54 protein-coding genes (2 of these 54 cut by a window edge) are annotated in these 56,408 nt (G+C 69.2%); 39 read left to right on the top strand and 15 right to left on the bottom strand.

What is annotated here, in order from left to right; translation table 11 throughout:
* Nucleotides 1-499: the 3' portion of a MarR family winged helix-turn-helix transcriptional regulator gene (locus ASD65_RS09070; RefSeq protein WP_082561648.1), read on the top strand. The gene continues 47 nt to the left of window position 1, outside the view; only the last 499 of its 546 coding nucleotides appear in the window; its start codon lies beyond the left edge, outside the window; its stop codon occupies nt 497-499.
* A 58-nt stretch (nt 500-557) separates the two neighbouring features.
* On the opposite strand, the gene ASD65_RS09065 is transcribed toward ASD65_RS09070, so the two are convergent.
* Nucleotides 558-974: a hypothetical protein gene (locus ASD65_RS09065; protein ID WP_156378821.1), complete on the bottom strand. Its 417-nt coding sequence runs from the start codon at nt 972-974 to the stop codon at nt 558-560.
* Nucleotides 975-1,218: 244 nt separating this feature from the next.
* On the opposite strand from ASD65_RS09065, the gene ASD65_RS09060 reads away from it, so the two are divergent.
* The 3 genes from ASD65_RS09060 to ASD65_RS09050 all read left to right on the top strand — a co-directional run bounded on the left by ASD65_RS09060 (nt 1,219) and on the right by ASD65_RS09050 (nt 4,274).
* On the top strand, nt 1,219-2,046 hold the full coding sequence (locus ASD65_RS09060) for a hypothetical protein (RefSeq protein WP_056221441.1): 828 nt from the start codon (nt 1,219-1,221) through the stop codon (nt 2,044-2,046).
* A gap of 142 nt (nt 2,047-2,188) precedes the next feature.
* Nucleotides 2,189-3,559, top strand: a complete 1,371-nt coding sequence (locus ASD65_RS09055) for an FAD-binding oxidoreductase (protein ID WP_056221438.1) — start codon at nt 2,189-2,191, stop codon at nt 3,557-3,559.
* Nucleotides 3,560-3,698: 139 nt separating this feature from the next.
* Nucleotides 3,699-4,274, top strand: a complete 576-nt coding sequence (locus tag ASD65_RS09050) for an NADPH-dependent FMN reductase (RefSeq protein ID WP_056221435.1) — start codon at nt 3,699-3,701, stop codon at nt 4,272-4,274.
* A gap of 45 nt (nt 4,275-4,319) precedes the next feature.
* Here the strand turns inward: ASD65_RS09050 and ASD65_RS09045 are convergent, their stop codons facing one another.
* The 3 genes from ASD65_RS09045 to ASD65_RS09035 form a co-directional block, all read right to left on the bottom strand.
* A complete protein-coding gene (locus ASD65_RS09045) occupies nt 4,320-5,321 on the bottom strand; it encodes a DUF2804 domain-containing protein (RefSeq protein WP_056221431.1) in 1,002 nt (333 codons plus the stop codon).
* Nucleotides 5,318-6,556: an MFS transporter gene (locus ASD65_RS09040; protein WP_056221428.1), complete on the bottom strand. Its 1,239-nt coding sequence runs from the start codon at nt 6,554-6,556 to the stop codon at nt 5,318-5,320. Before ASD65_RS09040 ends, ASD65_RS09045 begins: the two co-directional genes overlap by 4 nt.
* Before the next feature lie 158 nt (nt 6,557-6,714).
* Nucleotides 6,715-8,241 carry a deoxyguanosinetriphosphate triphosphohydrolase family protein gene (locus tag ASD65_RS09035; RefSeq protein WP_082561647.1) on the bottom strand — a complete coding sequence of 509 codons (1,527 nt, stop codon included), beginning with the start codon at nt 8,239-8,241 and terminating at the stop codon, nt 6,715-6,717.
* A gap of 214 nt (nt 8,242-8,455) precedes the next feature.
* Here ASD65_RS09035 and ASD65_RS09030 point away from each other — a divergent pair, with 214 nt between their 5' ends.
* Genes ASD65_RS09030 through ASD65_RS08970 form a run of 13 tightly spaced genes read left to right on the top strand, consistent with a single transcriptional unit; the run spans nt 8,456 to nt 22,138 of the window.
* Entirely contained in the window at nt 8,456-9,268 is an 813-nt protein-coding gene (locus ASD65_RS09030; RefSeq protein WP_235566645.1) for a GntR family transcriptional regulator, read from the top strand.
* Nucleotides 9,183-10,250, top strand: a complete 1,068-nt coding sequence (locus ASD65_RS09025; RefSeq protein WP_056221422.1) for a BMP family lipoprotein — start codon at nt 9,183-9,185, stop codon at nt 10,248-10,250. The genes ASD65_RS09030 and ASD65_RS09025 overlap by 86 nt, the downstream gene beginning before the upstream one ends.
* A 33-nt stretch (nt 10,251-10,283) precedes the next feature.
* Entirely contained in the window at nt 10,284-11,843 is a 1,560-nt protein-coding gene (locus ASD65_RS09020) for an ABC transporter ATP-binding protein (protein ID WP_056221418.1), read from the top strand.
* Nucleotides 11,840-12,955, top strand: a complete 1,116-nt coding sequence (locus ASD65_RS09015; RefSeq protein ID WP_056221415.1) for an ABC transporter permease — start codon at nt 11,840-11,842, stop codon at nt 12,953-12,955. Before ASD65_RS09020 ends, ASD65_RS09015 begins: the two co-directional genes overlap by 4 nt.
* Nucleotides 12,952-13,854: an ABC transporter permease gene (locus tag ASD65_RS09010; protein ID WP_056221412.1), complete on the top strand. Its 903-nt coding sequence runs from the start codon at nt 12,952-12,954 to the stop codon at nt 13,852-13,854. The genes ASD65_RS09015 and ASD65_RS09010 overlap by 4 nt, the downstream gene beginning before the upstream one ends.
* Before the next feature lies 1 nt (nt 13,855).
* On the top strand, nt 13,856-14,425 hold the full coding sequence (locus ASD65_RS09005) for a cysteine hydrolase family protein (RefSeq protein ID WP_056221410.1): 570 nt from the start codon (nt 13,856-13,858) through the stop codon (nt 14,423-14,425).
* A complete protein-coding gene (locus ASD65_RS09000; protein ID WP_056221407.1) occupies nt 14,422-15,339 on the top strand; it encodes a carbohydrate kinase family protein in 918 nt (305 codons plus the stop codon). Before ASD65_RS09005 ends, ASD65_RS09000 begins: the two co-directional genes overlap by 4 nt.
* Nucleotides 15,339-16,085: a nucleoside phosphorylase gene (locus ASD65_RS08995; protein WP_056221404.1), complete on the top strand. Its 747-nt coding sequence runs from the start codon at nt 15,339-15,341 to the stop codon at nt 16,083-16,085. The genes ASD65_RS09000 and ASD65_RS08995 overlap by 1 nt, the downstream gene beginning before the upstream one ends.
* A 24-nt stretch (nt 16,086-16,109) precedes the next feature.
* Complete coding sequence (locus ASD65_RS08990) at nt 16,110-16,898, top strand: sugar isomerase domain-containing protein (RefSeq protein ID WP_056221400.1); 789 nt, start codon at nt 16,110-16,112, stop codon at nt 16,896-16,898.
* Nucleotides 16,895-18,346, top strand: coding sequence for an aldehyde dehydrogenase family protein (locus ASD65_RS08985; protein WP_235566644.1), 1,452 nt, complete (start codon nt 16,895-16,897; stop codon nt 18,344-18,346). Before ASD65_RS08990 ends, ASD65_RS08985 begins: the two co-directional genes overlap by 4 nt.
* Nucleotides 18,346-19,794, top strand: a complete 1,449-nt coding sequence (locus tag ASD65_RS08980) for an aldehyde dehydrogenase family protein (protein ID WP_056221397.1) — start codon at nt 18,346-18,348, stop codon at nt 19,792-19,794. Before ASD65_RS08985 ends, ASD65_RS08980 begins: the two co-directional genes overlap by 1 nt.
* Nucleotides 19,791-20,951: a CaiB/BaiF CoA transferase family protein gene (locus tag ASD65_RS08975; protein WP_082561646.1), complete on the top strand. Its 1,161-nt coding sequence runs from the start codon at nt 19,791-19,793 to the stop codon at nt 20,949-20,951. The genes ASD65_RS08980 and ASD65_RS08975 overlap by 4 nt, the downstream gene beginning before the upstream one ends.
* Entirely contained in the window at nt 20,948-22,138 is a 1,191-nt protein-coding gene (locus ASD65_RS08970) for an acyl-CoA dehydrogenase family protein (protein ID WP_056221395.1), read from the top strand. Before ASD65_RS08975 ends, ASD65_RS08970 begins: the two co-directional genes overlap by 4 nt.
* A gap of 67 nt (nt 22,139-22,205) precedes the next feature.
* Here the strand turns inward: ASD65_RS08970 and ASD65_RS08965 are convergent, their stop codons facing one another.
* Genes ASD65_RS08965 through ASD65_RS08955 form a run of 3 tightly spaced genes read right to left on the bottom strand, consistent with a single transcriptional unit; the run spans nt 22,206 to nt 24,993 of the window.
* The gene (locus ASD65_RS08965) at nt 22,206-23,177 is read right to left on the bottom strand and encodes a DUF4862 family protein (RefSeq protein ID WP_056221392.1); all 972 of its coding nucleotides are present in this window, start codon (nt 23,175-23,177) and stop codon (nt 22,206-22,208) included.
* Nucleotides 23,174-24,313, bottom strand: coding sequence for a Gfo/Idh/MocA family protein (locus ASD65_RS08960; RefSeq protein ID WP_200948643.1), 1,140 nt, complete (start codon nt 24,311-24,313; stop codon nt 23,174-23,176). Before ASD65_RS08960 ends, ASD65_RS08965 begins: the two co-directional genes overlap by 4 nt.
* On the bottom strand, nt 24,310-24,993 hold the full coding sequence (locus ASD65_RS08955) for a FadR/GntR family transcriptional regulator (protein WP_056224668.1): 684 nt from the start codon (nt 24,991-24,993) through the stop codon (nt 24,310-24,312). Before ASD65_RS08955 ends, ASD65_RS08960 begins: the two co-directional genes overlap by 4 nt.
* Nucleotides 24,994-25,160: 167 nt before the next feature.
* On the opposite strand from ASD65_RS08955, the gene ASD65_RS08950 reads away from it, so the two are divergent.
* The 10 genes from ASD65_RS08950 (at nt 25,161) to ASD65_RS08905 (ending at nt 36,250) form a co-directional block, all read left to right on the top strand.
* Nucleotides 25,161-26,759: an ABC transporter substrate-binding protein gene (locus ASD65_RS08950; protein ID WP_056221389.1), complete on the top strand. Its 1,599-nt coding sequence runs from the start codon at nt 25,161-25,163 to the stop codon at nt 26,757-26,759.
* A 79-nt stretch (nt 26,760-26,838) separates the two neighbouring features.
* Entirely contained in the window at nt 26,839-27,795 is a 957-nt protein-coding gene (locus ASD65_RS08945; protein WP_056221386.1) for an ABC transporter permease, read from the top strand.
* 3 nt (nt 27,796-27,798) lie between these two features.
* A complete protein-coding gene (locus ASD65_RS08940) occupies nt 27,799-29,868 on the top strand; it encodes a dipeptide/oligopeptide/nickel ABC transporter permease/ATP-binding protein (RefSeq protein WP_056221385.1) in 2,070 nt (689 codons plus the stop codon).
* Entirely contained in the window at nt 29,865-30,671 is an 807-nt protein-coding gene (locus ASD65_RS08935; protein WP_056221381.1) for an ABC transporter ATP-binding protein, read from the top strand. The genes ASD65_RS08940 and ASD65_RS08935 overlap by 4 nt, the downstream gene beginning before the upstream one ends.
* A 21-nt stretch (nt 30,672-30,692) precedes the next feature.
* Nucleotides 30,693-31,643: a dihydrodipicolinate synthase family protein gene (locus ASD65_RS08930; RefSeq protein ID WP_056221378.1), complete on the top strand. Its 951-nt coding sequence runs from the start codon at nt 30,693-30,695 to the stop codon at nt 31,641-31,643.
* The gene (locus ASD65_RS08925; protein WP_056221376.1) at nt 31,643-32,596 is read left to right on the top strand and encodes an ROK family protein; all 954 of its coding nucleotides are present in this window, start codon (nt 31,643-31,645) and stop codon (nt 32,594-32,596) included. Before ASD65_RS08930 ends, ASD65_RS08925 begins: the two co-directional genes overlap by 1 nt.
* Nucleotides 32,593-33,297 (top strand): N-acetylmannosamine-6-phosphate 2-epimerase, encoded by a 705-nt coding sequence (locus tag ASD65_RS08920; protein WP_200948642.1) that lies wholly within the window; start codon nt 32,593-32,595, stop codon nt 33,295-33,297. Before ASD65_RS08925 ends, ASD65_RS08920 begins: the two co-directional genes overlap by 4 nt.
* Nucleotides 33,297-34,088 (top strand): glucosamine-6-phosphate deaminase, encoded by a 792-nt coding sequence (gene nagB / locus ASD65_RS08915; protein ID WP_056221373.1) that lies wholly within the window; start codon nt 33,297-33,299, stop codon nt 34,086-34,088. Before ASD65_RS08920 ends, nagB begins: the two co-directional genes overlap by 1 nt.
* A complete protein-coding gene (locus ASD65_RS08910; protein WP_235566643.1) occupies nt 34,085-35,050 on the top strand; it encodes an alpha/beta hydrolase in 966 nt (321 codons plus the stop codon). Before nagB ends, ASD65_RS08910 begins: the two co-directional genes overlap by 4 nt.
* Nucleotides 35,051-35,233: 183 nt before the next feature.
* A complete protein-coding gene (locus ASD65_RS08905; RefSeq protein ID WP_056221370.1) occupies nt 35,234-36,250 on the top strand; it encodes an LLM class flavin-dependent oxidoreductase in 1,017 nt (338 codons plus the stop codon).
* Nucleotides 36,251-36,332: 82 nt separating this feature from the next.
* Here ASD65_RS08905 and ASD65_RS08900 read toward each other — a convergent pair whose 3' ends face one another.
* Nucleotides 36,333-37,601: an ABC transporter substrate-binding protein gene (locus tag ASD65_RS08900; protein WP_056221367.1), complete on the bottom strand. Its 1,269-nt coding sequence runs from the start codon at nt 37,599-37,601 to the stop codon at nt 36,333-36,335.
* Between the two features lie 210 nt (nt 37,602-37,811).
* On the opposite strand from ASD65_RS08900, the gene ASD65_RS08895 reads away from it, so the two are divergent.
* The 6 genes from ASD65_RS08895 to ASD65_RS08870 all read left to right on the top strand — a co-directional run bounded on the left by ASD65_RS08895 (nt 37,812) and on the right by ASD65_RS08870 (nt 46,822).
* Entirely contained in the window at nt 37,812-38,759 is a 948-nt protein-coding gene (locus ASD65_RS08895; protein ID WP_056221364.1) for a LysR family transcriptional regulator, read from the top strand.
* A 119-nt stretch (nt 38,760-38,878) separates the two neighbouring features.
* Nucleotides 38,879-40,090: an acyl-CoA dehydrogenase family protein gene (locus ASD65_RS08890; RefSeq protein ID WP_056221360.1), complete on the top strand. Its 1,212-nt coding sequence runs from the start codon at nt 38,879-38,881 to the stop codon at nt 40,088-40,090.
* Nucleotides 40,087-40,617, top strand: coding sequence for a flavin reductase family protein (locus ASD65_RS08885; RefSeq protein WP_056221358.1), 531 nt, complete (start codon nt 40,087-40,089; stop codon nt 40,615-40,617). The genes ASD65_RS08890 and ASD65_RS08885 overlap by 4 nt, the downstream gene beginning before the upstream one ends.
* A 56-nt stretch (nt 40,618-40,673) precedes the next feature.
* Complete coding sequence (locus ASD65_RS08880; protein WP_327042043.1) at nt 40,674-43,028, top strand: arylsulfatase; 2,355 nt, start codon at nt 40,674-40,676, stop codon at nt 43,026-43,028.
* 181 nt (nt 43,029-43,209) lie between these two features.
* A complete protein-coding gene (locus ASD65_RS08875; protein WP_056221355.1) occupies nt 43,210-44,685 on the top strand; it encodes a glyceraldehyde-3-phosphate dehydrogenase in 1,476 nt (491 codons plus the stop codon).
* Nucleotides 44,686-44,728: 43 nt separating this feature from the next.
* On the top strand, nt 44,729-46,822 hold the full coding sequence (locus tag ASD65_RS08870; protein WP_056221353.1) for a RecQ family ATP-dependent DNA helicase: 2,094 nt from the start codon (nt 44,729-44,731) through the stop codon (nt 46,820-46,822).
* A 49-nt stretch (nt 46,823-46,871) separates the two neighbouring features.
* On the opposite strand, the gene ASD65_RS08865 is transcribed toward ASD65_RS08870, so the two are convergent.
* Together ASD65_RS08865 and ASD65_RS08860 are read right to left on the bottom strand one after the other, a co-directional pair.
* Nucleotides 46,872-47,237, bottom strand: a complete 366-nt coding sequence (locus tag ASD65_RS08865) for a UBP-type zinc finger domain-containing protein (RefSeq protein WP_056221350.1) — start codon at nt 47,235-47,237, stop codon at nt 46,872-46,874.
* Nucleotides 47,234-47,533, bottom strand: a complete 300-nt coding sequence (locus tag ASD65_RS08860) for a DUF4287 domain-containing protein (protein WP_056221347.1) — start codon at nt 47,531-47,533, stop codon at nt 47,234-47,236. The genes ASD65_RS08865 and ASD65_RS08860 overlap by 4 nt, the downstream gene beginning before the upstream one ends.
* A gap of 141 nt (nt 47,534-47,674) precedes the next feature.
* Here ASD65_RS08860 and ASD65_RS08855 point away from each other — a divergent pair, with 141 nt between their 5' ends.
* From ASD65_RS08855 to ASD65_RS08840, 4 genes are all read left to right on the top strand, one after another.
* On the top strand, nt 47,675-49,543 hold the full coding sequence (locus tag ASD65_RS08855; RefSeq protein WP_056221344.1) for an alkyl/aryl-sulfatase: 1,869 nt from the start codon (nt 47,675-47,677) through the stop codon (nt 49,541-49,543).
* A gap of 2 nt (nt 49,544-49,545) precedes the next feature.
* Nucleotides 49,546-49,911 carry a DoxX family protein gene (locus ASD65_RS08850; RefSeq protein ID WP_056221342.1) on the top strand — a complete coding sequence of 122 codons (366 nt, stop codon included), beginning with the start codon at nt 49,546-49,548 and terminating at the stop codon, nt 49,909-49,911.
* Nucleotides 49,912-50,008: 97 nt separating this feature from the next.
* On the top strand, nt 50,009-50,992 hold the full coding sequence (locus ASD65_RS08845) for a PDR/VanB family oxidoreductase (protein ID WP_056221339.1): 984 nt from the start codon (nt 50,009-50,011) through the stop codon (nt 50,990-50,992).
* 12 nt (nt 50,993-51,004) lie between these two features.
* Nucleotides 51,005-52,222, top strand: a complete 1,218-nt coding sequence (locus tag ASD65_RS08840; protein ID WP_056221336.1) for a cytochrome P450 — start codon at nt 51,005-51,007, stop codon at nt 52,220-52,222.
* 14 nt (nt 52,223-52,236) lie between these two features.
* On the opposite strand, the gene ASD65_RS08835 is transcribed toward ASD65_RS08840, so the two are convergent.
* Nucleotides 52,237-53,079 carry an NAD-dependent epimerase/dehydratase family protein gene (locus ASD65_RS08835; protein WP_056221334.1) on the bottom strand — a complete coding sequence of 281 codons (843 nt, stop codon included), beginning with the start codon at nt 53,077-53,079 and terminating at the stop codon, nt 52,237-52,239.
* A 101-nt stretch (nt 53,080-53,180) separates the two neighbouring features.
* Between ASD65_RS08835 and ASD65_RS08830 the strand changes: the two genes are divergently transcribed.
* Nucleotides 53,181-54,176: an aldose 1-epimerase family protein gene (locus ASD65_RS08830; protein WP_056221331.1), complete on the top strand. Its 996-nt coding sequence runs from the start codon at nt 53,181-53,183 to the stop codon at nt 54,174-54,176.
* A 6-nt stretch (nt 54,177-54,182) separates the two neighbouring features.
* Here ASD65_RS08830 and ASD65_RS08825 read toward each other — a convergent pair whose 3' ends face one another.
* The 3 genes from ASD65_RS08825 to ASD65_RS08815 form a co-directional block, all read right to left on the bottom strand.
* Nucleotides 54,183-54,737 carry a hypothetical protein gene (locus ASD65_RS08825; protein WP_056221328.1) on the bottom strand — a complete coding sequence of 185 codons (555 nt, stop codon included), beginning with the start codon at nt 54,735-54,737 and terminating at the stop codon, nt 54,183-54,185.
* Entirely contained in the window at nt 54,737-55,153 is a 417-nt protein-coding gene (locus ASD65_RS08820) for a DUF4383 domain-containing protein (RefSeq protein WP_056221326.1), read from the bottom strand. The genes ASD65_RS08825 and ASD65_RS08820 overlap by 1 nt, the downstream gene beginning before the upstream one ends.
* Nucleotides 55,154-55,376: 223 nt before the next feature.
* Nucleotides 55,377-55,574, bottom strand: coding sequence for a hypothetical protein (locus ASD65_RS08815; RefSeq protein ID WP_056221323.1), 198 nt, complete (start codon nt 55,572-55,574; stop codon nt 55,377-55,379).
* A 136-nt stretch (nt 55,575-55,710) separates the two neighbouring features.
* Here ASD65_RS08815 and ASD65_RS08810 point away from each other — a divergent pair, with 136 nt between their 5' ends.
* Nucleotides 55,711-56,118: a DUF5684 domain-containing protein gene (locus tag ASD65_RS08810; RefSeq protein WP_327042036.1), complete on the top strand. Its 408-nt coding sequence runs from the start codon at nt 55,711-55,713 to the stop codon at nt 56,116-56,118.
* 3 nt (nt 56,119-56,121) lie between these two features.
* Here the strand turns inward: ASD65_RS08810 and ASD65_RS08805 are convergent, their stop codons facing one another.
* Nucleotides 56,122-56,408, bottom strand: partial view of an SDR family NAD(P)-dependent oxidoreductase gene (locus tag ASD65_RS08805; protein ID WP_235566641.1) — the end only. Its footprint extends 559 nt past the window's final position; 287 of the gene's 846 nt are visible here — the last part of the coding sequence; its start codon lies beyond the right edge, outside the window; it ends in the stop codon at nt 56,122-56,124.

Below are 56,408 nucleotides of genomic sequence, written 5' to 3'. Positions count from 1 at the left end.
GCGCGCTCGACAGGTGCTGGAAGCACTCCGGTTGTATCAGGCCGCTGACTCGGCGATGCGCCGTCGCACCCGGCAGGCGATGTCGATGCGAGAGAACGAGATGCTCGTTCTGAGTTTCCTGATGCGTGCGAGGGAAGAGGGGGAGACGGTCACTCCCACCGATATCGCGCGCTATCTCGGGATCTCCACGGCGTCGACGACAGCGCTGATCGATCGGCTGGAGAAGTCTGGACACCTGGCGCGCACGCGCCACCCCACCGATCGACGAAGCGTCCTCCTCGCCGCCACCGCGCAAGCGGACGACGAAATGCGCTCCGCCCTCGACGAACTGGACGAACGGATGCTGTCCACCGCAAGCGGCATCACTGAGAGCCAGAGCCGAACGATCGTGAGCTTTCTGGAACGGATGCGCCGCGCGGTCGACGACGTGGGTGAACCGCATCCGATGCATGGTGGCAACCACGGCAGTCGCCACGGATCACCTTCGCTCGCCGATTAGCTCGGACCAGGCGTTCTGCCGGGAGCTCCGGGGCCAGCGCGCCGGCGATCTCGGCACGTCAGTTGCAGTACTCGTCGGCGTAACGCCGGAATCCCTCAGGCGTGGTGATCACATCGCCTTCCACGTACAGGGACTCCGAGGAGAGCACCTCACCGGCCTGCAGGGCCGCGAGCATGCCGGCATCGAATTGAGCCGAGAACACGTTGCCCGCCCTCCCGGCAGCCCACAGCTCATAGAGGACATCCGTGCGTATCTCTGATTCCTCGATCGCCATGTCAGCCGTCGCCTCGCCCGAGATGGGCGGCGAAAGGGGCACTTCCGGTTGAGACGCCGCCCGCCACGCGTCACTCATCGGTTCGCCGTTGTCTTCGTGCGGAAAGGAGTTGATCGGTTTGAGGATCAACGTGTCCACGGAATCACGGCAGACGCGTATCAGCACCTCGAGCGACCCGTCCTGCTGGCGGAGGATCCCCATGGACCCGATGCTCCCCGGGCTGCAGGACGTGAGAGCGAGAGCCGACACGGCGATCACCAGCGCGAGCGGCCACCTGAACTTCATACGGTCAACGTATGCACCAGCGGGCGTGCGACCGGCTTGCGAATCTCAATCGTTACGCTCCTGATGCGGGTGGCTCGCTTGGCCGTCACTCGCGGCACGCTGCCCGAAGTGGGCACAATCCCGACCTCTGTTCGCGCCTGCATCTGCGACGATGTTCGAAATGGACGCCGAGACTCTCCTCGAACTGCGTGCGCTGCGTGTCCGCGCGTACGGCCCTGCGGCCGACATCGATCAGGACCCGGCCGCAGTGGACAGTCTCCGCGAGCTGGAGGCGCTCAACGGCGAATCGGAGCCGGCAGTTCCGGCCGCCGTCGAGGCCACGATCGACGCACAACCCGAGCCGGAGACGCAGCCCGAGTCGCTACCGGAGCCGCGCATAGAGGCAGAGCCGGCGCTGAGTGTCTCGACCGAGGAACGACCCGAAGACCTTGAGGCGCCGCCGGAATCGAGCTCGCGACCGAGGCGTCGCGATCGGAAGCGATCCACCGCCTCCCTGCCCCTCCGCACCCGTGTGCTGTGGGCGCTCAGCGTCGTCGCATCGGGCGCTCTCGCCGTGGCGATCACCTACGCGCTCGTGTCCGTCTCTCCGGTCTCGGCGTCCAGCGGTGCACGGCAGATCGCGACGCTGAAGCCGTCCGCCCTGGCCGACATCCCCGCGGGGTGGTTCGGTGCAGGGCCGAGCTCTGTCACCTGGGAGTTCTACGGCTTGACGCTGTTCGAGACCACGGGCGGATATTCCGCGGTGGGCAGCGAGTGCTTCACTGCCATCGCGACCGAGCAACTGCCCAAACCGGACACGGATCCGAACTCCTGGTCCATCAACGGCTTTGCCTCCAGCGGGTGCCGCATCCGCGACTTCCCAGCCACGGTGCAGATGACCGTGGACAGCAACGCGCCCGAAGATATGCGCGCGAAGTTCCCGGAGAGAAGCGCCCTGCAGTTCGTGCGCGACGGCGATCGGATCGGGGTGTTCCTCAGCAGCGACTGAGTGCGCGGCGGCGCGCCTGTCCGCGCGCCACCGAACCCCTTGACAGCGCCAGCAAAGGCGAGGAACGTCGCCGCCAACTGGAACTGATGCCCGTGCGCATCGTGCGGTTGCGCTGTGCCAGTTGCGACGATGGGATGTCGCCATGTCCACAAGCGTTTTCGAGTCGCTGCGAGAGAACCTGGGGGGTTCTCTCATCGCCGAGGGCGATGCAGGGTACGACCAGGCACGGGTCGTCTACAACGCGATGATCGATCGGCGACCGGCTGCGATCGTGCGATGTCAGGACGCCGCCGATGTCGCCGCGGTCGTCCGCGCGGCAGCCGATTCGGGAGTCGATCTCGCCATCAGGGGTGGAGGTCACAGCGTGCCGGGATTCGGCACGGCCGACGGCGCGCTCGTCGCCGACCTGGGCGACCTCACGTCCGTGCAGATCGACCCCGCGTCCGCCACGGCGGAAGTCGGAGGCGGGGCGACGTGGGGGATGTTCAATGCCGCGGCCGGCGAATACGGGCTCGCCACGACCGGCGGGATCGTGTCGACGACGGGCGTCGGCGGACTGACCCTCGGCGGTGGAATCGGCTATCTCGCCCGCGGCTACGGACTGTCGTGCGACAACCTGCTGTCGGCCGAAGTCGTGCTCGCCGACGGCAGCGTGGTCACCGCGAGCCCGGAGGAGAAGCCCGACTTGTTCTGGGCGCTGCGTGGTGGCGGGGGCAACTTCGGCGTGGTGACGAAGTTCCGCTTCCGGATGCATCCCGTTGCCGAGATCTACGGCGGTCCGATGTTCTTCGAGCTTGCCGATGGTCCGGCGATCCTGGCGCACTTCGACGCGGCCGTGCGCACGGCCCCTCGCGAGTTCGGCGGGTTCCCCGCGTTCCAGATCGCGCCGCCGTTGCCCTTCGTACCCGAGAACCGCGTCGGCGAGCCGTTCCTCGTCGTCATCTTCTGCGTCAACGGGTCGGCGTCAGAGGGGGAGAAGATCGTGCAGGGCTTCCGCGATGTCGCACAGCCCGTGGCGGACGGCGTCGGGCCGATGCCCTATCCGGCGTTGAACGGCGCGTTCGACGCCCTCGTGCCCCCGGGCCTGCAGCACTACTGGAAGGCCGCGTTCTTCGACGAGCTCACCCCCGAGTCGATCGCCGTGCACATGCAGCACGGGCCGTTGGTGCCGACGGTCAACTCCACCGTGCACTTCTACCCGATCAACGGGGCGTGTCACGACGTGGCATCGGATGCGACGGCCTTCGGCCACCGGGACGCCACATTCGCGGTCGTGATCGCCGGAATGTGGCCGGATCCGACCGAGAACGCGGCGAACATCGCGTGGGTCAAGGACTACTACGCGGCGATCGAGCCGTTCGCGCAGGGCGGCGGCTACGTCAACTTCCTCTCGGAGGACGATCAGCCGCAGGCGTCCACGAACTACGGCGCGAACTACGCCCGGCTGCGCTCGGTCAAGCAGGCCTACGATCCCGGCAATCTGTTCCACGTGAACCAGAACATCGCACCGTAGTCGATCCGGATGCCGCGACTTAGGTCATCGGCGTGCACCGCCCTATTCCTCGGACGGGAGGCGGAGCCGCAGCGGGGCTACCGGCATCTTCGCCACGGGAGCACACTGAACCTGTATCGCCGCGAACAGGGGAGCCGCCATGTCCTACCGAGTCGGTTACTTCGTCGGGAGTCTCTCGTCGACATCGATCAACCGCATCCTCTCGAAAGCGCTGATCAGCGTCGCGCCCGAAGAGTTCGAGCTCATCGAAATCCCCATCCGCGATCTTCCGCTGTACAGCCCCGACTACGACGCCGATTATCCGCCGCAGGGGAGAGCGCTGAAGGACGCCATCTCGGCGATGGATGCGGTCCTGTTCGTCACGCCCGAATACAACAGGTCGATCCCCGGTGCGTTGAAGAACGCGATCGACTGGGCATCGCGGCCGTGGGGGCAGAACTCGTTCGACCACATCCCGGCCGCGGTGATCGGAGCCTCCACCGGCCCGATCGGAACCGCGGTCGCGCAACAGAGTCTGCGCGGCGTGCTGAGCTTCTGCAACGCGCGACAGATGACCGCGCCGGAGGCCTACGTGCGCTTCTCGTACGAAGACTTCGAGGACGACGGCACGATCACCAGCACGCGGACCGAGGAGTTCCTCCGCACCTTCATGGCGGAATTCCGCGACCACATCGAGCGGGTGCTCACCGTGCTGCCGCGGCAGGAGCCCGTGTGACGGATCGTCAGATCCGCGGACGCGCTCCGCAGCGTTTCACCATCCTCACCAGCGGTTGTGGACGTCCTCGGCCCAGCCTTCGAGGCCGTCGACGGTGATCCACTCGCCCTCGTCGGTTTGCACGCGGCCTCGGAAGGTACCGAAGCACTGGTGCGTCGTGGAGCGGATGACCAGCAGGTTGGTGCGTGCGTAGCGGTCGTAGAACGGCGTGAAAGTCAGCTCGACACGATCCGTGAACAGCCGCCACGGCTTCATCCAGTCGGTGTGGTCGAACTCCCACTCCAGCACCGTGGGGATCTTGTGGACTCGACCATCGACGGTGAAGGCCGTGTGAGACAGGCCGTGGCGCAGCCCGCGAGGTCCGCCGCCGCCGAGGTTGATCCCGATTCGTCGTCCGTCGACCTCTCCGACCGCCGCACCCCAGTTCCAGTCGGTGCGGTACGGGCCGCGCGAGCGGGCGTGGTCGAGCACGGCGAATCCGGAGGCGTCGTAGATGACGTCATCGATGGTCAGCGTGCCGCGGGTGGGGCGATCCACATCCTTCACGGTGTAGTCGACGAGGCGTCTGCTGTGCGGTGACGCGATGCCCATGGCCTCATGACCTGGGCGGGTCTCCGCGAAGAGATCCACCCGCACCCGTGAGGTCCGCGCGCGAAGCCGGGTGCCGCCGACCGCTTCGTCGAAGCGCAGTGACAGTCCGGGTCCGTGGGCGCAGTTCGGACCCCTGCCATGCGTGCCGGCGAGGGATACGCCGCGGTTGAGCGGCCGGATCTCGAAGGTGTCGATGCTCTCGTGGGTCGTGCGATCCAGGATCCAGAGCTGCCGCACGTTGGCGAAGTCCAGCGCCGCGATGGTGAGGGCGACGATGTGCGTCGGGGTGACGATCCCCCAGTATTCCCAGCGCTTGTTGCGCCCCCAGCCGTACCAGCCGCGGCCGATCCGGTCTGTGTCGTGCAGCTGGCGCCGCGTCCATCCGATCGACGCGGGATCGAGGCGTCCGTCGGGTCGGACGAGGGCGACCGGGGTGGTGATCTCGTGAGCGGTCATCGCACCGACTTGATCGGGAGGACCGACAGGGCCCCGACGATGGCGAAGACGATGCCGGCTGCGAAGACCGTCGTGTAGCTGCCGGTGAGAGCGATGAGGGCCCAGACGATGACCGGCGTGAGCGCCTGCGGCAGCGTCGTGGCGATGTTCAGAATGCCGAGATCCTTGCCGGCTGCTTCGGCCTTGGGGAGCACCTCGTTCATCAACGCGGAGTCGACGCTCATGTAGATGCCGTAGCCGAGGCCGAAGGTGGCCGCGAGCGCGAACATCCCCGCCACGGTGGGGGAGACGAGGGGGATCACCAGGGATCCCGCCATGATGAGCGACGCGATGATGACGAAGATCTTGCGTCGGCCGAGACGATCGCTGAGCTTGCCCATGGCGAATGCCGTGGCCAGGGCGCCGACCAGCATCACGGCCGTCAGCGGTGTGCTGAGCGCCGTCGAAGCGGCATCGGAGACACCGATGTAATCGCGCAGGATGTACAGGAGATAGGACTGCACGCTCTGGTAGGCGAGGATGAGCATGAATCGGCCTGCGAACGCCCACCAGAAGTCCGGGTAGGCCCGGGGGCTCACCCAGAAGCTCGCGAAGAACGTCTTCCAATTGAACGGTGGCACGCCCAGCTCGCGTGAGGAGAAGTCGCGGTTGAAGATCGTGAACAGCAGCGTGGCCACCAGGATCATCGCGCCGAAGGTCGCGTAGCCGATCCCGATGCTCTGCGCGAAGAACCCGGCGCCGGCGACGCCGAGTCCCATGCCGAGGAACGTCCCCATCGCCAGCACACCGGAGGCGACGCCGAAGCGCTCCCGACGGATCCGGTCGGGGACGATGGCGGCCTGCGCCGTGGCGAGCGCGTTCAGCGCCAGCATCACCAGCACCCAGTAGACACCGAGCGTCCACAGCTCGGCGGCGCCGGACAACAGCACCATGAATACCGCGGCGGTCGCGGCGCTGAGGATCATCCACGGCGCTCGCCGACCGAACCTGCTGCGGGTCCGGTCGGAGAACGCGCCGATCAGCGGGTGGATGATGATCGCGCCGACCGAGGATGCCGTCATCACGATGGCGAGGTTGCCCACCTTGTTGACGGGGTCGAGCTGCTGCACCTGGTCGGGGATGAAGATGACCATGAATCCCGCGTAGCAGGTCAGCAGCGCGGCGTTCATCACGAACATCCACGTCAACAGTCGTCGGTCGGATGTGCGCGGCGGTGCCGCAGCGAGCGTGCTCACGGGTCTCCTTCTCCACGGCGTCTTTGCCGCGTGGCAAATTGCGCGCAGGTTTCAGGTATGAGGCCGCGCCAGATCACTGTAGTGGCTCGATGACGATCGCCGGGTCGCGGGTGGAGTGCCCTGTGGAGGAGGGGCCGTCGTGACGCGGCGACCGCTGCTCAGAGGCGCTGACCCACAGACCAGAGCCGGTCGGCGCGGCCCGAGATGGCCTCCGACAGGGCGAAGGCCTGGGCGTCGGTCAGAGATGCGACGTAGTCGAGCACCCCGCGCCCGCGAGCAAGCGCGTCCAGGCGCCCGGGCGGCAGGGCGGTCCCGGATTCCGCGGCCCACCGTCGCTGGTCGCTCAGCGCCAGGTCGATGAGCTCGCGCAGGCGCAGCGGGACGCGGTCCCGGTCCTGCGCGTCCTCGAGCCACGCGATGAGTGCGCGGACGGAGCGGGACAGGATGCGGCGCAGCCCGCGCTGATGGATCGCGAGGTCGGGGCGGCTCAGGACGAAGCGGCGGTGCACGAACTTGAGCACCTCGACGTGGTGCCAGGCCTGCACCGACAGCGTCACCGGACCTGACCGCAGGGCGGCGGTGGGCGAGGGGCGGACCGCGACCTGAAGCGTGCGGATCCAGCGATCGGTGAAGGCAGCGAGTCGACGTTCGGCGGTCAGTGAGCCGTCGAACGGACGGGCGAGGAGCTCGTCCACCAGCTCGCGGAAGACGTCGGCGACGGCGTCGTGGAACGCCTCGTCGTCCGCGATCCAGGGGTCATCCCGCGCGATCTTCCGGCGGAGGCGTTCGATCGCGTGACCGTGCTCCTGCGTGCCGGTGACGGATGCGGCATCCATCCCCTGCCAGTCCGCAACGGCTTCGAGCCAGCCGCGGAACTCTGCGGCGATCGGCGCGTGATCGAGGATGCCGGCGCGGTAGAAGTCGTCGATATCGTGCACGGAGTAGGCGATGTCATCGGCGATGTCCATCACGGCGCCCTCGATCGATTGCTGCAGCGTGGGGACGCCCATCTCTGATCGCGCGGACTCCAGGTCGGCGAGCTCTGTCTCGTACGCGGAGTACTTGAACACCGTGTACCCGCCATCGGGTGTGCGACGGATGCCGCGGGGTGCACCGAGCCGATCGAGCGTGGTCGGGTCGATCGAGGGCGCCCACGGGTACTTCGCCGTGGCGGTGCGGACGGCGGCCGTGAGATTCAGGCCGGCGGGCACGTGTTCGGTCACGTCCAGCGCGGTGAGGATCCGGTAGGTCTGCGCGTTGCCCTCGAATCCGTCCGGCAGATCGAGCTCCTCCCGCGCGAGGCGGTCGAGCACGGATTCGCCGAGATGACCGAACGGCGGGTGGCCCAGGTCGTGGGCGAGCGCGGCGGCTTCGACGACCTGCGGGTCGCAGGAGAGGCGGTTCTCGGTGCGCAGCGATGCCTCGTTGAGGTGGATCGCGACGGCGCGCGCGATGGCGCCCACCTTCAGCGTGTGCGTGAGCCGGTTGTGGACCGGAGCGCCGGGCAGTGAGGGGGAGACCACCTGCGTCACCGCCGACAGACGCGAGAAGTAGGGCGAGAACTGGATCCGCTCCAGGTCGAGGGTGAACGGATGCGCCGAGTCCTGTTCCGGTTCGGAGTGGGCCCGCGACCGACGCGCGAGCAGGGCCTGGTCATCCGTCGGAATGGTCGACTCGGGCGACATGGTCGCTCCTCTCGGCGTATGTGAAGATCTCGCATCCGCATGTTACGTCTCTGTAAAACGGGGCATGACGCGATGGAAGTCACTCTACATTCGAACTTGACCGGACAAGCGGTCATGTTGCACACTTGACCGGACAAGCGGTCATGCCAACGATGGAGATCCGACAACGATGTATGTAGAACTTGAGCACGGGCGCGGCGCGCAGCCTCTCTACGTGCAATTAGCCAATGCCTTACAGGACCACATAGAGCTCGCCAAGCTCAGCCCCGGTGATCCGTTGCCGAGCGAGACGGTGCTGGCCAGGGAGAATCGCCTCAGCCGCGCCACCGTCATCAAGGCGTTCGACACACTCGCCGATCGTGGGCTCGTGACGCGACGCCAGGGCAAGGGCACCTTCGTGAACGCTCGCCCGATGGAGCGACTGCTGCCCGAGCTGACGAGCTTCTCGCAGCACGTGCACGGGCTGGGCCTCTCGCCGCGCAGCGAGCTGCTGGCGTTCGAGCGATTCGCTGCGGCGGATCCGGCCAGGCCCGCGAGCGCGTTCGACCTGGAATCCGTCGGTGCAGAGCCGCTGGTGCAGATCGAGCGGCTTCGGCACGTGAACGACCGCCCCGTCGGTGTGCACCGCGCGCTGATCCCTGAGGACGTGGCCGACCGGATCGGCGTCACCGAGCCGGTCGCCGCACGTGAGTCGTTCTCGCTCTACGAGTCCATGCGTTCCGGTGGCATCTTCCTGTCTTCCGGCGATGAATCGCTCCGCGCGATCAACGCCGGCGCCCGAGACGCCGAGCTGCTCGGCGTCGACGAGGGCACCGCCCTGATCGAGGTCGTCCGCGCATCGCGCGATCAGAACGGCCGCCTGATCGAAGTCGTCCGCGCCCGGTACCTCGGGACGGAATACCTGTACCACATCACATTCGCACCCACCCACGGAGAAACCCATGAAGAATCGAATCGCTCTAGCCATCGCACCGGTGGCGGCCTTGCTGCTGGTCACCGGATGCTCGGCGCAGACGAACGGCAATGACAGCGGAAGCGACAGTGAAGTCGGCCGTGCTGCCCTCGTGATCGCGCAGGGCGGCCTCGGCGACGAGTCGTACAACGACCTCGCGCTGAAGGGCTTCAACAGCGGGCTGAAGACCAACGGCATGGAGGGCACCTCGATCGAGTCGGACGACGTGGTCGGTCAGGGTGAGCAGGTCCTCCGTCGCGCAGGCGATGGTGGGCTCGGTCTGGTCATCGACCTCGAGGCATCGCATGCCGAGGTGCTTCCGCGTGTCGCCGCCGACTATCCCGACACCGATTGGGTCCAGCTGAACGCCGTCGCCGAGGGCGACAACGTCGCGTCGGTCGTGTTCCAGGAGCAGGAGGGGTCGTACCTCGCCGGTGCCCTCGCCGCGATCCACACCACCAACACGAGCGATCCGAAGATCAACCCTGAGAAGGTCATCGGCGTCATCGGCGGCACCCAGGCCGCCGGCATCGACAAGTTCCTCGTGGGCTTCGCCCAGGGGGCGCGCGATGTCGACCCCGACGTGAAGGTGCTCGTGGCCTACTCGAACGACTTCGGTGACCCGACGAAGGGGCAGCAGCTCGCACAGTCGATGTTCGACCAGGGCGCCGACATCGTCTACGCCGTCGCGGGCGGTACGGGAGCCGGTGTCATCCAAGCGGCGAAGGACGCCAACCACTATGCGGTCGGCGTCGACACGAACCAGGACGGCATGGCTCCCGGCAACGTGCTCACGAGCATGCTGAAGAAGACCGACGTCGCGATGGAGACCGTTCTCGCGGACTACGCCGCGGGCAAGTTCCCCGCCGGCAAGACGATCAACCTCGGTCTCAAGCAGGACGGCGTCGGACTCACCGACTTCGAGTTCACCCGCGACGCCATCGGCGAGGACACGATCGCCCGCATCGACGAGCTCAAGGAGCGCATCATCTCCGGCGACATCGTCGTGTGGAACGCCATCGACAGCGGCAACCCCGACTGGTTCGGCAAGAGCTGACACCCTCAACACCCCTAAGAAAGGCCCACGCCAATGAGCACCCTCCCAGGTGACCGCGCGTCCGCGTCCGATCCGGCGATCCGTCGCCGGATCGGCGCGGAGGGGATCAGCCGTTCCTTCGGTTCCGTACGCGCGAACATCGACGTGAGCCTTTCGGTGGCTCCGGGAACGATCCATGCCGTGATCGGCGAGAACGGTGCAGGCAAGAGCACCCTGATGCGCATGCTGTACGGACTCGACCGCCCTGATCAGGGCAGCGTGATCGTCGACGACGAGCCCACGGTCCTCTCCTCGCCGCGTGCGGCCATCGAGCGCGGCATCGGGCTCGTCCAGCAGGAACTCGCGATCATCCCCGAGCTGAGCCTGCTGGAGAACCTCATTCTCGGCGACGAGGTCGCCCGGTTGGGCGTGCTCGACTGGCGCGCGGCACGGGAACGTGCCGTGGCGCTGGCGGCGGATGTCGGAGTCGAGATCGAGTGGGACGCACCGGCATCCGGGGTGTCCATCGCGATCCAGCAGCAGGTCGAGATCCTGCGACTGGTCTATCGCGGCGCCGACGTCCTCATCCTCGATGAGCCGACGGCGGTGCTCGCGCCGGCGCAGGCGAAGGAGCTGCTGGCACTGCTCACCTCGCTGCGGGATGCCGGACGCACCATCATCTTCATCAGCCACAAGCTCGACGAGGTGCTCGCCATCGCCCAGGACGTGACCGTCCTGCGTGCGGGGCGGTCGATCGCCGAGCATCCGCGCGCTGATCTGGACCGCGCGATGCTGGCTCAGCTGATCATCGGCGATTCCCCCGTCGTGGAAGCCAGCGGGAGCCGTGGCACCCCCGGCGCGGTCCGCCTCGTCGTCGAAGACGTCGCGGCCAACGACGATCGCGGATTCCGGAGACTGGACGGCGTGGGCTTCACGGTCCGCGCCGGAGAGATCGTCGGCATCGCCGCCGTCGCGGGCAACGGCCAGGAGGAGCTCGCCGAGGCGCTCATCGGCGTCCGTGCACTCGCTGCCGGTGACGTCACCGTCGACGGCGAGTCCGTCGCACACACCAGCATCCGTCGGCATCGCCGCCGGGGGATCGCGTACGTCAGCGCCGATCGCAAGCACGAAGGGCTCGCGCTCACGCTGCCGCTGTCGGACAACTCCATCGCGGCACCGTCGCTGCGCGAGCTCGCCACCGCGGGCTGGCTGCGCCCCAAGCGCGTGGTGTCCCAGGTCGCCGCCGTCCTCGCCCGGGCCGCCGTCAAGTTCGGTTCGCCCTCGGATCTCGCGTCCTCCCTCTCGGGCGGCAACCAGCAGCGCGTCGTCATCGGGCGCGAGACGATCGGCCGGCCCAAGGTGCTCATCGCGAGTCAGCCGACCCGTGGCGTCGACATCCGCGGCATCGGCTACATCCATGAGCTGCTGCGCCGCTCCCGCGACGAAGGAGCCGCCATCGTCCTGTTCAGCGAGGAGCTCGACGAGCTCAGAGAACTGGCGGACCGCATCGTCGTGCTCCACCGCGGCCGAGTGTCGGGCACGCTCGAGGCTGGTGCGTCGCGTTCAGACATCGGCGAACTCATGCTCGGTGGACACGAGGAGGAGGCGGCATGAGCGCCACGACCCATGAAGCCCCCGTGCAGCCGGACACCGCGCCGCGCGATTCCCGCAGCATCCTCGACTCGATCATCCGCGTCGTCTGGCGCGCCGTCGTTCCGATCGCGATCGCGCTCGGCGTCGGTGCGATCGTGCTCCTGCTCACCGGGAACAACCCGCTCGAGGTCTACGGGCTACTGGTCACCGAGGCGTTCGGCACCCCGAGTCGCATCAACGCCACACTGGCGGCGACCACTCCCATCCTCTTCACCGCGATCGCGGCCGCCTTCGCGTACCGTGCCGGCGTCTTCACCGTCGGCGTCGAGGGCAGTTTCGTCGCAGGCGGTCTGACGGCCGCGGTGATCGGGACGCAGATGGCCGGATTCCCTCCGGGCGTCGGCGCCCTGCTCCCCATCCTCGGCGCGCTCGTCGTCGGTGGTGCCGTCGCGGCCGTACCCGCGCTGCTGCGCGCCTTCTGGGGCGTCGACGAAGTCGTGACGACTCTGATGTTCAACTTCATCGCGGCCGGTGTCGCCGGGTGGGCGGTCCAGGCGTTCTTCCTGGCCCCGGGTCAGGCGAACTCGAGCACCGCGTATGTGGCCGAGTCCGCCGAGCTCCCCGCCCTGGCCCCTCCGGGTCAGATGAGCTGGGGTCTGGTGATCGCGCTCGTGCTGCTGGTGGTCTACGCCGTCTGGATGAATCGCTCGAGCCTCGGCTTCGAGTTCCGTGCGGTCGGTGCGGCGCCGCGCTTCTCGCTCGCCCAGGGCCTGCGGGTGCGCACCGTCATCATCACCGCCATCATCGGCGCAGGTGTCATCGGCGGCATCGGCGGCGGCGCACACGCGCTGGGTCTGGTGCACCGCTACTCCGAAGGCTTCTCCGCCGGCTTCGGGTTCACCGGCATCGCCATCGCGCTGCTGGCCCGGTTCAACCCGGTCGGCATCCTGATCGCCTCCATCCTGTTCGGCGCGCTGAATGCCGCAGGAGCCACGGTGCAGTTGTTCATCGACCTGCCCGTGCAGCTCATCGACATCTTGGAAGGCACCGTGATGATCTTTGCGGTCGTCGCCATCGGGGTTCCCCGCTGGCTGCGCGGGCGCCGCACCAACTCAGAGGAGGGTCGCTCGTGATCGACGCGCTCATCGCATCCACCCTTGTCCTCTCGGTGCCGCTGGTGCTCGCCGCGCTCGGCGGCGCGATCCATCGCCGCGCCGGTGTCGTCAACATCGGTCTCGAAGCGCACATGATCGTCGGCGCCCTGGTGGGCGCCGTGGTCAGCGGCGCGAGCAGCAACTGGGCACTCGGTGCACTCGCCGGTCTGCTCGCCGGAGCCGCCTCCGGCGCGCTGATGAGCGTGCTCATCACGCGGCTGAAAGCCAACGAGATCATCGTGGGCCTCGGATTCAACATCGTCGCGTTCGGCGTCATCGGCTACCTGCTGCGCGCGACCTTCGGCACCTCAGGAACCCTCCAGCCGGCCGGACTCGAACGTCTGCCGAAGATCGAGATCCCCCTGATCGCGGATGTCCCCGTCCTCGGGGCGATGTTCTCCGGCAAGGACCCGCTGTTCTGGCTGTGTATCATCCTCGTGCCTCTGCTCGCGTGGTCCCTCGCCAACACCCGACTCGGACTGCGGCTCCGCGCGAGCGGCTCCGGTGAGGCGGCCAGCACGTCGCTGGGACTGCGACCGCTCGGCATCCGCGATCTGGCCGGCACCTTCGCCGGGGCGATGGCCGCGCTCGGCGGCGTCGCGCTCAGCCTTGGCACCGTGGGGCTGTTCAACGAGAACATGACTGCCGGGCGTGGATACGTGGCGCTAGCCGCGTTCTACTTCGGCCGCTCCCGGCCGCTGCCCACGGCCCTGGCCTGTGTGCTGTTCGGCTTCTTCGACGCGCTGCAGATCCGGCTGCAGACCACCGGCGGGGCGTCCGCCGACCTCATTTCGACCCTTCCCTACTTCGCCGTCGTCGTCGTGATCGCCATCACCGGCATCCGTCAGTACCGACGCGGCGCACGAACTGTGAGCTGACATGTCTACTTCTTCCTCCCCCTCGACGGCCCTCGTCCTCGTCGACGTCATCGCGTCGTTCTTCGACCCGGCCGAGGCCAACTTCTACCCCGAGGCGCCCGCCGTTCTCGGCCCGATCGCCGAGCTGCTGGCGACCGCGCGCGAGCGGGAGTCGCTGGTGGTGCACGCCGTCGAGCGGCACTACCCGGGTCTGGATGACTTCGAGTTCCGCAAGCTCCCGCGTCACCACCAGATCGGTGACACGGATGCCGCGTACATGCCCGGATTCGAGCCGCTGCCCACCGGTCGTGAGGTCGAAGTCGGCAAGCGCCGCTACTCGGCGTTCTACGCGACCGACCTCGACCTGCTCCTGCGCGAGCAGGGCGTGCAGCGCCTGATCGTGGTCGGGGTCAAAACCAACGTCTGCATCCGCGCCACGGTGCAGGATGCGTTCGCCGGCGGGTTCGACGTGTGGGTTCCGCGCGAGACCACCAACTCCAACCGGCCGCACCTGGCCGAGGCGAGCCTCGAGGACATCGAGCGCTACTTCGGCCGCGTCCCCTCGTTCGCGGACGCCAAGGACGCCCTGTGACCGGCAGCGTCTCGGTCGTCGGCTACGCGAGCCTTGACGACAGCGTCGAGATCCACGAATTCCGCGGAGTCGACGCCACGAGCATCGTGCGACGTCGCTCGCAGGGTGCCGCATCCGGCATCGGCGGGGTGGCCCACATCGCCCGCGCCGTCGCCGCCAGCGACGCCCCGGTCATGGCCGTCAGCTGGGTCGGCGACGACGAGGGCGGGCACGCCTGGAGTGCCGCGCTCGTCGAGACCGGAACCGGCGTCGACGGTGTGGCCGTGCACGGCAGCCGTACGCCCTCCTCGACCATGATCGAGATCGCGAGCGGCGGAACGATCTGCCTCTTCGACCCGGGCGACTGCTACCCGGACACACTGACCGACGGACAGGCGTCGGCTCTCACCGCCAGCGACTGGGTCATCATGACCGTCGCGCCACGCGCGCTGACGACGGCCGTGCTGGACAGCATCCCGTCGGGCGCCCGCCTCGCGTGGGCGGTCAAGCACGATGACGACGTCTACACGCCGGAGTTGATGCGACGGATGCTCCAACGCGCCGATCTCGTCAGCTTCAGCCGCGGCGAGCGCGATTACGTGCTCGGCGCCGATCGCGCATCGACGCTGCGCCCCGACGCCCTGGTCGTGGAGACGCAGGGCGCCGACGGCGTGTCCTGGCACCTCGCCGGAGATGCGTCGCGCGCCGGCGCCGTCGCCGTGGAGCGCGTGCGCGATGTCGACACGACCGGTGCCGGCGACACCTTCATCGGCACGCTCGTCGGCCTCATCGCGCAGGGCGCTGCGCCGTCGCAGCTGAGCGACAGCGAGATCACCGCCCTCATCGCCCGTTCGACGCACGCCGTCGGAGCACTTCTGCGGAGCCGCACAGCCGACTCCGCCGCAACTCAAGCAACACAAAAGGAGAACCACTGATGTCAGAACGCGCCTGGTACCTGGGCTGCCGAGCCGATCAGGTCGGCGAGTCCGCCGTACTCGTCGGTGATCGGGGTCGAGTACTGCTCGCCGCCGAGATCCTCGACGACGCGGAGGTCCTCAACGAGGACCGCGGGCTGACCACCGCCACCGGCTCGTACCGCGGAGAGCGGATCACCGTGAGCGCCTTCGGCATGGGCGCTCCGATCGCCGCCGTCGTGCTCCACGAGCTGGCCGGCCTCGGCGTCCGCCGCTTCGTCCGCCTCGGCACCGTCATGACGGTGGGGGAGACCCAGCTCGGCGAGTTCGTGGTCGCGCACGGCGCCGTCCGCGGCGAGTCCACCTCGAGCACGTACCTGCCCCTCGAGTACCCCGCGGTCCCCGACTTCGCCCTCACCCGTGCGCTGGAGGACGCTGTCCGCGAGGCGGGTCTGCCGACCCGCTCCGGGCTGTACGCGAGCTACGACGGCTTCTACACGGAGATGTTCGAGACCGGAGTCGGGCTCACGTCCGTGGACGACCGCTACGCCACGCTCGAGCGCGTCGGCATCGTCGCGACCGACATGGAGACCAGTGCGGTGCTGGTCGCCGCGCGTGCCCTCCGCGTCGCCGCCGCTTCGCTCTGCCTGGCGAGCGTCGCCGGACGCACGAACGAGAAGATGGCGCGCCCCGAGCGCGCCGTGGCAGAGAAGCAGCTCCTCGAGGCCGGATTCCGCGCCCTCTCCGCCGCACCCGCAACCGTTTAAGACCCTCAACCTCGGAGTAATGACATGACCATTGCACAGGACTACCTCGACGACGTCATCGCGAAGATCGGCCGCGTGCGCGACACGCAGGCCGAGAGCATCGCGGCTGCCGCACAGATCTGCGCCGACTCGATCGCCGGCGACAACCTCGTCTTCACCTTCGGCACCGGGCACGGCGGATTCGCCGCGCTCGAGTCGTTCCCCCGCACCGGTGGCGTCACCGGCTTCCGCCCGATCGTGGAATCCTCGATCGCGCTGATGCACCACGTCCTCGGCGACCAGGGCACGGCTCAGTACCGCTTCCTGCACACGCAGGAGGGCTACGGCCGCGCCATCCTGCGCTCGCACCAGCTGAAGGAGGGTGACTCGATCATCCTGTTCAGCCACTCGGGGATCAACTCCGTCATCCTCGACATGGCGATGGAGTTCAAGGAGCGCGGGCTCAAGGTCATCGGCGTGACCAGCGTGCCGCACTCGTCGCAGGTCGCCAGCCGCCACTCCAGCGGCAAGCGTCTGTTCGAGGTCGCCGACGTCACGATCGACACCGGCATCCCGCTCGAGGACGCCTCGCAGTTCATCGACGGCCTGGAGTTCCCGGTCGGCCCGACCTCCACCTCGATCGCCGTGGCCGTCTCGCACGCGATCAACGCATCGACGGCGGCAGAGCTGGTCGCGCGCGGTGTCGAACCGATGATCATGGTGAACACGAACTCCAACCGCACGACGCTCGCGCACCAGCAGAACGACCGCAACTACGCCGAGCTGTGGCGTCGCCTCCGCAGCCGCGAGTTCTCGGCACCGGTGGTCCGATGATCACGCGCGAGCTCTACATCGACGGCCGCTGGGTCGCTCCCCTCAGCGGGGAGTACCTCGAGGTGCGCGACCCCGCCACCGGCGATCTCGTCGGACGTACCGCGGTGGCGGGTGCGGCTGACGTCGACGCCGCCGTGACGGTCGCCGCGACGGCTGCCCGCCGGTGGGCGTCCATGCCCGCGGCCGACCGCGGCACGATTCTGCGACGCGCGGCAGACCTGATGGACGAGCGCATCGACGACATCGCCGACGCGCTCACCCGGGAGCAGGGCAAGCCCCTCGGCGACAGCCGCAAGGAGATCGCGTTCGGCGCGATCGTGCTGCGCTACTACGCGGAGGAGGGCACCCGCGTCGGCGGAAGCCTGCGTCCCACCCAGCGCGCCGACATCCGCTCGATGGTCACCTGGGCGCCGATCGGCGTCGTCGGCGCGATCGTGCCGTGGAACTACCCCGTCGACCTGTACGCCTGGAAGATCGGCCCGGCACTGGCCGCGGGTAACGCGATCATCGTCAAGCCCCCGCTGGAATCGCCGCTGGCGATCGCCCTCACGGTGCAGTGCCTGCACGACGCGGGCCTGCCGGCCGGCGTGCTGGCCGACCTCCCGGGTGCGCTCGAGGCCGGAACCGCGATCTCGTCCCACCCGGGCATCGGCATGGTCACCGCCACGGCGTCCACCCGCACCGGACAGGCGATCATGCGGTCCGCGGCGGACACGATGAAGCGGGTCTCGCTCGAGCTCGGCGGTCACAGCCCGTTCATCGTGCTGCCCGATGCCGACGTCGCGGCGGCTGCCGCCGCGGCGGCCCGTCGCTCGTTCTCCAACGCGGGTCAGATCTGCATCGCCGTCAACCGCATCCTCGTCGCGGACTCGATCGCCGATGAGTTCGTCGAAGCGGTGGCCGCAGAGGCACGCGCCATCGTGCAGGGTCACGGCATCGACCCCGCGGTCACCGGTGGTCCCACCACGACGACAGCGGTCATCGAGACCGCACAGGCGCACATCGCGGATGCGGTCGCCTCCGGTGCGCGCGTCGTCACCGGTGGCGCCCGACCGCAGGGCGCCGACTTCGACCGCGGGACGTTCTTCCTCCCCACCGTCCTGGACGGTGTCGACCGCGGTTCGCGGGTCATGCGCGAGGAGACCTTCGGTCCCGTCGTCGCGGTGCACCGCTTCGCGCACGGGCTGGACGTCGACGGGATCGCGGCGCTCGCCAACGACAGCGAGGCGGGCCTCGCGGCATACGTCTATGGTGGCGACCTGGATCGTGCGTGGGCGGTCGCCGAGCGCATCGACGCCGGCGGCATCGGCGTCAACATCAACGACATCACCGAGCTGCACGCGCCGTTCGGCGGCTGGAAGATGTCGGGCTTCGGGCGCGAGCTGGGCCCCGAGGGCCTGCACGGCTTCATGCAGCAGCGCCACATCCGTCTGCTGCGGAGGTACTGATGCCCGAGGTGAACGTCCGCCAGTACGTCGCGGGGGAGTGGGTCGCCGGCGACGGCGGCCCACTCGAGCGGCGCAATCCGGCGGCTCCGGCCGAGGTCGTGGCACGGGGCACCGTCGGCACGGCCGACGACGTCGACCGCGCCGTGGCATCCGCTCGCGCTGGACAGTCCGAGTGGGCAGCCCGCACGTCCCACGCGCGCGGTGCCGTTCTGCAGGCCGCGGCCGTGCTGCTGGCCGGGCGCGCCGACGAGTACGGGAGCGAGCTGGCCCGCGAGGAGGGCAAGACCCTCCGCGAGGGCATCGGCGAGGTGCGGCGTGCCGCACAGATCCTCGACTACGTCGGCCACGAGCCCGACCGTGCGGCGGGTGAGGTGTTCCATTCGCCGCGTGCCGGTGAGCGCATCCTCGTCGTGCGTCGCCCGGTCGGCACGATCGGCGTCATCACGCCGTTCAACTTCCCCATCGCGATCCCGGCGTGGAAGATCGCTCCGGCCCTGCTGCACGGCAACGCCGTGGTGTGGAAGGCGTCCGGGGCGGTACCGCTGCTCGCCGTGCGCCTGGTCGAGACGCTGCTGGCCGCCGGACTTCCGGCGGACGTCATCCAGCTGCTGCATGGGGACGGCGCCGCCGGTCCCGCGCTGGTGGCGCATCCCGGCATCGATGCGGTGACCTTCACCGGATCGACCGGTGTGGGCCGTGCCGTCGCCTCCGCCGGAGCCGCGCGCGGGATTCCGGTGCAAGCCGAGATGGGCGGCAAGAACGCGGCCGTCGTGCTGGCCGACGCAGACCTCGACCTCGCGGTCGCGCAGGTCATCGCGGGCGCGTTCGTGTCCACGGGGCAGAAGTGCACCGCCACCTCCCGCCTCATCGTCGAATCGGCGATCGTGGACGAGTTCCTCGCCCGCCTGCGCACCGCGACCGATGCGCTGACGGTGGGGAACCCGCTCGATCCCGAGGTGGCGATCGGACCGCTGGTCTCGGCCGCGTCCCGTGATGCCGTCCTCGCCGGGATCGACACAGCGCTGCAGGATGGCGCGACTCGGGTGACCTCGCGCGCGCCCCGCCTCGACCTCGACGGCGGGCACTTCGTCGCGCCCACCGTCCTGGACTGTCGCGCGGGCGGATCCGAGGTGTGGGAGAACGAGCTGTTCGGTCCCGTCCTGGCGGTGCGTACGGCGCAGGATGCGGCATCCGCCTTCGCAATGGTCAACCAGAGCGAGTTCGGGCTCTCGGCCGCGGTGTTCACCCGCGACATCGCGACGGCCCTGACCGCGGTGGATCTGCTCGATGTCGGGATGCTGCACATCAACTCCGAGACGGCCGGCGCTGACCCGCACGTCCCGTTCGGCGGAGTCAAGGGCAGCGCGCTCGGTCCTGCGGAGCAGGGCACGGCGGCGCGCGAGTTCTACACCCGACCGTCTACGGTGTACCTGCGAGGTGCAGCATGACCGTCGGGGCGCTTGAGGGGATCAAGGTCGTGGACCTGTCGCGCGTGCTCGCGGGACCGTACGCCACGATGCTGCTCGCGGACTTCGGCGCCGACGTGGTCAAGGTCGAGCCCCTTGAGGGAGACCAGACGCGGGGATGGCGCCCGCCCGTCGCGCCGGACGGCTCGTCCACGTACTTCGCCAGCGTCAATCGCAACAAGCGCTCGGTGACCGCGGATCTGCGCGATCCGGATGACGTCGCGGCCGTGCGCCGCCTCGTCGCCGAGGCCGACATCGTGATCGAGAACGCCCGTTCCGGGGCGATGGAGAAGCTGGGCTTCGGGTACGACGCGCTGCGCGCGGACAACCCCGGTCTCATCTACTGCTCGATCAGCGGATTCGGCGCCACCGAGGGCGCGGGCCTGCCCGGATTCGACCTTCTCGTACAGGCGACCGGCGGACTCATGAGCATCACGGGCGACGAGGACGGCGGTCCCATGAAGGTGGGCGTCGCCCTCGTCGACATCGTCACAGGCCTGCACGCCGTGACCGGCATCCTGGCCGCGCTGCATGCGCGGGCCGAGTCCGGCCGCGGTCAGCGGATCGAGGTGAACCTGCTCTCGAGTCTGCTCTCCGCACTGGCGAACCAGGCCTCCGCGCATCTGCTCGGCGGCGCGGTGCCGGGACGGCTGGGCAACGCGCACCCCAGCATCGCGCCGTATCAAGTGGTCGCGGCGGCCGATCGCCCGTACGCGCTGGCCGTCGGCACCGACGGGCAGTTCCGCTCACTGTGCGGTGTCCTCGGGCGGCCCGAGCTCGCCGACGACGAACGGTTCCGCACGAACACCGACCGGGTGCGGCACCGCGACGAGCTCATCGAGATCCTCGAGGAGCGGTTGCAGAGCGACAGCGCCCAAGCGTGGATCGATCAGCTCAGCGCGGTCGCCGTGCCGGCGGGCGCGATCAACGACATCCCCGAGGCGTTCGCCTTCGCGACGCGGCTCGGGCTCGCCCCGGTCGTCGAGATCGACGGCGCCGCGCAGGTCGCCAACCCGATCAGATTCAGCGAGACCCCCGTGTCCTACCGCTCAGGACCTCCCCCTCTCGGCCCGCGGCTCAGCGGTGCCGACACCTCAGCCGATGCGGCGCAGTCGTCGCCCACGAAAGGAAACCGATGAGCAACCCCGATGTCTCGTCCCTCGCCGAAGACCGCCTGTCGGGCGTCTTCTCCCTCGACGCGCTGCTGCCGGCAGACGCGCAGGAATGGCAGCAGCGTGCGCGCGAGTTCGCCCGCACCCGCATCGCCCCGGTGATCGAGGAGGACTTCGAGAACCAGTACTTCCGCCGCGAGCTGGTGGAGGAGTTCGGTGCCGCCGGATTCCTCGGGATGCACATCTCCGGCTACGGCTGCGCGGGTGCCAGTGCCACCGCGTACGGCGCGGTCTGCCTCGAACTGGAAGCGGTCGACAGCGGCTGGCGCACGTTCGTCTCCGTGCAGGGCTCACTCGCGATGAGCGCGATCGCCAAGTTCGGCTCGGAGCCGCAGAAGGAGCGCTGGCTGCCCGAGATGGCGGCCGGACGCGTCATCGGATGCTTCGCCCTCACCGAACCCACGGGCGGCAGCGACCCCGCCGCCATGACCACGACGGCACGCCGTGACGGCGATGGTTGGGTCATCTCCGGCACGAAGCGCTGGATCGGCCTGGCGACCCTCGCCGACATCGCGATCGTGTGGGCGAACACCGACGAAGGCATCCGCGGCTTCATCGTCCCGACGGACTCGGACGGGTTCGAGGCCACCGCGATCACCGGCAAGCTCGCCATGCGGGCGTCGATCCAGTGCGACGTGAGCCTGGACGAGGTACGTGTCGGTGACGACGCACTCCTGCCCGGCGTCACCGGCCTGCGCGGACCGTTCTCGTGCCTCAACGAGGCCCGCTACGGAATCGTGTGGGGCGTCATGGGCGCGGCGCGGAGCTGCCTCGAGGTCGCTATCGCGCGGTCGCAGGATCGCTCCGTGTTCGGCGCCCCGATCGGCTCCTTCCAGCTCACGCAGGCGAAGCTCGCAGACATGCTGCTCGAGTACGAGAAGGGCGTCCTGCTCGCACTCCACCTCGGAGCGCAGAAGGATGCCGGCACCCTGACCCACGCGCAGATCAGCGTCGGAAAGCTCAACAACGTGCGCGAGGCGATCGCGATCGCGGGCGCGGCGCGGTCCGTCCTCGGCGGCGACGGCATCACCTCGGAATTCCCGGTGATGCGCCACATGGCCAACCTCGAAGCGGTGCGCACCTACGAGGGCACGGACGAGATCCACGCCCTCATCCTCGGCCGCGAGCTGACCGGTTTCGCCGCCTTCTCCTGACCTGACGTCCGAAGGGGCGGTACCCGCGCGTGTGTCGCGGATACCGCCCCTTCGCATGTCTGGTGCGTCAGGGTCCGTCGAGGATCCCGTTCAGGACGCCCACCGCTTCAGCGACCAGGACCACGCGGTCGGCGACGGATGCGGCATCCTGTGCGCAGCCGACCTTCACGCCGGCCCAGTCGAGCCGGCCCGCCGCGCGGACGACATCGGCGACCGCGGTCTCGGTCATGAGCGAGCCCGGCGTGCCGTGGGCGATCGTCGGCGAGGGGGCGAACGGGAGGTGCGCGTCGATCCAGGCCGGACCGAACGCGGTCTCGGTGGCCGCCGCCCCGGAGGCGATGAACCCGCGCAGCAGACCGCGCTCGGCGGCTTCGCGCGCATGCGCCACGGGGGTGTCGGCCGAGTGCCCCTCGATGGCCGAGCGGCCCCAGTTCAGGGAGATGCCGATCGGAGTGCCCGAGCGCTCGATCGCGTCCAGCTCGACGGAAAGATCGAGGAAGCCCTTCTCCGGGGCCTGACCGTCGCGCCACGCGTCGCAGTGCTCCAGCACGAGATCGACTGAGCCCCACTCCCACCCGGCGATCTCGGTCAGCGACCGGACGAGCGGGTCGACGCCGCCGCGCGCACCGCGCGGGGCGGAGTGCAGCTCGACGACCCCGACGACGGAGCGCGACTGGGCGTCGTCGAAGGCGCGGACGTCGTCGAGGAGCAGGCGCACGTCGGCGATCGCGGCGCGGCGGCCGTCCTCGTCGTGCGAGGCGAGGCCGTAGGCCGGCGCGGCGCCGATCCGGCCCATCGTGTACGGGATGTCGGTCACTACGGCGCGCAGCGTCGCGGGGAGACTCCGGTGCAGCCATCCATCGTCGTGCGGGTGGATGCTCCCGAGCCAGGGCAGCTCGAGCGCGCCGATGCCGGGAGTTGCGGCCAGAGCCTCGAAGAACGCGGACTCGGCGCTCGGATCCCACTGACGGTGCGCGGGGGAGGCGGCGTAGGCGCCGACGACGAGGCCCTCGAAGCGAGGAGCGGATGCCGCGGTCATCGGTCCGCAGCCGCGCTCGCCAGCGCGCGGCCGGCGCCGGTGATCTCGTTGACGGCGACCGTGCGGCCCTCGGCCATCGAGAGGGTGAGCGCATCGGCCGTCGCGATCGACGCGCGGGCGGCGGAGCCATCCGTCAACGACACGAGGGCGGGATCGACCTCGTGCGTGCCGGCGACGAGACCATGGAAGTAGTCGAGCTCTGCCTGCATGGCGCTGCGGAGCCAGCGCGGTGGGCGGACGGTGGGGTCACCGTAGACGACGCCCCCGCCGGATGCGGTGCCGGCATGCTCGGCGGTGCGCTCGGCATCCTCCTCCGCGGTGTGCAGGGGGAAGCGCTCGACACGGTCCGCGGTGGTCAGCGTGACACCGACGTCGTGCATGTCGATCGTGACGTAGCCGAGCGTGCCCTGGATCGTGACCTCGTGCTGCGGGCGCCGGAAGACCGAGCCCCAGTCCAGCGTCGCGTAGCGGTCGCCGGGGAAGGCGAGGGAGGCCAGGAGCAGCGCGTCCTCGTTTCCGGTGCGGGAGCCGGCGTGCGGCACCGCTCCGCCGATCATCGTGGCGCGCTCTGCGGGTGCGATCAGGTGCTGGAGCACGTCGAGCTCATGGATGTGGTGGTACAGGTGACCGCCCGAGGTGGCGCGATCCTTCTTCCAGCCGGGGGCGGCCGAGCCGTCCTCCCAGCCCGTCCGGATCGAGCGTGCGACGACGACGTCGCCGATCGCCCCGTCCGCGATGAGCGCGGCCGTGCGTCGGACGCCGGGCATGAAGTGCATCACGTGCCCGGCCATGAATACGACGCCGGCGCGCTCGCACGCGGACACCATCGCGTCGCAGTCGGCGTAGGACAGGGCGATGGGCTTCTCGCAGAAGACGTGCGCGCCATTCTCGGCGGCGCGCAGCACCGGCTCGAGGTGAGCACTGTTGGGGGAGGCGACGACGACCACGTCGACCTGCGCGGCGAGGTCGTCGACGGATGCCGCGACAGAGCAGCCCAACTCCTCGGCGAGGTCGGTCGCGTGCTCCGGCGAGTACACGGTCGTGACGACGGCGCCGTCGATGCCGTCGATGAGGCGGCCCAGCTCACGGCCGAAATAGCCGGCGCCGACGATGCCGTAACGCAGAGCCGCGCTCACGACGCGGCAATCGCGATGGACCGCTGCAGGGGGAGGTAGTGCTCGATGACGGCCTGCCGGTACCCCTCGAGGTCTCCGCGCTGGGCGGCGCGCAGCATGTCGCCGTGGGCGTCCGCGGTGTCCTTGATATCCGCCGGCGGGATGATGCCGAGCTGCGGCGCGACGGCCGTGTGAACGTCCCAGAAGGCGCCGACCAGCTGACCGACGAGGCGGTTGTCAAGAGTGTCCAGGAGTCGCGTGTGGAAAGCACGGTCGGCGTCGAGGAACGTCTGGCCGGTCTCGGCGCGGGTCTCCATCTCGTCGACCAGGGCCTCCAGCTCGGGCGCCGACTGCCCCTGCATCGCCTCGACGACGCGTTCGGCGACAGCCAGGTCGAGTGCCAGGCGCACCTCGATCACGTCGCTGAGCGCCTTGAGTGTTCCTTCGGGCGCCAGTGCGCCACGGAAGACGAGGGCCTCGACCATCGGGTCCAGCGACATGCCGCCGACGAAGGTGCCGTGGCCGTGGCGCACATCCACGATGTCGAGCGTGGACAGCGTGCGGATCGCCTCCCGCACGGAGGACCGCGACACGTCAAGGGTTTCGCAGAGCTCGGCTTCGGTGGGGAGAAGGTCGCCGGGGCGCATGCCACGAGTGAGGATCAGTCGCTTGATCTCGTCAGCCGTGGTCGATCGACGCATGCGCGCGGTCCGCGTGTCACTGGGAATCACAGTTCGGATGCTCCATTCGGCCAGGTTCTTCTTCGAACTCCTCCCCATTGTGCACGGCGACGAGTTGTGTTTATATTACGTCAGACGTCAGATGTCTTCAAGACGTTCTTTCCCCCATCCACTTGGACGGAGTGCACATGTACCGAACACCATTCCAAAGACGTGCTGGTCGCTACGCTGCAGCAACAGCGGGCATCCTGGTAGCGTCACTCGCTCTCGCCGCGTGCGGCTCATCGGGCACCACGACGCCGGAGAAGACCGAGGCCTCGGCTGCGGTCGACCCGGACGGCATCATCGAAGCCGGAATCTCGTACGCGCTGAGCGGCAGCTTCGACCCGATGATCGCATCGGGTGCGGTGACCGTTTCCGCGAACTGGCACATCTTCGAGGGACTGGTCGACCTCGACCCGGTCTCGAAGGAGCCCTACGCCGCGCTCGCCGCGGAGCTGCCGACGAAGGTGGACGACACCACCTACGAGATCGACCTGCGCGCTGACGCGACCTTCCAGAACGGTGACCCGGTCACCGCCGACGACGTCGTCTACAGCTACGAGCGCGTGCTCGACCCGGCCAGCGGCTCGCTGTTCACCACCTACATCGGCTTCATCGACACGGTCACTGCCGTCGATGAGGACACGGTGCAGATCACCACGAAGTACCCGTTCTCGCTCCTGAACGAGCGCCTCGGCATCGTCAAGATCGTCCCGAAGGCTGTCGTCGAGGCCGACCCCGCGGCCTTCGGCGCCAACCCGGTCGGCTCCGGCCCGTACAAGCTCGTGTCCGCGGTTCCCGAGGACAAGCTGGTCTTCGAGCGCTACGACGACTACAACGGCCCGCGTCCCGCGCTCGCGGCCGGCATGAACTGGAACCTGCTCGCGGACTCTGCAGCACGCGTCACCGCCATGTCGTCAGGCACGATCCAGGCCATGGAGGACGTCCCGTACATCGACGTCGACACGCTCGCCTCGACGGTCGACGTCGAAAGCGTGCAGTCCTTCGGTCTGCTGTTCATGATGTTCAACACCAAGGCTGCGCCGTTCGATGACCCCCGGGTCCGTCAGGCGTTCTTCTACGGGCTCGACATGGACAAGATCATCGAGACCGGCATGCTCGGCAACGCGACGGCCGCCACCTCGTTCCTGCAGGAGACGCACCCCAACTACAACGAGGCCTCCACGGTCTACACCTATGACCCGAAGAAGGCGAAGGAGCTCCTCGACGAGGCGGGCGTGTCCGACCTGTCGATCACGCTGCTGACCACCGACACCGGCTGGGTCAAGGAAGTCGCCCCGCTGATCAAGGAGTCGCTGGACGCGATCGGCGTCGATGTGACGCTCGACATCAGCCAGTCGGCCGCGCAGTACGCCAAGGTCGACTCCGGCGACTACACCGTCATGGTCGCCCCCGGTGACCCGTCGGTCTTCGGCAACGACCCCGACCTGCTGATGAACTGGTGGTACGGCGAGAACGTGTGGACCAAGACCCGCACGAACTGGGCCGACTCCCCGGAGTACGCGGAACTGCGCGGTCTGCTCGACACGGCCGTCCAGGAATCGGGCGACGCACAGCAGAAGACGTGGGACCAGGCGTTCGACCTGATCGCGGAGGAAGCGGTCCTGTACCCGCTGTTCCACCGCAAGCTCCCCACCGCGTGGAGCGACCAGGAGCTGGTCGGGTTCAAGCCGGTCCCCACCACGGGCCTCTCGTTCCTCGACGTCGGCGTCGCCGCCAAGTAGCTTCACCCGTATTACACCCGGGAGGCGCGTTCGCGCGCGCCTCCCGGGACCATCCCCCCTCCCCAGGAAGGAACGGCCCGTGTCGAACACGCTCCGTCTTATCGGCCGGCGGCTCCTGCAGCTGCCGCTGATGATCCTGGGCATCACGTTCCTCGTGTTCTTCGTGATGTCCTTCTCGCCGGTGGATCCGGCGCGCACCGCCCTCGGCGAGACCGCATCCCCGGAAGCGCTCGAGGCCTACCGCGAAGCCAACGGGCTCAACGCCCCACTGATCGTCCGCTACCTGGGATTCCTCGCCGGCCTGCTGCACGGCGATCTCGGGACCTACTCGGCCCGCAGCCTCCCCGTCGCCGACGAGGTGGCCCGCGCATTCCCGATCACCCTCTCCCTGACTTTCCTCGGCCTGCTGATCGCCGTCTTCTTCGCGTTCATCCTCGGCGTCGTCGCCGCGGTCTACCGCGATCGCTGGCCCGACAAGGTCATCCGCGTCCTGGGTGTCTCGGCGCTGTCGACGCCGTCGTTCTGGCTCGCCATCCTTCTCATCCAGGTGTTCACCCTGCAGCTGGGGCTGCTTCCCGCTTCCGGCCCGCTGCCGCCGTTCTCCGAGGACCCGGCCGGCTGGCTGGCCCGGATGACGCTGCCGGCCATCGCGCTCGCCGTCCCCGTCATCGGGCAGCTGTCCCGCGTCGTACGCTCCTCGATGGTCGAGGAACTGGATCGCGACTTCGTCCGCACGGCCTTGGGCGGCGGCGTCCCGCGCGTCGTCGTGGTGGCACGCAACGTCCTGCGCAATGCGCTCATCACTCCGGTCACGGTCCTCGGACTGCGCATCGGCTACCTGCTCGGCGGAGCCGTGGTGATCGAGGTCATCTTCGCGATCCCCGGCATGGGAACGCTCATCCTCAACGGCGTGACCAACAACGAACCCAACCTCGTCCAGGGCGTCACGCTGGTGGTCTCACTGGCCTTCGTCGTGATCAACATCATCGTCGATCTCCTGTACGTCCTGATCAATCCCCGAATCCGGGCGGTGTGACAAATGCGACGCAAACTGACTGAACGACTCTCCGTTCCCGGTCTTCGACTGGGGGGACTGTCCCTCGGATCCCTCATCTGCCTGGCGATCATCGCGATCATCACCCTGGCCGCGATCTTCGCGCCCTTCGTGGCGCCGTACGACCCGCTGGCCTCCGGTCCGCCGGTCCAGCCGCCGAGCCCGGAGCACTGGTTCGGCACCGACCGTCAGGGACGTGACATCTTCTCGCGCCTGGTCTACGGCGGACGCTACTCGCTCTCGATCGGCCTCGGTGCGACGGTCATCGCCCTCCTGGCGGCCGCCGTGCTCGGCACGATCGCGGCGACGGCGCCGAAGTGGATCGCCGAGACCCTGATGCGCATCATGGACGTCATCATGTCGTTCCCCGGCATCGCGCTGGCCGCGGTGTTCGTCGCAGTGTTCGGCAAGTCGCTCCCGGTGCTGATCCTGACGATCGCGTTCCTGTACGTCCCGCAGCTGACCCGCATCGTCCGCGCGAACATCCTCGACCAGTACGGCGAGGACTACGTCTCGGCGGTGCGCGTCATGGGTGCGTCCACGTTCCGGATCATCTTCAAGCATGTGGCGCGCAACACTCTGGCGCCGGTGCTCGTCTTCGCGACGGTCCTGGTCGCCGACGCGATCATCTTCGAGGCGTCGCTGTCGTTCCTGCAGGCCGGCGTGCCCGACCCCGAGCCCTCGTGGGGCAACGTCATCGCCGCCGGACGCAACCTGCTCATGAGCGGGGCCTGGTGGGCGACGTTCTTCCCCGGCCTGCTGATCATGGTCACCGTGCTGTGCCTGAACATCCTCTCCGACGGGATGACGGACGCCATGGTCGCGCCTCGTGCCCGCAAGCTCAGCACCGAAGCCGTCAACACCGAGGAGGCGACGTCTGTCCTCGAAGAGGCGCAGGCACCGACCGGTGACGACATCTCCGCGGCCGAGATCGCCGACGGCCGCGCCTTCTACGACGTCGAAGTGCCGATCGTCACGGAGGCCACAGCCATCATCGAGGCGACCACCGCAGCCGTGCCGCTCGACGAGCGCCTCGCCCAGCTGCGCGAGGTAGAGCTGAGCCGGACGGACCGCCTCGTGTACACGGGGGATGCCGCACCGCTGCTGGAGGTGCAGGACCTGTCGATCTCGTTCCCGCGCCACGGGGATGTCGCCGTCGTCGACGGCGTCAACTTCACGCTGCGACCGGGCGAGACGATGGCGCTGGTCGGCGAGTCCGGCTGCGGCAAGTCGATCACCTCGCTCGCGGTCATGGGTCTGCTCGATGAGAGCGCCAAGATCACCGGCAAGATCATGTTCGACGGCAAGGACCTGCTGCAGATGCCGCAGTCGGAGCGCAACGCGCTGCGCGGCCACGACATCGCGATGATCTACCAGGACGCTTTGAGCTCGCTCAACCCGGCGATGCCGATCCGCGCCCAGATGAAGCAGCTCACCTCGCGCGGCGGCACCCGCAGCGCCGAGGATCTGCTGACCCTGGTCGGACTCGACCCGAGTCGGACCCTCTCGTCATACCCGCACGAGCTCTCCGGCGGACAGCGTCAGCGCGTGCTCATCGCGATGGCCCTGACCCGCAACCCGCGGCTGGTGATCGCCGACGAGCCCACGACCGCGCTCGACGTGACTGTGCAGGCCCAGGTCATTGATCTCCTGAACTCGCTGCGCGAGGAGCTCGGCTTCGCGATGCTCTTCGTCTCGCACGACCTCGCCCTGGTCGCCGAGCTCGCGCACCGCATCACCGTCATGTACGCGGGACAGGTCGTCGAACAGGCCACCACGCGTGAGCTGCTCACCCAGCCCATGCACGAGTACACCCGCGGGCTGCTCGGCGCGGTGCTGTCGATCGAGTCCGGATCCGACCGCCTCCACCAGGTGCCGGGCACGGTGCCCTCGCCCAAGGACTTCCCCGCCGGCGACCGTTTCGCTCCGCGATCCTCGAACCCCGCGCGCAACGCCGGCGTCGTGCCGGTGCGCCGGCAGATCGAGGGGACCGAGCACTTCTACAGCGCGCATCCGGATGACGCGCCCGTCCAGCCGATCGGAGGTGCACGATGAGCGAGCCGATCATCGAGCTGCGGGACGTCCACGTCCGCTTCAAGACCCGGACGTCCGGGCTGTTCAAGAAGAGCTACGTCGATGCCCTCGCCGGCGTCTCCCTGACCGTCGAACGCGGGCGCACGCTCGGCATCGTCGGTGAATCGGGATCCGGCAAGTCCACGGCCGCGAAGGTGCTCGTCGGGCTCGAACAGCCCACGTCGGGTCATGTCGTGTTCGCCGGAGAGCAGGTGACCGCCTTCACGGGCGCCGTCCGCAACCGGCTCGGGCGCATCCTGTCCGTCGTCTTCCAGGACCCGGCGACGGCGCTGAACTCGCGCATGACGATCCGGGACGCCCTGCTGGATCCGATGCAGGTCCACCGCATCGGATCGGCCGCCTCCCGCGACCGCCGGGTGCGCGAGCTCATCGGACTGGTCGGACTGCCGCAGTCGGCGCTGGACGCGCTTCCCGGTCAGCTGTCCGGCGGGCAGCGTCAGCGCGTCGCGATCGCCCGCGCACTCGCGCTGGACCCGCAGGTGATCGTCGCCGACGAGCCCACGTCCGCCCTGGACGTCTCGGTGCGCGCGCAGATCCTCAACCTGCTCACCGACCTGAAGAACGAACTCGGCCTGGGCATGGTCTTCATCTCGCACGACATCCAGACCGTGCGGTATCTGTCCGACGAGATCGCGGTCATGAGCAAGGGCCGCATCGTCGAGTTCGGCGCTGCCGCCCAGGTTTTCGACCACCCCACCGATGACTACACACGCACGCTGCTCGGCGCCGCGCCTTCGCTGCTCGAGCCGCACTTCAAGAACTGAAAGATCACGGAGCACCACGACATGACCATCACCACCTCTTCGACCGCTCAGCTCTCCGGCGTCGTCCCTCCCGTCGTCACGCCGCTGCTGCCCGACGGATCGATCGATGTCGCCTCGCTCGAGCACCTCGTCGAGTACCTCATCTCCTCCGGCGTCAGCGGCCTGTTCGCCCTGGGCTCGTCGGGTGAGACCGCCTACTTCACCGACGACCAGCGCGTCGAGATCCTCACGGTCATCGCCCGCGCGAACGCCGGTCGCCTGCCGATCATCGCCGGTGCCATCGAGCTCACCTCGGCGCGCGTGATCGAGACCGCCCGCCGCCTCATCGCCGCCGGCGCCGACACGATCGTGACCACGGCGCCGCTGTACGCGATCAACTCGCCCTCCGAGACGGCCGCGCACTTCCGCGCCGTGGCCGCCGGGATCGACGCACCGCTGTGGGCGTACGACGTTCCGGTGCGCGTGCACTCCAAGCTGTCGGCCGACCTGCTCGTGCAGCTCGGCACCGAGGGTGTCATCGAGGGCGTCAAGGACTCGTCCGGCGATGACGTCGGGTTCCGCCGCCTGATTGCCGCGAACGCCGCCGCCGGCAGCCCGCTGCGTCTGTTCACCGGCCACGAGGTCGTCGTGGACGCCATGGCGCTGGCCGGCGCCGACGGCGTCGTCCCGGGACTCGCCAACGTCGAAGCCGCCGGCTACGTCCGGCTGTGGGATGCCGCGGGCCAGGGCGACTGGGACACCGCACGTGCCGAGCAGGAGCGCCTGAACCGCCTGTTCGAGATCGTCTTCCAGACGAGCGGCCTCTCGCCGGATGCCGCCGGCGTCGGTGCGTTCAAGACCGCGATGGTCGCCCGTGGCATCATCGCCCAGGCCACCATGGCGTTCCCGGTCCAGCCCCTCCCGGGCGAGGCCGTGGAGCGCATCTGGGCGATCCTCGAGAGCATGGATCTCCTCGCCGCACCGGTGGCGTGATGCGCGACGTCGTCCTCGCCGTCGACATCGGCGGCACGAAGACGGCGGCCGCACTCGTGGATCGTGCCGGAGTCCTGTGGGACACGGCATCCGCTCCGACGCCCGGCCGTCGCGGGCCCGCCGCGATCCTCGACACCGTCGTGGATCTCGCCGGGATCCTGCGGTCGCGGTCGACTGAGCCCGTTGCGATCCGTGCCATCGGGGTCGGGACGGCGGGAGTGGTCGATGTCGGTCGGGGGCTGATCATCTCCTCCACCGACACCCTGGCCGGGTGGACCGGAACCGACGTCGCGGCGGACCTCACCACGGCGCTGAGCGGACCGCTCGGCGCGCGTCTGCCCATTCACGTGCAGAACGACGTCGACGCGTACGCGTTCGGCGAGCTCCGTGCCGGAGCGGCCGAGGGCGCCTCGAGCGCACTCGTCGTGGCGGTCGGCACCGGTATCGGCGCCGCCGTGATCATGGGCGGCGAGGTGGTGCGCGGCAGCCGGCACGTGGCCGGCGAGATGGGCCACATGCCGATCGCCGGTGCCGCGCACCTGCGCTGCCCCTGCGGCCGGATGGGGCATCTCGAGGCGCTCGGCTCGGGCATCGGGATGCACAACCACTACCTCTCGCTCGGTGGTGACCCCGCGGTCACCGACTCCCGCGGGATCCTCGCCCGAGCGGCCGACGGCGATGAGATCGCCTCCGCCGCGCTGACGGACTCCGCCGCCGCCGTCGGTCGCGGCATCGCCGGGGCCGTCACCCTGCTCGACCCGGAGCGCGTCATCGTCAGCGGTGGCGTCGCGGGCGCCGGCGCGTCCTGGTGGCGCCCGATGCAGGACACTGTGCGCGGCGAACTCATCACCGTGCTGCAGAGCACCCCGGTGCTCGCCGGAACCCTCGGCGACACCGCACCGCTGCGCGGGGCCGCTGCCGCCGCGTGGGACCAGATCGAAGGACGACCATGAGAATCACCGCATCCGACATCCACGACCGGCTCGCCCACGGGCTGATCGTGTCGTGCCAGGCGTACCCGGGCGAACCGATGCGCGAACCCGACACCATGGCCCGCATCGCCCGGGCCGCCGTCGTCGGCGGTGCCGCCGGCATCCGCCTGCAGGGCATCAGCGACATCCGTGCCGCGGCCGACCTGACCGTCCCCGTGGTCGGGCTCTGGAAGGACGGCGCCGAAGGCGTCTTCATCACGCCGACCCTCGACCACGCTCTGGCCGTAGCCGCCGCGGGCGCCGATGTCGTCGCGCTCGACGGCACGCGCCGCCCCCGCCCGGACGGTCGCACGCTGGCCGAGACGATCGCCGCCCTGCGCGAGGTCCACGACGTGCTCGTGATGGCGGACTGCGGATCGCTGGAGGACGCCGTGGCCGCCGAGGCGGCCGGCGCCGACTTCCTCGGCACGACTCTGTCCGGCTACACCGGGGAGCGGCCGAAGACCGCCGGTCCCGATATCGAGCTCATCGCGCAGATCGCGCAGCAGTGCACAAAGCCGGTCGTCGCGGAAGGCCGCATCCATTCGCCGGCGGATGCTGCGGCCGCCCTTTCCGCCGGAGCCTTCGCCGTGTGCGTGGGCACGGCGATCACCCACCCCACGACGATCACGTCGTGGTTCGTCGACGCACTCGCGGCGCAGACCGAGGAGACCGTGGCCTGATGGAAGTCATCATCACCGAAGAGGAGCAGATCGGCTCGCTCGTCGCCGACGAGATCCAGCAGTTGCTCGCGGGCAAGCCGGAGGCCGTGCTGGGGCTGGCAACCGGGTCCAGCCCGCTGCATGTGTACGACGAGCTCGCCCGGCGCACCGCGGAGGGGGAGATGTCGTTCGCCCGTGCGCGGGGCTTCACGCTCGACGAGTACGTCGGGCTTCCCTCGTGGCATCCCTGCTCGTACCGCACCGTCATCGACGAGGAGCTCGTCTCGCGGGTCGACTTCGCCCCCGACGCGGTGCGGGCGTTGGATGGCTCGGCGGCCGACCTGGCGGAGGCATGCGCCGAGTACGAGCGGGGGATCGAGGCCGCTGGTGGCGTGGACCTGCAGATCCTCGGGATCGGCACCGACGGCCACATCGCGTTCAACGAGCCGGGCTCCTCCTTCGCCTCTCGCACCCGCGTTAAGACGCTCACGGCGCAGACCCGGCGTGACAACGCGCGCTTCTTCGGCGGCGAGGTGGATGCCGTGCCGCGGCACTGCGTCACCCAGGGGCTCGGCACGATCATGCAGGCGCGTCGCATCGTGCTCATCGCCATCGGCGGCGGCAAGGCGGAAGCTGTGCACCACCTGGTGGAGGGCGCCGTGTCGGCCAAGTGGCCGGGCACGATCCTGCAGCACCACCCGCACGTGACGCTCGTCGTCGATGAGGCCGCGGCATCCCGTCTGCAGTTCGCCGACTACTACCGGTACGTCTACGCGTACCGGGACGCGGTCGGCGAGGCACCCGCGGCGTGACCCGCCCGCCCTTCGCGCCCGAGCTTGAGGCGGCGCTGAACGCGATGCCCGCGTTCAAGCGGCAGACGATCACACCTGAGCGCATCGCCGAGGTGCGTGGTGCGGATGTACCCGATCCGCCGATCCCCCGGGTGCTGGCCGACGTCGGCGTCGTACGCCGCGACGTCACGATCCCGGGTCACCACGGCGGCGAGATCATGGTGAGTGTGCTGACCCGCGAAGGACGCTCCGGGACCGGGCCCGGCGTCCTGCAGATCCACTCCGGCGGCATGATCATCGGTGACCGCTTCTCGGACCTTCCGCAGTGGCTGCCGTGGGTCACCGACTTCGACGCCGTCGTGGTCACGGTCGAGTACCGGCTGGCACCGGAGCATCCCGATCCGTACCCGGTCGAGGACTGCTACGCCGCGCTGTGCTGGACCGCCGAGAACGTGCGCGACCTCGGGATCGACCCCGAGCGGCTGATCGTGGCCGGAGCGAGCGGCGGCGGAGGCCTCGCCGCCGGTGTCGCGCTCCTCGCCCGCGACCGTCGCGGACCCGCACTCGCCGGTCAGCTGCTCCTGTGCCCCATGCTGGATGACCGCGACGACACCGTCGCCGCCGCGCAGTTCGCGCTCGGCGGCATCTGGGACCGCGGCTCCAACACCACCGCGTGGACCTCGCTGCTCGGCGATCGGCGTGGAACGGGGGATGTCTCGATCTACGCGGCGCCGGCGCGCGCGCAGGATCTGAGCGGACTGCCGACGACGTTCATCGACTGCGGCAGCGCCGAGCTGTTCCGCGACGAAGACGTCGCCTACGCGTCGGCGTTGTGGGCCGCCGGAGTGCAGGCGGAACTGCACGTCTGGCCCGGTGGGTTCCACGGATTCGACCTCGTCGCACCGCACACCGACCTCTCGGCATCCGCTGTGAGTGCACGTCGGCAGTGGTTCGCGCGCACGCTCGGAGCGACCGCCCGGTAGCGGCAGGTGGGTTCGAGGCAGCGACGTGCTCGTCCGGAGAGCGGCGATGTCACGCGGAGTTACCTCGCCTGACGGCATGTTACGAGTGCTCGTCCGCGCCTCTCAGAGGCGGCCCTAGTGTCCACTCAATGCTCCGCGAACGCTGCTGCCCCGCAGCGTCGCCACGCATCGAAAGGAACACACGTGCCTCGCATCGATCTCTTCTACTACGGTGACGCCTCGCCCGGGCAAAGCGCCGGCGAGCTCTACCGTGACATCGAGGAGCAGGTCGTGCTCGGCGATCTCCTCGGTTACAGCGGCGTGTGGATCACGGAGCATCACCTGCATTGGCGCGGAGAGGTTCCCGACCCGCTGGTCTTCTTGAGCTACCTCGCCGGGCGCACCCGCAGGATCCGACTCGGAACGTCGATCATCTGTGCGCCGTTCTACAACCCCGTGAAGCTCGCCGAGTCGGCATTCCTCCTGGACGAGCTCTCCGGTGGCCGCCTCGATCTCGGTGTCGGCACGGGAATCGGCGATGTAAGACTCGACGCGGCGTTCGGCATAGACCGGGCATCGGCGTCGGCCCGGGCGCGCGAGATCTTCGAGATCCTCCGCCAGGCGGCGGACCAGGAGCAGATCGACTTCGTCGGCGAGTACTACCAGGTGGAAGGCGTGCGCATTGCGCCGCCGGCCCGCCGGCCGGCGAAGGATCTGTTGTGGGTGGCGGCCAGCCGCTATTCGACGGAGCTCGCCGCGGCTCACGGGTACCGTCTCATGATCCCGCGCCCTCTCCCGCTCGCCGAGCGGCTGCGCCTCAACCGCGAGTACCGCGAGGCGACCGGTGGTGCCGGTGAGGTCATCCATCTGCGCAGCGGTCTGGTCGGGCACACCCGGGACGACGCGCGTCGCGACGCACGAGAGTTCCTGCGGGAGTATGCGCGGATCTACCTGAAGCTCGATTGGGACGGGGGCCCGGACAGCCAGCAGTTCGACGAGATCGCAGAGCAGCTGAGCTTCGCGATCGGCACCGCCGGCGAGGTGGCGGACAAGGTGCGCGAGTGGACCGATCAGTTCGACGGCACCGAGGTCACCGCGATCCAGTTCCAGGGCCCTGGTGTCTCGCACGCGGCAGTGCTCCGTTCGATCGAGCTGTTCTCGGCGGAACTGCCCGGGCTGCAGGACGGAGCACCGCGCGCGCTCGAATCGGTCGTCCGGTGAGTGCGGTGCACATGCCCGTGATGCAGGACTGACGAAGGGCCCGACAGACGAGATCGCCTGCCGGGCCCTTCGTCGTGCTCGGTCAGTCCAGTGCGGTGACCGGCGTGAATCCCGTGCCGTTGTACTCCTGAACGGTGACACCGTTCATCGCGGCCAGGCCGTCGACGGTCGTGTCGATCGTGCCGCCGGGGAGGAGGAACGGTGCCTCGAAGTCGCTGATCGAGCGCAGCGCCTTCATGAAGCTGTCACGCGTCGGCTCCTCCATCTTCATGAACGCCTGCTCGAGCACGGACGCACCGATCCAGCTCCACACGCACTGCGGGAATCCGGGGACGCCGTCCTGTGCGGTGTACTCGTCGAGGGCGGCCATGAAGGCCTTGCCTTCGTCGCTCTCCTGGAACTCGGGGGAGCCCGCCGACAGCGAGGATGCCGTCGAGTAGATCGCCGGGAACGCGTCGGCCACACCGGACGGCGTCAGCAGTGCGGCGGGGCTCGACGAGGTGGAGGGCAGGAACCAGCTCGGAGCCCAGCCGATCGACTGCGCCTTCTGCAGCGAGCCGATGACCAGCGGTGCGAGCGACGACATCGCGTTGAAGAAGATATCGGCGTCGGTCGCGGCGAGCTCGGTGATCTGCGCGGACACCTCGGCCGCCGTCGCGTCGAAGCTCAGCTCCTTGGTGATCACGACGTTGTCGGCACCGGCGATCGCTGTCTTGAAGCCCTCGACGTAGCCGCGGCCGAAGTCGTCGTTCTGGTACAGCACCGCGACGCGGTGCTCGTCCGGCGACTCCGCGAGGAGCTTGCCGAACGCCTCGCCCTCCTGCTGGTAGATCGGCACGAGGCCGAGCTGCCAGGGGCTCTCCTCCCAGTTGCTGAACAGCGGGTCGCCGGTCTGCAGGAGCACCTGCGGCACCTCTTCGTCGATGGCCGCCTCGCGCCAGGCGCGGTTGGTCGGCGTGCCGAGGCTGAGGGCTGCGCCGAAGACGCCGTCCGACACCATCTGCTGGAAGTTGGCGAGCGCGCGCTGCGGGTCGTAGCCGTCGTCGTACGTCTTGAACTCGACCGTGCGGGTCTTGCCGTCGCCGAACTCGATGCCGCCATCGGCGTTCTTCGCGCCGAAGTAGGCGAGCGCCCCGTCGACCGCGCAGTTGCCGACACCGGCCGCGTTGCCGGTCAGCGGGGAGGTCGTGCCGAAGGTGATCGTGGTGTCGGTGATGCCGGGGGAGGGAGCGTCGGACTCGGCGCCCGGGGCTCCGGCATCCCCTCGCGAGCACGCGGCGAGCAGGAGCGCGGCAATGCCGATGGTGGCGACGGCGGCCACGGTACGGCGGCGGGTGGTGGTGAACTTCATGGAATGGTGCCTCCTTGGTTCGAGGACGCTCATCTCTGACGGCTCTTCGCTGAGCGCGCGCGAACCCGATGGCGTCGCGGCCCCGCGTCGATCGCTGTGACGCGGTTCCGGGATGTGGATCCGCCCTCATCCTCCGGGCGCGTCGCTTCATCGGTCAAACAGAACTAATCGATGAAGAAGCGCACCGCAGTCGTGCAATAGCCTGGCGCAATGTCCACTACCGACTTCCTCGTCGACGCCGGCGTCGCGCGGGGAGAGCTCACCTTCCGCCAGCTCTCGCACTTCGTGGCAGCGGCCGAAGATGGCACGATCAGCGGCGCGGCCAAGCGCCTGCGGTTCTCGCCGTCGGCCATCTCCGCCTCGATCACCGAATTGGAGCGGGCGCTCGGCGCCGAGTTGTGCGTGCGCCGTCGCGCTCAGGGCGTCACCCTCACCTCGACCGGCTCGCTGGTGCTCGCCAAGGCGAAGCGCGTGCTCGCGGATGTCGCGGAGCTGAGCTATCTGGTCCGCGGGGACGGGGCCGAGCTGGTGGGCCCGCTCGTCGTCGGCTGCTTCGTCACCCTCGCGGCGAGCCTGCTGCCGCGGCTGCTCGACGAGTTCGAGCAGCTGCACCCCGGGGTGACGATCGACTTCGTGGTCGGCGCGCAGGACGAGCTCCAGCGCGAGCTGATCTCGGGCGCCATCGATGTCGCGATCCTGTACGACATGGGCGGCATGGAGCCCCTCACCCGCTTCGAGTTGTACGAGGCCCGTGGATACGCGCTGTTCGGCGAGCGGCATCCGTTCGCCGACCGCGAGGTCGTCACCCTCGAGGAGCTCGCCCCGATGCCGTTGATCCTCTTCGACCAGACGCCCAGCTCGCAGTACGCGACATCGATGTTCGAGGCGCGCGGGCTCACGCCGATGGTGCGGCACCGGACAGACGCGTTCGAGCTGACCCGGTCGATCGTCGCCCGTTCGGACACGGCGTACGCCGTGCTCGTGCAGCGGCCGGACAACAAGCAGAGCTACGAGGGGCTCCCCATCATCGAGAAGGAGATCCGGCCGGCACCGCCCGGTGTGTCCGTCGTGTTCGCCTGGGCGCGCGATGTCGAGCTCTCCCCGCGGGCGCGCGCGCTCGCCGACCTCGTGCGGAAGCAGTACCCGATCCCGTCGTAATTGCGGAATTGGTGTGCATATTCTGCAAATTGTTCTGTTTGACCGCAGATAGCGTCGGCTCTGAGGATGGTCGCAATCCACATTGCGAAGCGGCATAGGCGCCGCGAGAGGCGACCGACATGAACATCCGCATCACAGACACAGAGCAGCACTCCCAGCCCGGCGCACCGCCGCTGGCGACCCTCACCGCTGGCGACCTCCTCGCCTCGGCGGAGGCGATGATTCCGGTGCTTCGGGAACGGGCCGCCGAGGTCGATCGCGAGCGCCGCGTCTCGACCGACACCTACCGGATGCTCGGTGAAGCCGGGTTCTTCCATCTGCTCAAGCCGAAGAAGTACGGTGGCCTGGAGCTCAGCGAGCACGAGCACGCCCGGGTCGCGATGACGCTGGCCCGCGGGTGCGCCTCGACGGCGTGGATCTTCTCGATCCTCAGCTCGGACAACATGGCGATCCTGGCGTACCCCGAAGAGACGCAGGACGAGATCTGGGGCGAGAACAGCTACGCGACCCTCTCCGGCAACACGAACCTCAGCCCGAAGGCGACCGTCACCAAGGTCAGCGGCGGCTACCGGCTGACCGGGTCGTGGGGGTTCTGCAGCGGATCCGACTTCTCGGAGTGGCTGATCTTCAACGCCCCCGTCGGCGAGGCCGGCGAGGGGCACATGTTCATCGTGCCGCGCGAGGAGACTGAGACGACGGACGACTGGTTCCCCACCGGCATGCGCGGCACCGGCAGCCGGACAATGTCGGTCACGGACGTCTTCGTGCCCGAGCACCGCGTGCAGGCGACCAAGGACACGGTCCGCAAGATGCAGGAGCGACGGTCGCTGCATCCCACCTTCGACACCATGTACGCGACGTGGCCGTCCAACGGACGCTTCCCCTTCGCCTCGTGCGCGGTGGGTGCGGCGTGGGGCGCCGCCGAGAACTTCGCCGAGACGGTCGGATCGAGCACGCGGGTGGCCAACGCCCTCGGCGGGGCCGTGCGGCTCGCCGACCAGGACTACGTGGCCAGCGAGTTCGCGCAGGCGCAGGGCGATATCCAGATGGCCCGGCTCCTCATCGAGAAGCGCAGCTTCGAGGCGTCCGAGCGCGCCCGTCAGCGCGTCGAGTCCTCGGAGGCGGACATCGCCCGCGAGCTGCGCGACAACGCGCTGGTCACCCGCACTGCATTGCGCTCCGTGCAGCAGATCTTCTCGCTCGTCGGCTCGCGCGCCGGCAACCCGGAGCACCCGGTCTCGCGAGCCAAGCGCGACATCGAGATGATCTCGCACCACGTCACGCTCAACTGGCGTCAGGGCGCGGTCCGGTACCTGGCATCCGTCTCATGATCACCGCGGACGACTTCAAGGCCGCCTTCCGGTGCCACCCGAGCGGAGTCGCGCTGATCACGGCCGACTCCGGTGGGGCTCCGGTCGCGTTGACCGCGTCCTCGGTCTCGGCCGTGAGCGCCGACCCCGCGCTGGTGATGTTCTCGGTCTCGGTGCTCAGCTCGAGCGCGCCCGTGCTCCGGCTCGCCGACACGCTGGTCGTCCACCTCCTGTCGGCGAAGAACCTCGATCTCGCGCAGCTGGGCGCCGCCAGCGGCATCGATCGGTTCGCCGACCGCGCACTGTGGTCGCGCCTGCCCACGGGCGAGCCCGTGTTCGATGCGGCGCGCGCCTGGCTGCGGGTGCGCGTGCTGCATCGCCTCGACGCGGGGGGATCGACCGTGTTCGTCGGCGAGGTGCTGGATGCGCGGATCGACGCGGATGCCGCGGCCGAGGACGGGCTCGTGTATGCCGACCGCACGTGGCACCGGATCGGCGAGCAGTCCGTCGCGGTCGTGCCGCAACTCGCCGGATCCTCCTCGCGCTGACGGGTTCGCTCCGGCAGACTTGCGGGACTTGCTTCTTCGCAGCGAAAGAGATCTCAGTGACCGAACAGCTCCCCGGCAGCGTCCTTCCTATTCCTGACCAGGCATACGTCGGACCCATCGTGATGGACGCGAAGAAGATGGAGGAGAAGCTTCCTCCCATCGACATGAAGCGCCCGCCGAAGAAGGCGCCGAACGTCCTGCTGGTGCTCTTGGACGACGTCGGCTTCGGCGCGTCCAGTGCCTTCGGCGGCCCGGTGCCGATGCCGACGGCCGAGCGTCTCGCCGGGGGAGGACTGCGGTACAGCCGCTTCCACACCACCGCGATCTGCTCGCCGACCCGCGCCGCGATGCTCTCCGGTCGCAACCACCACCAGGTCGGGATGGGGCAGATCACCGAGACCGCGACCCCGTCGCCGGGCTACCGGTCGACGCGGCCGAACTCGTGCGTCCCCCTCCCCGAGATCCTCCGCCAGGCCGGGTACAACACGGCCCAGTTCGGCAAGTGCCACGAGGTCCCGGTCTGGGAGTCCGGTCCGACCGGTCCGTTCGACCACTGGCCCGCCTTCAGCGGCTTCGAGAAGTTCTACGGCTTCATCGGCGGCGAGACCAACCAGTGGACGCCGGCACTCATCGACGGCGTCGGCTTCGTCGAGGCCCCGACCGACCCCGACTACCACCTGATGCCGGACCTCGCCGACAAGACGATCGCCTACATCAACCAGCAGAAGGCGCTCACGCCCGACAAGCCCTTCTTCGTCTACTTCGCGCCCGGTGCCACACACGCGCCGCACCACGTGCCGAAGGACTGGATCGCCAAGCACAAGGGCAAATACGACCAGGGGTGGGACAAGCTCCGCGAGGAGACCTTCGAGCGCCAGAAGGCACTCGGCGTCATCCCGGCGGATGCCGTGCTCACCGAGCGCAGCGAAGGCATCCCGTCGTGGGATTCGGTGCCCGAAGAGCGCCGGCCCATCCTCGCCCACCAGATGGAGGTCTACGGGGCGTTCCTGGAATACGCCGACCACCACACCGGTCGCGTCATCGAGGCGATCGAGGAGCTCGACCTGCTCGATGACACCCTCGTGCTGTTCATCATCGGCGACAACGGAGCCTCGGCCGAGGGCGGACTCGAGGGCGCATTCATGCTCTCCACCGCGGCCAACGGCGGCGCCGAGTACGAGACGGTCGAGTTCTGGCAGGAGAACCTCGACAAGGTCGGCGGACCCGAGGCGTACAACCACTACGCCGTCGGCTGGGCGCACGCGATGTGCACGCCGTACCAGTGGACCAAGCAGGTCGCCAGCCACTACGGCGGCACGCGCAACGGCACCATCGTGCACTGGCCCTCGCAGATCGAGGGCAAGGGCGAGGTGCGCAACCAATGGCATCACGTCATCGACGTCGCCCCGACCATCCTCGAGCTCGCCGGACTCGCGCAGCCGCACACCGTCAACGGCGTCACCCAGGTGCCGATGCACGGTACGTCGTTCGCGTACTCGTTCAACGACGCCTCCGCCGACGAGCGGCACCACACGCAGTACTTCGAGATCATGGGAAACCGCGGCATCTACCACCGCGGGTGGACCGCTCAGACGCGCCACCGCACACCGTGGGACGTCGTCAGCGCCGCCCCGGACTTCTCCGAGGACGTCTGGGAGCTCTACGACACGACCGCGGACTGGACCCAGTCGAACAACCTGGCCAAGGAGAACCCCGCCAAGCTCGCCGAGCTGCAGCAGCTGTTCCTCATCGAGGCCACGCGCTACAACGTGCTGCCGCTCGATGACCGTGCCGCACAGCGGATGAACCCGGAGTTCGCGGGACGCCCGACCATCGTGCAGGGCAACACGCTGCGCCTGTACCCGGGCATGACGCGTCTGAACGAGAACGTCGCGATCAACATCAAGAACCGCTCCTGGTCGGTCACGGCCGAGATCGTGGTGCCCGAGGACGGCTCGCTCGAAGGAGCGATCGTCGCGCAGGGCGGGCGCACCGGCGGCTGGTCGTTCTTCGGCGAAGGCGGCAAACTCGGCTTCCACTACAACTACTGCGGGCTGCTGCGCAGCACGGCGCTGTCGACGGATGCCGTGGGCTCCGGCACGCACCAGGTGCGCGCCGAGTTCGCCTACGCCGGCGGCGGGATCGGCCGCGGCGGCACGGTGACGCTGTTCATCGACGGCAAGCCTGTCGGCACGACCGAGGTGCAGCGCACGCACCCGATGTACTTCTCGTTCGACGAGGGCCTGGACGTCGGCTGTGACACCGGCATGCCCGCATACGAGGGGTACAACACGACGGGCGGCACGTTCTCCGGTCAGATCCACTGGGCGCAGATCGACCTGGGGACCGACGATCACTCCCACCTCATCGACCCCGAGGAGTGGCTGCAGGCCGCGATGCGCCACCAGTAGAAGTTCACCGCAGCGCGTCTCGTCATCCCACTGAGAGGGACGACGAGACGCGCTGCGTCATTTCGAGGGCCGCGGGCACGAATAAACTGGACCTGTTCGCGCTCCCCTTCCCGGCTGCGAGCGCACTCCTCCCCGAAACGACGATGGTGTCGCCGTGCCGTGCGGCATCTGAAGGAGAACCGTGTCCACTACTGACTACGACGTTCATCGAGATGCCTGGGTCGCGCGCGAAGAGCTCGCCGAGCGCCTGATCCCCCTGATCGGACGCCTGTATCGCGATCACGGGGTCGTCACATCCGTGCACGGGCACCGCATCATCAACCTGTCGGCGATGGGCGTGATCGAGGCGCACGAGCGGGTGCGCCAGCTCGGTCACCAGGAGCTGTCCCTGGAGCAGACCCGCGCGGTCCTGGAGGCGCTCCTCACGATCGAGCCGGGTCCGGCGTCCCTGGACGTCGCCCGCCTCGCGGCCGAGCTCGATGCCGCCGGTGCCGACGTGGACATCGAGGAGTATCTCCGCGACGAGCTGGCCAGCCTCCCGGGCGCCGCTCCCGAGCAGTCCCGCGGAACGGACGTCGTGCTGTACGGCTTCGGTCGCATCGGCCGTCTGCTGGCCCGCATCCTGATCAGTCATGCCGGCAACGACCACGGTCTGCGCCTGCGCGCGATCGTGGTGCGGCGCGGATCGAGCAACGATCTCGTCAAGCGCGCCAGCCTGCTCAGCCGTGACTCGGTGCACGGCACCTTCCCGGGCACCGTCACGGTCGATGAGGACCACGACATCATCATCGCGAACGGCACCCGCATCCAGGTCATCTACTCCGATGACCCGGCGAGCACGGACTACACGAAGTACGGTATCCGCGATGCGGTCGTCGTCGACAACACCGGACGCTGGCGGGATGCCGAGGGGCTCTCACAGCACCTGCAGAGCCCGGGTGTCGCACGGGTGCTGCTCACGGCTCCGGGCAAGTCGCCGCTGAAGAACATCGTGTTCGGCATCAACCACGACACGATCGCGCCGGACGACCTCATCCTGTCGGCGGCTTCCTGCACGACCAACGCCATCACCCCGGTACTGAAGGCCATCGACGAGGCCTACGGCGTCGTCCGCGGACATGTCGAGACGGTCCACTCGTTCACGAACGATCAGAACCTCACCGACAACTTCCACAAGGGCGACCGCCGCGGCCGCTCTGCCGTGCTCAACATGGTCATCACCGAGACCGGCGCCGCCACGGCCGTCGCCAAGGCGCTGCCGCAGATGGAGGGCAAGCTCACCGGCAGCAGCATCCGCGTCCCCACCCCGGACGTGTCGCTGGCGATCCTCAACCTGACGCTGGAGCAGCCGGCGACCAAGGACGAGGTCAACGACTACCTGCGCCGGGTGTCGCTGCACTCGAAGCTGCGGCAGCAGATCGACTACGTCGAATCGCCCGAGGTCGTCTCGACCGACTTCGTCGGATCGCATCGTGCCGGCATCGTCGATGGACTCGCGACGATCGCCGACGACAAGAACATGGTGCTGTACGTCTGGTACGACAACGAGTACGGCTACTCGTGCCAGGTCATCCGCGTGCTCGAGCACATGGCCGGCGCGCACCCGGTTGTGCTGCCGGCGCGCGTCGATGTGAGGCTGGCCGCGGCGACCGCCTGACCCACCGCACCCTGAGGTCGCAGCCCCCTGACAGACTCGAAGGATGAGCTCTGACACGCGGACCGAGGCCCTCGAGACGCTGCGGGCGCTCGTCGGTCGCCCCGACGCCGACTTTCACGAGGGGCAGTACGAGGCGATCGATGCCCTGGTCGACGGTCGACGTCGCGCGCTCGTGGTGCAGCGCACGGGGTGGGGCAAGTCGGCGGTCTACTTCGTCGCGACGCTGCTGCTGCGCCGGCGCGGCGCGGGACCGACGGTACTGGTCTCACCGCTGCTCGCCCTGATGCGCGACCAGATCGCGGCGGCCGAGCGCGCGGGTGTGCGGGCGGTCGCGATCAACTCGACGAACGCGCACGAGTGGAGCGACGTGCTCGCGCGCCTCGCCGCAGATGACATCGATGTGCTCCTGGTCTCGCCGGAGCGGCTGAACAACCCCGACTTCCGCGATCAGCAGCTGCCCGCGCTCATCGCTCGGATGGGGATGCTGGTGGTCGACGAGGCGCACTGCATCAGCGATTGGGGCCATGACTTCCGCCCCGACTACCGGCGACTCGGAGATCTCATTCGACAGCTTCCTGCCGGCATCCCGATCCTCGCGACCACCGCGACCGCCAACAGCCGCGTCGTCACCGACGTTGCCGAGCAGCTGGGCCGCGGCACCGACGAGACGGGCGTTCTCACCATCCGCGGGCCGCTCGCGCGCGCCTCGCTGCGCCTGGGTGTGCTGCGCCTGCCCGACGCGCGCGCACGCCTCGCCTGGCTGCTCACGCATCTGGGCGACATGGCCGGGTCGGGCATCATCTACAGCCTCACCGTCAGCGGCGCCGAGGATGTCGCCCGGCTCCTGCGCGAGGCCGGGCACGACGTCCGGGCGTACACCGGCCAGACCGACTCCGCCGAGCGCGAGGAGCTCGAGGGCCGCCTCAAGCGCAACGAGGTCAAGGCGCTCGTGGCCACCAGCGCGCTCGGCATGGGGTTCGACAAGCCCGACCTGGGCTTCGTCATCCACCTGGGCGCGCCGTCCTCGCCGGTGGCGTACTACCAGCAGGTCGGACGTGCGGGCCGCGCGACCGAGAACGCCGACGTGCTCCTGCTGCCGGGGCCCGAAGACCCCGACATCTGGCGCTACTTCGCGACGGCGTCGATGCCCACGCGCGAGCGGGCCGAACGCGTCATCGGCGCGCTCGGCGATCAGCCGCTGTCGACCCCGGCGCTCGAGTCGCTGGTGGACATCCGCCGCACACCCCTCGAGCTGCTGCTGAAGGTGCTCGACGTCGACGGTGCCGTGCACCGCGTGCGCGGCGGATGGGTGTCCACGGGCGCGCCGTGGGAGTACGACGCCGAGCGCTACGACCGCATCGCAGCCGAGCGCCGAGTCGAGCAGCAGCACATGATCGACTACGAACAGACCAGCGGATGCCGCATGGAGTTCCTGCAGCGCTCGCTCGACGACGACACCGCCACACCCTGCGGCCGGTGCGACAACTGCGCGGGCATCTGGTTCCCGCGCGACATCGCCGAGGGTGCGACGGCATCCGCGGCATCCTCCCTCGATCGTGTCGGGGTGCCGATCGAGCCGCGCGCGCAATGGCCGACCGGCGCCGACCGGCTCGGGGTGCCCGCCCGCGGCCGCATCGCCGTCGAAGAGCGCGCCGAGGAGGGACGCGCTCTGGCACGCCTGACCGATCTCGGCTGGGGCGGCACGCTGCGAGCCGTGTTCGAGAATCCGACGGATGCCGAAGCGTCTCCGGCGCTGCGGGATGCCGCCGTCCGGGTGCTCGCGGACTGGAGCTGGGCGCAGCGACCCACGTCGGTGGTCGCGATGCCGTCGCGGCGCCGACCGCTGCTCATCGACTCACTGGCGCGCGGACTCGCGGTGGCGGGGCGGCTGCCGTTCATCGGCACGCTCGGCATCCGCAACGGCGGTCCGACCGGCGACCCGGGTGGCAACAGCGTCTACCGCCTGGCCGGGCTGTGGGATCGGTTCGACGCGTCCGGCCTGGAGATCCCACCCGGGCCGGTGCTGCTCGTCGATGACCTGGCCGACAGCCGGTGGACCATCACGGTGGCCGCGCGGGAGCTACGTCGCGCGGGCGCCGACGCGGTGCTGCCGTTCGCGCTGGCGCTGCGAGGCTGATCGCGCTGCCGAGATTGCGAGCCGGCGCGGCTGAGACCGCGTCCCGCGACTACTGCGCGGCGCGCCGCTCGGCCAGCACCTCGCGCCAACCCTCCGGCACCCGCTCGGCGGGGCCCGGCGTCGTCTGCGCATCGGGGTGACTCGTCGGCGGTGCGAGCTCCGGTCCGTCGATCAGCTGTTGCGTCTCGAAGTCCCAGAACCAGTCCTCGCCGGGCTCGAAGGTCTGGATCACCCGGTGCCCCGAGCTCTGCGCGTGCGCCGACGCATGACGATTCAGCGAATCGTCGCAGCATCCGATGTGTCCGCACGCGGCGCAGCGGCGCAGATGCACCCACCAGCTCCCGGATGCCTCGCACTCCACGCACCCGTCTCCGCTGGGCGGCACATCGGCGTGGATGTCCACCGAGTCGCTCATCCCGAGGCTCCCGGTCGCGTCGCCTTTCCGTCCAACCACAGCGTGTCGGACTCATCGCGATGTGTGCCCGTCGTGCCGACGTACTTGGCGTCGATGGTCGGGCCCTTCTTGATGACATGGACCAGCGCCATCCCGTGCCCGCGGCCGAGGTCGTAGTCGTCTTTGAGCCATTCGAGGATGACTCCGGCCTTGATGTCGGGCTGGTCGAAGCCCTTTGTCGCCGCGATGTCCACGAGCTGACGAGGGGTGAGGCCGGTCTTGTCTTCGATCGCGTCGAGATATGCCTGGAATGACATGTGGGTCCCTTCTGACGCGACCAGACTACTCAGGTGCGCTCGCGGCGCCAGAGCGCCGAACCCTTGCGGGGTCGTGAGCCGAGCGGCATAGTCGAGGAGAAGACGGGCCTCGCCACAGCGCCCGGCAGTCAGGAGACGCTCTTGGAATCCGCAGCCGCCCACCCCTCGATCGAAGCCGCGAACGCCCGAGCGCTCCAGTCGATGCCCTTCTCGGATACGCAGGATTTCGAGGACGCCGACCGCGGATTCATCGCCGCACTCGAGCCCGGCATCGTGCGGGCGGCGGACGGCCATGTCGTCTACGACGCCGACTCTTATGGATTCCTGGCGGGAGAGGCGCCCGCCACGGTGCACCCGAGCCTGTGGCGCCAGTCACAGCTGGTCGCGCGTCAGGGCCTCTACGAGGTCGTTCCCGGCATCTACCAGGTGCGCGGCATCGACCTCTCGAACGTCACCTTCGTCGAGGGCGACACCGGCGTCATCGTCATCGACCCGCTCATCTCCAGTGAGACGGCCGCGGCGGCGCTCGGCCTCTACCGCGCCCACCGCGGCGAGCAGACCGTGGTCGCGGTCATCCACACGCACAGCCACGTCGACCACTTCGGAGGCATCTTCGGTGTCACGAGCCAGGCCGATGTCGACGCCGGTCGCGTGCAGATCATCGCGCCGGAGGGATTCGTCGAGCACGCCGTGTCCGAGAACGTGTACGCAGGTACGGCGATGTCGCGCCGCGCCGGCTACATGTACGGCGCAGCGCTCGCGCGCGGACCGCAGGGGCAGGTCGGGGCCGGTCTCGGTCAGACGACCTCGAGCGGCGAGGTCGGGCTCATCGTGCCGACCGTCACCATCTCCCGCACGGGCGAGACGTTGACCGTCGACGGGGTCGAGATCGAGTTCCAGATGGCGCCCGGCACGGAGGCGCCCTCCGAGATGCACTTCTACTTCCCGCAGCACCGCGCGCTGTGCATGGCGGAGAACGCCACGCACACGCTGCACAACCTCCTCACCCTGCGGGGTGCAGTCGTGCGCGACCCGCACGTGTGGTCGACCTACCTCACCGAGGCCATCGACCGCTTCGGCGACCGGTCCGACGTCGTGTTCGCCTCGCACCACTGGCCGACGTGGGGGAGCGACCAGATCGCGACCTTCCTCAGTCGGCAGCGCGACCTCTACGCCTACTTGCACGACCAGACGCTGCGACTGCTGAACCAGGGCTACACGGGCGCCGAGATCGCCGAGATGATCCAGCTGCCCCCGGCCCTGGATGCGACGTGGAACACGCACGGCTACTACGGCTCGGTCAGCCACAACGTGAAGGCGATCTACCAGCGCTACATGGGCTGGTTCGACGGCAATCCTGCGCGCCTCTGGCCGCACGCGCCTGCCGAGCAGGCCACGCGGTACGTCGAGGCGATCGGAGGAATCGATCGTGTCGTCGAGGTCGCGCAGACCGCCTACGACGCGGGTGACTTCCGCTGGGCGGCGACGTTGCTCGATCACGCGGTGTTCACGGACGCCGATCACGCGGCCGCCCGTGCGCTCTATGCCGACACGCTCGAGCAGCTGGCCTACGGCGCGGAGAACGGCACCTGGCGCAACTTCTTCCTCTCCGGGGCGACCGAGCTGCGCGAAGGCAACTTCGGCACGCCCACGGCCACCAGCGCGCCCGCCATCCTGGCGCAGCTCACGGCGGAGCAACTGCTGGACGCCATCGCGATCACCGTCGACGGGCCGCGCGCCTGGGATCTGGACCTCTCGTTCGCGCTCACTTTCACCGACCTCGACGCCACTTATCTGGTCACGCTGCGCAACGGCGTGCTGGTCTACCTCCAGGCGCCGGCCGCGGACGGCAGCGTCACGATCGCGCTCACGCGGATGCGTCTGCTGGCGCTGCTCGGCGGAGACGCGAGCGGCGACGGCATCGCGGTGTCCGGCGGCGCGAACCCGCTGCCCCAGCTGCTCGGCGTCCTGGACGCGGGCGACCCGAGCTTCAACATCGTGGTGCCGTAGCCATGCTGGTCGCGTATTGGATCGCGGCCGGGCTGCTTGCCGCCGTCACGCTGTTCGCCGCTCTGCTCAAGCTCTTCCGTTCGAAGGCGCAGCTCGAGGAGAGCGGTATGGCGTGGACGGCCGACTTCGCGCCGTCGACGATCGTGCTCATCGGCGTGCTCGAGCTGGTCGGGGTCGTCGGGCTCATCGTGCCGCCGTTGGTCGGGATAGCCCCGATCCTCGCCCCGCTGGCGGCGGTGGGACTCGGCATCCTGCAGATCGGTGCCTCGATCACGCATCGCCGCATCGGCGAGACTCCGGCCCTCAACGTCGCCCTGGTGGTGCTTGCGGCGATCGCGGCGGTGACGGGTTTCATCCTGTGGGCGTGACCGGATTCCGTTGATCGGAAACGGACGCGACCCGATCCCGCCTCCGCCGTAGCGTGCTCGTGATGGTCGGCGACGACCGGATCGGCAAGGAGGCCGGATGTCACTCACGCAGGATGCGCCACGGATCGAGCCCGAGGTGAGCTCGCGGACCACGCTGACCGTGCGCGCCAAGCGGCTCGTGGCCGGAGACGTGCTCGAGGTGACGCTGGCGCGTCCGGACGACTCGCGGCTGCCGGACTGGGCTCCCGGGGCGCACATCGACCTGATGCTGCCCAACGGCACGACCCGGCAGTACTCCCTGGTGGGGGACCGGTGGGATGCCCACACGTACACGGTCGCCGTGCTGCGCGAACGCGATGGACGCGGCGGCTCCGAGCTGATCCACTCCGGCCTGGAGGTCGGCATGGCCGTCGGATTCGGCGGACCGCGCAACAACTTCCGCCTCGCGCCGGCCGAGGAATACCTCTTCGTCGCCGGCGGCATCGGCATCACCCCGATCCTGCCGATGATCCGCCAGGCGCAGCTGCTGGACATCCCGTGGCGGCTGCTCTACCTCGGCCGCACGCGCCCGGGCATGGCATACCTGGATGAGCTCGAGGCATCCGGAGACCGGGTCACCGTCCACGCCGCGGACGAGCGCGGACGCGCTGATCTCGACACCTGGATGCCGCAGACAGGCGGCGCCGTGCGCGTGTACGCATGCGGCCCCGAGCGGCTGCTCGCCGCGGTCGACGCATGGGCGGCACCGCTCGGTCGGCACGCGGTTCGTCTCGAACGGTTCACGGCGGCGCCGGGCGTCGGGGACGGCGTCGCGACGCGCTTCGAGGTGGAGATCCCGCGCATCGGGCAGACCGTGCAGGTCGCGCCCGACGAATCGATCGTCGACGCCGTCCGTCGCGTGGGCGTCGAGGTGCTCACCTCGTGCGGTCAGGGCGTCTGCGGCACGTGCGAGACGGTCGTGCTGCGCGGCGATCCCGAGCACCGCGACTCGCTGCTCGACGACGAGGAGCGCGCCCACTCCGACTGCATGTTCCCCTGCATCTCCCGCGCCCGCAGTGCGCGACTCGTGCTGGACCTCTAGGAAGGCGCCGATATGACCACGGCCATCACACCCGCCGAGACGGCGACCGCCGAGGCATCCGCCATCGATCCGTTCTCGATGGAGTTCTTGAGCGACCCCCTCCCGTACCACGAGGTGCTGCGCGAGGCCGCGCCGGTCGTGCGCCTGGACGCCTACGGCGTGTACGCGATGGCGCGCTACGCCGAGGTCCACGCCGCCCTTGTGGATTGGCAGACGTTCGAATCCGGCGCCGGTGTCGGCGTCGCGAACTTCCGCATGGAGAAGCCGTGGCGTGCGCCGAGCCTGCTGCTGGAGGCGGACCCGCCACGCCACGATGCGCCCCGCTCGGTGTTGACCAAGCTGCTCAGCCCGCGCGCGCTGCGACGGCTCGAGGAGCACTGGAAGACGGATGCGGTCGCCGTCGTCGACGAAGTGCTCACGCGCGGCACCGAGTTCGACGCGGTCACCGACCTCGCCGAGGTGTTCCCCCTGCGGGTGTTCCCCGACGCCGTCGGCCTGGGCAAGACCGGGCGCGAGCACCTACTGCCGTACGGCGACTTCGCGTTCAACGCGTTCGGACCGCAGAACGAGCTGGTCACCACGGCAGCCGCGACGATCGGTCCCACGATGGACTGGATCGGCGTGCAGTGTCAGCGCCAGAACCTCACCACCGACGGCATCGGAGCGCAGATCTGGGCCGCATCGGACCGCGGCGACATCACGCCCGCGCAGGCGCCGATGATCGTGCGCTCGCTGCTGACGGCGGGCGTGGACACCACCGTCACCGGAATCGCCGCGATCGTGAACGCCGTGGCCACGCATCCGGACCAGTGGCGGCGGCTGAAGGAGGACCGGTCGCTGCTGCGCGTCGCGTTCGAAGAGGCCGTGCGGCTCGAGTCGCCCGTGCAGGCGTTCTTCCGCACCGCGACGCGCGACATCCGCGTCGGCGGCGTCGACATCGCCCAGGGCGAGAAGATCATGATGCTGCTGGGCGCCGCCAACCGCGACCCGCGCCGGTGGGAGAATCCGGACGCGTTCGACCTCTCCCGCGACCCGTCGGGGCACGTCGCGTTCGGGATGGGCCTGCACCAGTGCGTCGGTCAGCACATCGCGCGCCTGGAGGCGCTGGCGATGCTGGAGGCGCTGCTGGACCGGGTCGAATCGATCGAGCTGACCGAGGCGCCGCGGCGGCACCTGAACAACACGCTGCGCGGGTTCGAGGCGATGCCGGTGCGAGTGCGGATGGCCTGACGGTTCGGGTGCTCTCAGACGTGGTCGCGCCACGAATGGCGCGGCGCGTACCCGAGCAGGCGCCGCGCCTTGTGGATCGACAGCAGGGTGTCGTTGATGCCGAGCTCACCGTGGATCGGCACGCCGGGGAACACCTCGGCCACCAGCTCGGCGTTCGGTCGCGACATGACGGTGTCGGCCGCGGCGATGATGAAGCGATCGAACCCCGGCGGAGCGGACTGCAGCGCGCGCTCGATGGCCTGCGCGCCGTCCCGTGCGTCGATGTAGCCCCACAGGTTCCATTTGCGCGCGAGCGGATCCGCGTCGAACGCCGGGAACGCGGCGTAGTCGTCGGGCTCCATCACGTTGGAGAACCGCAGCGCCGTGATGGCGACGTCAGGATGCCAGCGCACCAGCTCGGTCGCGAGCTGCTCCTCGAGCACCTTGACGATGGAGTAGACGCTCTCCGGCCGCGCCGGATAGTCCTCGTCGACGGGGATGTACGGCGGCGGCACGTCGAAGGGGAGACCGAGCACGGTCTCGCTGGACGCGTAGACGATGCGACGGATGCCGAGGCGCACGGCTGCCCAGAACACGTTGAACGTGCTCGACATGTTGTTGTGGAACGTCGCGACGTCGGTGCGCAGGCCGGGGGCGGGAATCGCGCCGAGGTGTACGACGGCCTCGAACGGCTCGCTGCGGTCGATGCCGCCCAGGGCGTCCACGACCTGCCCGTAGTCGGTGAGGTCGACCACGGCGAATCCCGGGCCGCGGGCGCCCGCGATGTCGAGTCCGGTGACCTCGTGTCCGGCGGCACGCAGCTCACGGGCGACGACGGTTCCGAGCTTGCCGGACGAGCCGGTCAGGGCGATGCGCATGCACCCAGCCTGGCACGTCCTTGCGCATCGCTGCCGGGTGTGCGGCGCATCGCGGCATAGTATCGACTGGCCCAGGGCTTCTGAAACCCCGGGCTTCCCCCATGTACACCGATCCGCCGACGCCCGCGTCGGCATGGAGCGCTCCCTTGGCACGCACACCTCTCTCCGGCATCCAGCACTCGATCCGCGCGGGCGATTACGAAGCAGTGATCGCCGGCGTCGGCGCATCGCTGCGCTCGCTGACGTATCGCGACCGCGACCTGGTCGTCCCCTTCGACGCGGACGAGGTGCGCCCGGCGTTCCGCGGCGCGACGCTGGCACCGTGGCCCAACCGCGTCGTCGACGGGACCTACGAGTTCGGGGGAGAGACCCACCAGTTGCCGCTCACCGAGCCGGCGCGCGGACATGCCCTGCACGGGCTGGTCGCCTGGCTCGAGTTCCACGTCATCGACAAGGACCCGAGCCACGTCACCCTGGCCGGCGTCATCGAGGCGCAGGCCGGCTACCCGTGGCGCGTCATCGTGGAGACGACGTTCGCCCTGAACTCCGAGGGCCTCACGCAGGTGGTCACCGCACGCAACGACGGACCCGTGGCGGTGCCGTGGGGCACGGCTCCGCACCCGTACCTCGTCGCCGGGTCGTCGCCGCTGGACGAGTGGACTTTCGGACTGCCCGCAGCGCAGGTTCTCACCGTGACCGAGGACCGCCTCATCTCGACCGGGCTGCACCCCGTCGAGGTGGATGCCGCCCGGTTCGACTTCCGCACCCCTCGCCCGATCGGATCTGTCGAGATCGACCAGGCGTTCACCGGGTTCACCCGTGATGCCGACGGTCTCGCGCGCGCGACGGTGACAGATGCCGCCGGCTCCGGTGTGGCGATGGTCTGGGACGAGTCCTGCCCGTGGGTGCAGATCCACACCGCCGATCTCGCCGGGGGAGCCGCGAACCCGAACAATCGGCTCGGCCTCGCCATCGAGCCGATGACCTGCGCCCCGGATGCGTTCAACGCGGGCGCGGCCGACTTCGACGCCGGGCTGATCGTCATCGAGCCCGGCGCGACCGCGACCGCGCAGTGGCGCATCGAGGCGATCGGCTGAGCCGACTCAGTGCTGGTGTTCGCCCCGCACCAGCTCGTGCCCGCCGTGGTCGGGTGCGAGGCGTCCCGCCTCGGTCGCGGCAAGTGCCGGGGTGACCAGCGCCGCCACGACGACGGCGGCGATCAGCAGGCCGATGATGCCGGGCCTCCCGGCCGCCGGTATCCGCCGCAGCGCGATCGCGCACGCGACCCCGGCGGTGACCAGCAGAGCGGATGCCGCGGCCACCGCGACGACGCTCGTCCGCGCCGGATCGACCGTCAGCGCGAGCGCGCCGGCGGTCAGGCCGACGAGCGCGCCGGCAACCCCGAGGCGCGGCGCGACGATGCGTCCGCGCGAGAGGGTGAGTGCGCCCCACAGCAATCCCGCGCCGCCCAGCGTCGCCAGGGCGAAGCCGATCGCCCTGGCCGCGGCATCCGTTCCCTCGCTCGTGAGTATCCCGGCGCCGAGCGCCAGCTGCACGAGTCCACTGCCCCACGCCACCACCGCCGGCCACGACGCGGCCCGCGGTGCGGACCGCGTCGTGGCACGAGCGCGCGTGGCGCCCGCGATCGTGGTCGTCATCAGGCGATCCGACCCCGGGCCGTGCTCATCGTGCGGTCGGCGGCGAGGCCGACGCCGAGCAGCACGAGGGCGCTCGCCAGGTGCAGGAAGTGGTCGAACGTGTTCAGCGCGAGGATGTTGAGGCTCGTGCCGACGAGGAAGAAGCCGACGATGCCGAGCAGCAGGTAGACCGCACCGATGATCGAGTTGACCAGCTTCGCCGCGGTCACCGACGCGAGTCCGGCGATGAGCAGGGCGGCGCCGATCAGCAGGTGCGCGACGTTGTGCAGGGGGTTCACCTCGAAGATCCCGAGGAGCAGCCCGCCCTCGGTCGCGATGAAGCCGATGCCTCCGGTGACGGCGAAGCCGAGCAGCCCGACGAGGACGTAGACGCCGCCGAAGATCGTGGCGACGAGGCGGTTGGGTGACTGACGCATGAGAGGCCTCCCTGATGGTGCGCGGCGAGGTGCCGCATCGGAGGTTCTTCGGAGACCGGCGTCGATCGGATGGCTGCGGCATCCGACCGCCCCCTCGCGATCGGATGCCGCAGCCGCACGGGGGAGAACCCCACGCGCGGCGGAGGGCTCCCGAGTACTCTCCGGAGCCCTCCGCGTCGTGCCGGTCCTCGGGGCGCTGCCCGTGGACCGGAGTCTGTGCCGGTCAGTCGCCGCGCATGGCCTCCTTGGCCTCATTGCGCTTGCGCACCGATTCGGCTTCGGCTTCGGCCTTCTTCACGTCGGCATCAGCCTTGACCTCGTCGATCTTGTCGCCGATCTTGTCCGTGGCGTCGTCCCACGCATCCTTGATCTTGCGGCCCGCAGTATCTGCGACTTCCTTGGCGTCGTCAGCGATTCCCATGATGATGCTCCTTTCGTGGAGGGCGTGAGCTTCCACGCTACGTCGGCTCCGCGCGTTGGCAAGGGGGTTGCGGCCTCCGCGCCCGCTTGATACGCGATGTCGACACCGAGTCGTCGCGACCCCTAGGCTGAGCGCCATGCCTCTCGTCTCACTCGTCACCACGCCCGCTCCGATCAGCGCTGATATGGGTCCGTGGATCACCACGTCCTGGGTCATCAGCCTGGTCTTCTACGTCATCATGGCCGTCGCGCTGTGGAAGATCTTCACGAAGGCCGGGCTCCCCGGCATCCTGGGGATCATCCCGATCGTGAACGTGGTCTTCCTGGTGAAGATCGCCGGCATGTCGGGCTGGCTGGCGCTGCTCTACATCATCCCGATCGTGAACTTCGTCTTCGGGATCATCGTCGCCCTCAAGCTGGGCGAGCGCTTCGGCAAGGGCGGCGTGTACTCGTTCTTCCTGCTATGGCTGTTCGCGTTCGTCGGCTACCTGATGCTGGGCTTCGGTTCCGCCACGTACCGCAAGCCGGTGGCCGCCGGCGCCTGATCGCTAGGCGAAGGGGGTCGTCGTATCGATGGCCTCGCGCAGCGGTCTGCGCATCGGCGCCCAGTAGCGTGTCGGCGTGACCCGCGTCAGGATGTCGACGAGGCGCGCCTCCCGCCCGATCATGGTGCGGGGGCGCCGCCGGACCGTCGCATCGACGATGCGTTCCGCGGCATCCGTCGGTTCGGTGTGGTACATCGCGGCCTGCGCGTTCGCTGCACGCTGGGCCACGGCGGGATCGATCGACGCGGCGAAGCGGCCGTGCAGGATGATCCCCGTCTTCACCCCGGCGG

Origin of the sequence: Microbacterium sp. Root61 (assembly GCF_001427525.1) — a bacterium.
In the GTDB taxonomy this organism is placed as follows: Bacteria; Actinomycetota; Actinomycetes; order Actinomycetales; family Microbacteriaceae; genus Microbacterium.
This window is presented reverse-complemented; position numbering and strand designations above follow the sequence as displayed.

Coding starts and splice junctions, on each gene's coding strand:
- ASD65_RS09055 (WP_056221438.1), top strand. CDS start 2,189: ATGTCCACAAGCGTTTTCGAGTCGCTGCGAGAGAACCTGGGGGGTTCT.
- ASD65_RS08835 (WP_056221334.1), bottom strand. CDS start 53,079: ATGCGCATCGCCCTGACCGGCTCGTCCGGCAAGCTCGGAACCGTCGTC.
- ASD65_RS08965 (WP_056221392.1), bottom strand. CDS start 23,177: ATGACCGCGGCATCCGCTCCTCGCTTCGAGGGCCTCGTCGTCGGCGCC.
- ASD65_RS08815 (WP_056221323.1), bottom strand. CDS start 55,574: ATGGGAATCGCTGACGACGCCAAGGAAGTCGCAGATACTGCGGGCCGC.
- ASD65_RS09050 (WP_056221435.1), top strand. CDS start 3,699: ATGTCCTACCGAGTCGGTTACTTCGTCGGGAGTCTCTCGTCGACATCG.
- ASD65_RS09025 (WP_056221422.1), top strand. CDS start 9,183: ATGAAGAATCGAATCGCTCTAGCCATCGCACCGGTGGCGGCCTTGCTG.
- ASD65_RS08980 (WP_056221397.1), top strand. CDS start 18,346: ATGCCCGAGGTGAACGTCCGCCAGTACGTCGCGGGGGAGTGGGTCGCC.
- ASD65_RS08970 (WP_056221395.1), top strand. CDS start 20,948: ATGAGCAACCCCGATGTCTCGTCCCTCGCCGAAGACCGCCTGTCGGGC.
- ASD65_RS08820 (WP_056221326.1), bottom strand. CDS start 55,153: ATGCGTCAGTCACCCAACCGCCTCGTCGCCACGATCTTCGGCGGCGTC.
- ASD65_RS08845 (WP_056221339.1), top strand. CDS start 50,009: ATGTCACTCACGCAGGATGCGCCACGGATCGAGCCCGAGGTGAGCTCG.
- ASD65_RS09005 (WP_056221410.1), top strand. CDS start 13,856: ATGTCTACTTCTTCCTCCCCCTCGACGGCCCTCGTCCTCGTCGACGTC.
- ASD65_RS08995 (WP_056221404.1), top strand. CDS start 15,339: ATGTCAGAACGCGCCTGGTACCTGGGCTGCCGAGCCGATCAGGTCGGC.
- ASD65_RS08940 (WP_056221385.1), top strand. CDS start 27,799: ATGCGACGCAAACTGACTGAACGACTCTCCGTTCCCGGTCTTCGACTG.
- ASD65_RS08900 (WP_056221367.1), bottom strand. CDS start 37,601: ATGAAGTTCACCACCACCCGCCGCCGTACCGTGGCCGCCGTCGCCACC.
- ASD65_RS09020 (WP_056221418.1), top strand. CDS start 10,284: ATGAGCACCCTCCCAGGTGACCGCGCGTCCGCGTCCGATCCGGCGATC.
- ASD65_RS08935 (WP_056221381.1), top strand. CDS start 29,865: ATGAGCGAGCCGATCATCGAGCTGCGGGACGTCCACGTCCGCTTCAAG.
- ASD65_RS08850 (WP_056221342.1), top strand. CDS start 49,546: ATGCTGGTCGCGTATTGGATCGCGGCCGGGCTGCTTGCCGCCGTCACG.
- nagB (WP_056221373.1), top strand. CDS start 33,297: ATGGAAGTCATCATCACCGAAGAGGAGCAGATCGGCTCGCTCGTCGCC.
- ASD65_RS08990 (WP_056221400.1), top strand. CDS start 16,110: ATGACCATTGCACAGGACTACCTCGACGACGTCATCGCGAAGATCGGC.
- ASD65_RS09045 (WP_056221431.1), bottom strand. CDS start 5,321: ATGACCGCTCACGAGATCACCACCCCGGTCGCCCTCGTCCGACCCGAC.
- ASD65_RS08925 (WP_056221376.1), top strand. CDS start 31,643: ATGCGCGACGTCGTCCTCGCCGTCGACATCGGCGGCACGAAGACGGCG.
- ASD65_RS08825 (WP_056221328.1), bottom strand. CDS start 54,737: ATGACGACCACGATCGCGGGCGCCACGCGCGCTCGTGCCACGACGCGG.
- ASD65_RS08870 (WP_056221353.1), top strand. CDS start 44,729: ATGAGCTCTGACACGCGGACCGAGGCCCTCGAGACGCTGCGGGCGCTC.
- ASD65_RS08860 (WP_056221347.1), bottom strand. CDS start 47,533: ATGTCATTCCAGGCATATCTCGACGCGATCGAAGACAAGACCGGCCTC.
- ASD65_RS08920 (WP_200948642.1), top strand. CDS start 32,593: ATGAGAATCACCGCATCCGACATCCACGACCGGCTCGCCCACGGGCTG.
- ASD65_RS08865 (WP_056221350.1), bottom strand. CDS start 47,237: ATGAGCGACTCGGTGGACATCCACGCCGATGTGCCGCCCAGCGGAGAC.
- ASD65_RS08890 (WP_056221360.1), top strand. CDS start 38,879: ATGAACATCCGCATCACAGACACAGAGCAGCACTCCCAGCCCGGCGCA.
- ASD65_RS08885 (WP_056221358.1), top strand. CDS start 40,087: ATGATCACCGCGGACGACTTCAAGGCCGCCTTCCGGTGCCACCCGAGC.
- ASD65_RS08840 (WP_056221336.1), top strand. CDS start 51,005: ATGACCACGGCCATCACACCCGCCGAGACGGCGACCGCCGAGGCATCC.
- ASD65_RS09035 (WP_082561647.1), bottom strand. CDS start 8,241: ATGTCGCCCGAGTCGACCATTCCGACGGATGACCAGGCCCTGCTCGCG.
- ASD65_RS08810 (WP_327042036.1), top strand. CDS start 55,711: ATGCCTCTCGTCTCACTCGTCACCACGCCCGCTCCGATCAGCGCTGAT.
- ASD65_RS08895 (WP_056221364.1), top strand. CDS start 37,812: ATGTCCACTACCGACTTCCTCGTCGACGCCGGCGTCGCGCGGGGAGAG.
- ASD65_RS08830 (WP_056221331.1), top strand. CDS start 53,181: ATGTACACCGATCCGCCGACGCCCGCGTCGGCATGGAGCGCTCCCTTG.
- ASD65_RS09060 (WP_056221441.1), top strand. CDS start 1,219: ATGGACGCCGAGACTCTCCTCGAACTGCGTGCGCTGCGTGTCCGCGCG.
- ASD65_RS08975 (WP_082561646.1), top strand. CDS start 19,791: ATGACCGTCGGGGCGCTTGAGGGGATCAAGGTCGTGGACCTGTCGCGC.
- ASD65_RS08955 (WP_056224668.1), bottom strand. CDS start 24,993: ATGCGTCGATCGACCACGGCTGACGAGATCAAGCGACTGATCCTCACT.
- ASD65_RS08985 (WP_235566644.1), top strand. CDS start 16,895: ATGATCACGCGCGAGCTCTACATCGACGGCCGCTGGGTCGCTCCCCTC.
- ASD65_RS08930 (WP_056221378.1), top strand. CDS start 30,693: ATGACCATCACCACCTCTTCGACCGCTCAGCTCTCCGGCGTCGTCCCT.
- ASD65_RS08950 (WP_056221389.1), top strand. CDS start 25,161: ATGTACCGAACACCATTCCAAAGACGTGCTGGTCGCTACGCTGCAGCA.
- ASD65_RS09015 (WP_056221415.1), top strand. CDS start 11,840: ATGAGCGCCACGACCCATGAAGCCCCCGTGCAGCCGGACACCGCGCCG.
- ASD65_RS09065 (WP_156378821.1), bottom strand. CDS start 974: ATGGGGATCCTCCGCCAGCAGGACGGGTCGCTCGAGGTGCTGATACGC.